Annotated in this window: 54 protein-coding genes and 1 pseudogene (1 of these 55 running past the window's edge); 7 read left to right on the forward strand and 48 right to left on the reverse strand. The window is 36.5% G+C overall.

From position 1 onward, the window contains the following. From LDK52_RS08260 to LDK52_RS08270, 3 genes are all read right to left on the reverse strand, one after another. Positions 1-1,012, reverse strand: a 1,012-nt coding sequence (locus LDK52_RS08260; protein ID WP_277585480.1) for a M42 family metallopeptidase, incomplete at its 3' end; no start/stop codon positions are given. A gap of 74 nt (positions 1,013-1,086) precedes the next feature. Continuing rightward, the gene (locus LDK52_RS08265; protein WP_277585481.1) at positions 1,087-3,006 is read right to left on the reverse strand and encodes a DUF2207 domain-containing protein; all 1,920 of its coding nucleotides are present in this window, start codon (positions 3,004-3,006) and stop codon (positions 1,087-1,089) included. A 69-nt stretch (positions 3,007-3,075) separates the two neighbouring features. Next, positions 3,076-3,561, reverse strand: a complete 486-nt coding sequence (locus LDK52_RS08270; protein WP_277585482.1) for a dUTP diphosphatase — start codon at positions 3,559-3,561, stop codon at positions 3,076-3,078. Positions 3,562-3,654: 93 nt separating this feature from the next. Here LDK52_RS08270 and LDK52_RS08275 point away from each other — a divergent pair, with 93 nt between their 5' ends. Both LDK52_RS08275 and LDK52_RS08280 read left to right on the forward strand, forming a co-directional pair. After that, complete coding sequence (locus LDK52_RS08275; protein WP_277585483.1) at positions 3,655-4,038, forward strand: sigma-w pathway protein ysdB; 384 nt, start codon at positions 3,655-3,657, stop codon at positions 4,036-4,038. Positions 4,039-4,196: 158 nt separating this feature from the next. Beyond that, positions 4,197-4,631: a hypothetical protein gene (locus LDK52_RS08280; RefSeq protein WP_277585484.1), complete on the forward strand. Its 435-nt coding sequence runs from the start codon at positions 4,197-4,199 to the stop codon at positions 4,629-4,631. Positions 4,632-5,050: 419 nt separating this feature from the next. On the opposite strand, the gene LDK52_RS08285 is transcribed toward LDK52_RS08280, so the two are convergent. The 24 genes and pseudogenes from LDK52_RS08285 to citZ form a co-directional block, all read right to left on the reverse strand. Continuing rightward, a complete protein-coding gene (locus LDK52_RS08285; protein WP_407081803.1) occupies positions 5,051-5,545 on the reverse strand; it encodes a cysteine hydrolase family protein in 495 nt (164 codons plus the stop codon). 110 nt (positions 5,546-5,655) lie between these two features. Next, positions 5,656-6,085 (reverse strand): annotated as a pseudogene (locus LDK52_RS08290) (cytidine deaminase). Between the two features lie 132 nt (positions 6,086-6,217). After that, entirely contained in the window at positions 6,218-6,661 is a 444-nt protein-coding gene (locus tag LDK52_RS08295; RefSeq protein WP_277585485.1) for a GNAT family N-acetyltransferase, read from the reverse strand. Between the two features lie 434 nt (positions 6,662-7,095). After that, entirely contained in the window at positions 7,096-7,380 is a 285-nt protein-coding gene (locus LDK52_RS08300; protein ID WP_277585486.1) for a DUF1294 domain-containing protein, read from the reverse strand. A 61-nt stretch (positions 7,381-7,441) separates the two neighbouring features. Then, entirely contained in the window at positions 7,442-7,801 is a 360-nt protein-coding gene (gene rplT, locus LDK52_RS08305) for a 50S ribosomal protein L20 (RefSeq protein ID WP_277585487.1), read from the reverse strand. 26 nt (positions 7,802-7,827) lie between these two features. Further along, a complete protein-coding gene (rpmI, locus tag LDK52_RS08310; RefSeq protein ID WP_277585488.1) occupies positions 7,828-8,028 on the reverse strand; it encodes a 50S ribosomal protein L35 in 201 nt (66 codons plus the stop codon). Between the two features lie 30 nt (positions 8,029-8,058). After that, the gene (gene infC / locus LDK52_RS08315) at positions 8,059-8,580 is read right to left on the reverse strand and encodes a translation initiation factor IF-3 (RefSeq protein ID WP_277585562.1); all 522 of its coding nucleotides are present in this window, start codon (positions 8,578-8,580) and stop codon (positions 8,059-8,061) included. 297 nt (positions 8,581-8,877) lie between these two features. Beyond that, positions 8,878-10,803: a threonine--tRNA ligase gene (thrS, locus tag LDK52_RS08320; RefSeq protein WP_277585489.1), complete on the reverse strand. Its 1,926-nt coding sequence runs from the start codon at positions 10,801-10,803 to the stop codon at positions 8,878-8,880. A 386-nt stretch (positions 10,804-11,189) separates the two neighbouring features. Continuing rightward, complete coding sequence (gene dnaI, locus LDK52_RS08325) at positions 11,190-12,128, reverse strand: primosomal protein DnaI (RefSeq protein WP_277585490.1); 939 nt, start codon at positions 12,126-12,128, stop codon at positions 11,190-11,192. 9 nt (positions 12,129-12,137) lie between these two features. Continuing rightward, on the reverse strand, positions 12,138-13,493 hold the full coding sequence (locus tag LDK52_RS08330; RefSeq protein ID WP_277585563.1) for a replication initiation and membrane attachment family protein: 1,356 nt from the start codon (positions 13,491-13,493) through the stop codon (positions 12,138-12,140). Positions 13,494-13,537: 44 nt separating this feature from the next. Continuing rightward, a complete protein-coding gene (gene nrdR, locus LDK52_RS08335) occupies positions 13,538-14,002 on the reverse strand; it encodes a transcriptional regulator NrdR (protein WP_277585491.1) in 465 nt (154 codons plus the stop codon). Positions 14,003-14,119: 117 nt separating this feature from the next. Further along, the gene (speD, locus tag LDK52_RS08340) at positions 14,120-14,503 is read right to left on the reverse strand and encodes an adenosylmethionine decarboxylase (protein ID WP_277585492.1); all 384 of its coding nucleotides are present in this window, start codon (positions 14,501-14,503) and stop codon (positions 14,120-14,122) included. A gap of 201 nt (positions 14,504-14,704) precedes the next feature. Next, positions 14,705-15,709, reverse strand: a complete 1,005-nt coding sequence (locus LDK52_RS08345) for a glyceraldehyde-3-phosphate dehydrogenase (RefSeq protein ID WP_277585493.1) — start codon at positions 15,707-15,709, stop codon at positions 14,705-14,707. A 904-nt stretch (positions 15,710-16,613) separates the two neighbouring features. Next, positions 16,614-17,210 (reverse strand): dephospho-CoA kinase, encoded by a 597-nt coding sequence (coaE, locus tag LDK52_RS08350; RefSeq protein ID WP_277585494.1) that lies wholly within the window; start codon positions 17,208-17,210, stop codon positions 16,614-16,616. A 12-nt stretch (positions 17,211-17,222) separates the two neighbouring features. Further along, a complete protein-coding gene (mutM, locus tag LDK52_RS08355; protein WP_277585495.1) occupies positions 17,223-18,095 on the reverse strand; it encodes a bifunctional DNA-formamidopyrimidine glycosylase/DNA-(apurinic or apyrimidinic site) lyase in 873 nt (290 codons plus the stop codon). Between the two features lie 12 nt (positions 18,096-18,107). Then, positions 18,108-20,735, reverse strand: a complete 2,628-nt coding sequence (polA, locus tag LDK52_RS08360) for a DNA polymerase I (RefSeq protein ID WP_277585496.1) — start codon at positions 20,733-20,735, stop codon at positions 18,108-18,110. Positions 20,736-20,813: 78 nt separating this feature from the next. Next, positions 20,814-21,794, reverse strand: coding sequence for a protease modulator HflC (gene hflC / locus LDK52_RS08365; protein ID WP_277585497.1), 981 nt, complete (start codon positions 21,792-21,794; stop codon positions 20,814-20,816). Next, positions 21,794-22,777, reverse strand: a complete 984-nt coding sequence (gene hflK, locus LDK52_RS08370) for an FtsH protease activity modulator HflK (protein ID WP_277585498.1) — start codon at positions 22,775-22,777, stop codon at positions 21,794-21,796. The genes hflC and hflK overlap by 1 nt, the downstream gene beginning before the upstream one ends. An 820-nt stretch (positions 22,778-23,597) precedes the next feature. Then, the gene (locus tag LDK52_RS08375; RefSeq protein ID WP_277585499.1) at positions 23,598-24,812 is read right to left on the reverse strand and encodes a carboxylate--amine ligase; all 1,215 of its coding nucleotides are present in this window, start codon (positions 24,810-24,812) and stop codon (positions 23,598-23,600) included. Positions 24,813-24,823: 11 nt separating this feature from the next. Beyond that, positions 24,824-26,356, reverse strand: a complete 1,533-nt coding sequence (gene pnpS, locus LDK52_RS08380; RefSeq protein ID WP_277585500.1) for a two-component system histidine kinase PnpS — start codon at positions 26,354-26,356, stop codon at positions 24,824-24,826. Further along, positions 26,356-27,063: a response regulator transcription factor gene (locus LDK52_RS08385; RefSeq protein ID WP_277585501.1), complete on the reverse strand. Its 708-nt coding sequence runs from the start codon at positions 27,061-27,063 to the stop codon at positions 26,356-26,358. The genes pnpS and LDK52_RS08385 overlap by 1 nt, the downstream gene beginning before the upstream one ends. A gap of 392 nt (positions 27,064-27,455) precedes the next feature. After that, complete coding sequence (gene mdh / locus LDK52_RS08390) at positions 27,456-28,394, reverse strand: malate dehydrogenase (RefSeq protein WP_277585502.1); 939 nt, start codon at positions 28,392-28,394, stop codon at positions 27,456-27,458. 451 nt (positions 28,395-28,845) lie between these two features. Further along, positions 28,846-30,111: an NADP-dependent isocitrate dehydrogenase gene (icd, locus tag LDK52_RS08395; protein ID WP_277585503.1), complete on the reverse strand. Its 1,266-nt coding sequence runs from the start codon at positions 30,109-30,111 to the stop codon at positions 28,846-28,848. A gap of 82 nt (positions 30,112-30,193) precedes the next feature. Then, positions 30,194-31,309 (reverse strand): citrate synthase, encoded by a 1,116-nt coding sequence (gene citZ, locus LDK52_RS08400; protein WP_277585504.1) that lies wholly within the window; start codon positions 31,307-31,309, stop codon positions 30,194-30,196. Between the two features lie 197 nt (positions 31,310-31,506). Here citZ and LDK52_RS08405 point away from each other — a divergent pair, with 197 nt between their 5' ends. Next, on the forward strand, positions 31,507-32,475 hold the full coding sequence (locus LDK52_RS08405; protein ID WP_277585505.1) for an AI-2E family transporter: 969 nt from the start codon (positions 31,507-31,509) through the stop codon (positions 32,473-32,475). Here the strand turns inward: LDK52_RS08405 and LDK52_RS08410 are convergent. The 8 genes from LDK52_RS08410 to LDK52_RS08445 all read right to left on the reverse strand — a co-directional run bounded on the left by LDK52_RS08410 (position 32,453) and on the right by LDK52_RS08445 (position 42,314). Next, the gene (locus tag LDK52_RS08410; RefSeq protein WP_277585506.1) at positions 32,453-32,848 is read right to left on the reverse strand and encodes an FxsA family protein; all 396 of its coding nucleotides are present in this window, start codon (positions 32,846-32,848) and stop codon (positions 32,453-32,455) included. The genes LDK52_RS08405 and LDK52_RS08410 overlap by 23 nt on opposite strands. Before the next feature lie 48 nt (positions 32,849-32,896). After that, on the reverse strand, positions 32,897-34,657 hold the full coding sequence (gene pyk, locus LDK52_RS08415; RefSeq protein ID WP_277585507.1) for a pyruvate kinase: 1,761 nt from the start codon (positions 34,655-34,657) through the stop codon (positions 32,897-32,899). Between the two features lie 37 nt (positions 34,658-34,694). Next, complete coding sequence (pfkA, locus tag LDK52_RS08420; RefSeq protein ID WP_277585508.1) at positions 34,695-35,654, reverse strand: 6-phosphofructokinase; 960 nt, start codon at positions 35,652-35,654, stop codon at positions 34,695-34,697. Between the two features lie 83 nt (positions 35,655-35,737). Then, positions 35,738-36,691 (reverse strand): acetyl-CoA carboxylase carboxyl transferase subunit alpha, encoded by a 954-nt coding sequence (locus LDK52_RS08425; protein ID WP_277585509.1) that lies wholly within the window; start codon positions 36,689-36,691, stop codon positions 35,738-35,740. Next, entirely contained in the window at positions 36,685-37,557 is an 873-nt protein-coding gene (gene accD, locus LDK52_RS08430) for an acetyl-CoA carboxylase, carboxyltransferase subunit beta (RefSeq protein ID WP_277585510.1), read from the reverse strand. Before accD ends, LDK52_RS08425 begins: the two co-directional genes overlap by 7 nt. Then, positions 37,558-38,202, reverse strand: coding sequence for a FadR/GntR family transcriptional regulator (locus LDK52_RS08435; RefSeq protein WP_277585511.1), 645 nt, complete (start codon positions 38,200-38,202; stop codon positions 37,558-37,560). It lies immediately after the preceding gene. Positions 38,203-38,310: 108 nt separating this feature from the next. Beyond that, the gene (gene dnaE, locus LDK52_RS08440; RefSeq protein ID WP_277585512.1) at positions 38,311-41,370 is read right to left on the reverse strand and encodes a DNA polymerase III subunit alpha; all 3,060 of its coding nucleotides are present in this window, start codon (positions 41,368-41,370) and stop codon (positions 38,311-38,313) included. Between the two features lie 14 nt (positions 41,371-41,384). Continuing rightward, on the reverse strand, positions 41,385-42,314 hold the full coding sequence (locus LDK52_RS08445; RefSeq protein ID WP_277585513.1) for a DHH family phosphoesterase: 930 nt from the start codon (positions 42,312-42,314) through the stop codon (positions 41,385-41,387). A 95-nt stretch (positions 42,315-42,409) separates the two neighbouring features. On the opposite strand from LDK52_RS08445, the gene LDK52_RS08450 reads away from it, so the two are divergent. Further along, positions 42,410-42,715: a YtpI family protein gene (locus LDK52_RS08450; RefSeq protein ID WP_277585514.1), complete on the forward strand. Its 306-nt coding sequence runs from the start codon at positions 42,410-42,412 to the stop codon at positions 42,713-42,715. Positions 42,716-42,819: 104 nt separating this feature from the next. Here the strand turns inward: LDK52_RS08450 and LDK52_RS08455 are convergent, their stop codons facing one another. Both LDK52_RS08455 and LDK52_RS08460 read right to left on the reverse strand, forming a co-directional pair. After that, positions 42,820-44,127, reverse strand: coding sequence for a DRTGG domain-containing protein (locus LDK52_RS08455; protein WP_277585515.1), 1,308 nt, complete (start codon positions 44,125-44,127; stop codon positions 42,820-42,822). A 55-nt stretch (positions 44,128-44,182) separates the two neighbouring features. Further along, the gene (locus LDK52_RS08460; protein WP_277585516.1) at positions 44,183-44,872 is read right to left on the reverse strand and encodes a metal-dependent hydrolase; all 690 of its coding nucleotides are present in this window, start codon (positions 44,870-44,872) and stop codon (positions 44,183-44,185) included. Positions 44,873-44,996: 124 nt separating this feature from the next. Here LDK52_RS08460 and LDK52_RS08465 point away from each other — a divergent pair, with 124 nt between their 5' ends. After that, on the forward strand, positions 44,997-46,088 hold the full coding sequence (locus LDK52_RS08465; RefSeq protein WP_277585517.1) for a M24 family metallopeptidase: 1,092 nt from the start codon (positions 44,997-44,999) through the stop codon (positions 46,086-46,088). A 788-nt stretch (positions 46,089-46,876) separates the two neighbouring features. Here LDK52_RS08465 and LDK52_RS08470 read toward each other — a convergent pair. The 4 genes from LDK52_RS08470 to ald form a co-directional block, all read right to left on the reverse strand. Next, positions 46,877-47,632, reverse strand: a complete 756-nt coding sequence (locus LDK52_RS08470) for a YqjF family protein (RefSeq protein ID WP_277585518.1) — start codon at positions 47,630-47,632, stop codon at positions 46,877-46,879. Between the two features lie 73 nt (positions 47,633-47,705). After that, a complete protein-coding gene (locus tag LDK52_RS08475; RefSeq protein WP_277585519.1) occupies positions 47,706-48,047 on the reverse strand; it encodes a fluoride efflux transporter FluC in 342 nt (113 codons plus the stop codon). Next, positions 48,044-48,397 (reverse strand): fluoride efflux transporter CrcB, encoded by a 354-nt coding sequence (crcB, locus tag LDK52_RS08480; RefSeq protein ID WP_320415353.1) that lies wholly within the window; start codon positions 48,395-48,397, stop codon positions 48,044-48,046. The genes LDK52_RS08475 and crcB overlap by 4 nt, the downstream gene beginning before the upstream one ends. A 69-nt stretch (positions 48,398-48,466) precedes the next feature. Continuing rightward, positions 48,467-49,582 (reverse strand): alanine dehydrogenase, encoded by a 1,116-nt coding sequence (ald, locus tag LDK52_RS08485; protein WP_277585520.1) that lies wholly within the window; start codon positions 49,580-49,582, stop codon positions 48,467-48,469. 225 nt (positions 49,583-49,807) lie between these two features. Between ald and LDK52_RS08490 the strand changes: the two genes are divergently transcribed. After that, the gene (locus LDK52_RS08490) at positions 49,808-50,263 is read left to right on the forward strand and encodes a universal stress protein (protein WP_277585521.1); all 456 of its coding nucleotides are present in this window, start codon (positions 49,808-49,810) and stop codon (positions 50,261-50,263) included. A gap of 92 nt (positions 50,264-50,355) precedes the next feature. On the opposite strand, the gene LDK52_RS08495 is transcribed toward LDK52_RS08490, so the two are convergent. The 5 genes from LDK52_RS08495 to sppA all read right to left on the reverse strand — a co-directional run bounded on the left by LDK52_RS08495 (position 50,356) and on the right by sppA (position 54,749). Then, positions 50,356-51,546 carry an acetate/propionate family kinase gene (locus LDK52_RS08495; protein WP_277585522.1) on the reverse strand — a complete coding sequence of 397 codons (1,191 nt, stop codon included), beginning with the start codon at positions 51,544-51,546 and terminating at the stop codon, positions 50,356-50,358. A 62-nt stretch (positions 51,547-51,608) separates the two neighbouring features. Then, positions 51,609-52,538: a class I SAM-dependent methyltransferase gene (locus LDK52_RS08500; RefSeq protein WP_277585523.1), complete on the reverse strand. Its 930-nt coding sequence runs from the start codon at positions 52,536-52,538 to the stop codon at positions 51,609-51,611. Between the two features lie 64 nt (positions 52,539-52,602). After that, complete coding sequence (tpx, locus tag LDK52_RS08505; protein WP_277585524.1) at positions 52,603-53,109, reverse strand: thiol peroxidase; 507 nt, start codon at positions 53,107-53,109, stop codon at positions 52,603-52,605. A 35-nt stretch (positions 53,110-53,144) separates the two neighbouring features. Next, entirely contained in the window at positions 53,145-53,723 is a 579-nt protein-coding gene (locus tag LDK52_RS08510; protein WP_277585525.1) for an RDD family protein, read from the reverse strand. Positions 53,724-53,735: 12 nt separating this feature from the next. Further along, on the reverse strand, positions 53,736-54,749 hold the full coding sequence (gene sppA / locus LDK52_RS08515; protein WP_277585526.1) for a signal peptide peptidase SppA: 1,014 nt from the start codon (positions 54,747-54,749) through the stop codon (positions 53,736-53,738). A 104-nt stretch (positions 54,750-54,853) separates the two neighbouring features. Here sppA and LDK52_RS08520 point away from each other — a divergent pair, with 104 nt between their 5' ends. After that, positions 54,854-55,654: an NAD kinase gene (locus LDK52_RS08520; RefSeq protein WP_277585527.1), complete on the forward strand. Its 801-nt coding sequence runs from the start codon at positions 54,854-54,856 to the stop codon at positions 55,652-55,654. 19 nt (positions 55,655-55,673) lie between these two features. Here LDK52_RS08520 and rarD read toward each other — a convergent pair whose 3' ends face one another. After that, complete coding sequence (gene rarD / locus LDK52_RS08525; RefSeq protein WP_277585528.1) at positions 55,674-56,582, reverse strand: EamA family transporter RarD; 909 nt, start codon at positions 56,580-56,582, stop codon at positions 55,674-55,676. 131 nt (positions 56,583-56,713) lie between these two features. Continuing rightward, positions 56,714-57,671 carry the 3' portion of an acyl-CoA synthetase MbcS gene (gene mbcS / locus LDK52_RS08530; RefSeq protein WP_277585529.1) on the reverse strand. The gene runs 620 nt beyond the window's last position, so only the last 958 of its 1,578 coding nucleotides appear in the window; its start codon lies off the right edge, out of view — the gene reads right to left on this strand; it ends in the stop codon at positions 56,714-56,716.

Below are 57,671 nucleotides of genomic sequence, written 5' to 3' on the forward strand. Positions count from 1 at the left end.
CATAGTCGTCTCTATGCAGTATTCCTGCATGCGAATGTATATAGCGAGTTGCAACACCAATCGCAAGAGAAGGTACACCATTTACAGAAATATGCATAGAACCTGCATCAGTTCCTCCACCTGGGATCATTTCATATTGATAAGGAATATTATGTTCGTCAGCGGTATCCGTTACAAAATCACGTAATCCTTTATGAGAAACCATGGACGCATCAAATAATACGATTTGGGGGCCCTCTCCCATTTTACTTGTCGATTCTTTTGCTGACATACCTGGGGTGTCTCCAGCTACACCTACGTCTACTGCAAAGCCAATTTCTGGTTTGATTTTATTGGTTGATGTTTTGGCACCACGAAGACCAACCTCTTCTTGGACATTACCTACTCCGTATACAATGTTAGGATGGTTTTCATCTTTTAGTCCTTTTAATACATCTATTGCGATTGCACAACCAATACGATTGTCCCACGCTTTAGCTAAAATAAGTTTCTCGTTGTTCATGACGGTAAACTCAAAATAAGGAACAACCATATCACCTGGTAATACTCCCCATTCCATTGCCTCTTCTTTCGAGGATGCACCTATATCAATGAACATATCTTTCATATCCGCTGCTTTTTTTCGAGCTTCTGGAGATAGTATATGCGGAGGTTTTGAACCAATAATACCAGTGATCGTATCTCCTTTACGCGTCACGATTGTTACACGCTGCGCAAGCATTACTTGAGACCACCAGCCTCCTACAGCTTGAAAGCTCAAGAATCCTTTGTCATCAATTCTAGAAACCATAAAGCCGACTTCATCTAAATGTCCAGCTACCATGATCTTAGGACCATTCGCATCTCCAACTTTTTCTGCAATCAGACTGCCTAAGTTATCGAATTCAATTTTATCTGCATAAGGTACGATGTATTTCTCCATCACTTCTCGTGGTTCACGTTCGTTACCAGGAATTCCTTTTGCATCTGTCAATTCCTTTAACATCATTAATGTATCATCTAGCTTCGGCATTATTTCAACCTCCTAAATATATGTACGATTTAATTATATTCTAAATTAATGACATTTTCAAAATTCATAGCACCTCAATCGGCTCCGGCTCCCCCGCCGCCACCGCCGCCTCCGCCGCCTCCTCCTCCTCCTCCTCCAGAAGAACCTCCTCCAGAAGAATCCCCCCCATGGGAGGAACTTGAGATATAAGTCCACCACCAAGACTTTTTAACATAATCTAGTGGATCTGTACTTGCTAGTAGCAATGTAGCAAGTGGCAAAGAAAGATCTCCGAGTGGTATTTCTACATTTTTTCTTCCGAGCAAATAAGCCCTAACTACCCATTTTTCTAGTTCAACGTTATTTAAAGTAACTGGCATCCCACTCTTTAATTCCTTTCGGTAAGAACGCACTGCATCTTTTGCACGTACTGCATTCATCGAAAGAATATTTCTTGGTACGACTATATATAAAAGGACAACCATTAGTAGCAATCCACTGATTAAATTTACTGCATCTTCATTTCCAATGGATAGTGAATAGAAAAATATTAGCACAGCATAAATACTAAAAAATAATGTAGAACGTTTTTTTATCCAAAGTATAACTAAGAAAATAATCGTGAATATTCCAAGGAAAGTAATGCCCAAATAGCTTTGTGCATCAGCATAATAAGCAAACATAGTAATCAATGAAACTATTAGGGTTGTCACAGTTAAGATTAGTAAAGGAATTTTACTATTAATAGTCCCCGCCTCTTCTAACTCTTTTTCTACTAAATGATGCCACTCCGTTTGTTTCTTTTTGAATACCTTTACTTTGGTATGAAAGAAGTTGGAATTTTTATCATCTTTTGCAGCACCTGCAGCATCATGTAAATGAAATGCCCACTTGCTAGAGCCACTTCTTGTTGTAAATAGCCAACTAATCATTTGCTTTTCAAATACGGAAGTTGCCAACCCCTCATTTGTTAGCCTGAAATCCAAGGTTTCTTCTGGAGCTTTAGGATCATCTTTAAAACGAAGTGCAGGCTTTGCTTTTTTAACCTTCACGACCCCTTTTTCTACCAATGAAAATAGGCCTGCAAGGAAGGCTTTAGGATTAGGTTTTCCATGTTTATAAACAAAAAACAAATATAATACATCAGTACTTAAAACTTTGTCACTATGTCCTCTTCTCCAAAAATGCCTCTGTGGTAAGAGAAATAAGAAACATAGGATGATGATTAGTAACACAAATCCAACTTTCGGCAAAATCGAGATAAGTGTATCCATGTAGGTCAATTTTTTATTCCAATTTTTTTGCTCTTTTATTTCATTAGCTAATGCATTTTCATAGGATAATGGCGCTTTCGTTTTATGGGTTAATGAAATTAGCTCTGCTGGAAATATTAAACTAGTTTTCGTTTCAGTAAAAGCTTTCGATCTATGAGTGTTAAATCGAATACCAAATGTATTTTTTTCTGTAAATACTTTCTCCTTATTGTAAAAAACTCCTTCAAATCTATTTGGTTCAATTGTATCCGGGAAAATATAATCAATTGTTACATTAAAGTAATCCTGATCATGTGCATCCCCTTCTTCAAAATAGACAACATCCAGATCGTTGTAATTATCATAAGCATTGACACTATCCTTTAGTATATATGTATACAAAAACGATACTTTCTGATCGCTTATAGCAATATTAGAACGAAATGTATTATTATTTTTGGTAACTTGCAAAAGCGTCAATTTATTATTTTCAATAAACCCAGGTTCCAAGTCTAACTGAGATAACTTATAAGCACCAAACTCTTCAACGTTGCTGCGGTGGACTTCTGGGAAAGAACGTCGTAAATTAGAAAAAGAACCTTCAAAATTGTATGTAAATACTTCATTTACTAACATATCTCCATTTGGTTGAATCCAAGACTTAATATGTACTTTTTCAATAGAATAGGACTTCGCTTCTGCCACTATTCCAAAAGAGAGGGACAGTAATACCAATATAATAGATAAAAGAAACTTTTTCATTGATTACACCACTACTCTCATATTAGTTGTTAAGTTTACGGTTTATCTGAGAAAAAGTTTCATTTAATATTAATAACCATTTTTTTGTCGTTCATAATTTGTTTCATTTTTTTCAATATACGCCTGTAAAACATCCTCGCTACTAAAGCCAAGCTTTTCTGCAATTGCACCATAAAGTATCCACACTTTCTCATAGTGAGGTTTAGTTGGTTTCTCTAAAAATGTTAATACAGATTTATTCGTCGCTATGAAAAGTACCGTTAAATCACCTTCTACAATTTCACTTGGCCATTCAGGTAAATCTTGATACCCCTTCTCAATCCCTAGGGATAATATAAAGTGAATAGAATCCACATATTCCTCTAAAATAACACTTCGTTCGGACGGTCCCTTTTCACTCCAAAATTTAAAGCATCTCGTTTCATTTGCCAGTTCCGCGAGTTCCACTAGCAGTGCCAATCCTTTTTTTATAAAAACATCCTCCGTTACTTGCTTGTTCGATTGGATATATTGGTCTAAAGCACGCTGCATGGTAAAAAGTTTATGTAAATTCATCATTTCCTCCAAATATATTAATTTATTTTGAAACCAAACTACCTCCTCTATCGTATAGCAAGTACAATGTATTTTACAAGGAGGACATTTGAGATGTTCTATTTACTAAGATTGCTTATTTTGGCGCTTATCATATACGTTTTTTATAAAATTCTTCGCTATTTGTTTGACCCGAAGCGCAAACTAGATGAGGCATATGAAAAAGAACAGTATTACTATTATGATGAAGTAAAAAATGTTCGTAAAAACTTCTTTATCACATATAAAGGTGCACTATTTGAGGGTGAAAAATATTTAGGTACGACCGACAAATCCTTCGAAGTTGTGTCTATCTTCATATGGACAAAAGATCCCGCTAAACTACAAGGATTGTCGAAAGAAGACTTACGTTTTTTACAAAATGAAATTAAAATGAATTATCCAGATGCCAAAATAAACTGGAAAAGTCCTATTGAACAATTAATGCAAGATGACTAGTAGTGCTATAAGGTTGGTCGAGAATTTTCGGCCAATCTTTTTATAATTGAGCAATTATCTATATATCCTAAACGGATATTCGCTTCCCTCACTTAAGGTTGTTAACTTTTTATCTTTCCAAAAAAATAAAAATAGAGAATAAAAGGAGATGATAGAGTATGAGAAGAAAATTTTATGTCGGTACTTTAGTTGTATTTTTATTAGCAGCTTGTGGGAATGAAGGAAATTCTAATGAAACTGATACATATAAAGTCTCAGAAGGTAAAATTACGAATGAAAAGCTTTTAACTAATCTAGCAGTCCGTGCAGAAGCTATTATTGAGAAGTATGATGAATTAGATGATGTCGAGGTAGACGTTGCTCAAATTACAGCTGATAAACATCCTGATTTAATAAATGAAGAAACGGAAAATATTTATACGAACGTTTATTATATCCATGGGGAGTATTCATATCAGGGGAGAAACTATGACTTCGTGTGGTGTGTCTCTTTTGATGAGAACAATGCGGATTCTACGGGACAAGATCTCCAATACACATCTGATTCGGAAACAGGGAAAAAAATAAATGTTAATAGATCACCAACAAAATAAGAAATATACGTACTCCAATTATCATATTTATTAATCAACTTACTTTTCCATACGGTAACATTATATATTGGACGCTTTGGAATAACTTGAGCTCAAAATATAAACTTTTAATAAACATCGTTTCTATAATACTATCTCGGTTCAATCTCTATGTTAATATCTACCCATTTAATAAGTGGAGTGCAACGTGGCGACTCCAGTGGAGGCCAACAGGATGTTGATCACTAAGGAGCTGCCACACGAGGTGGTGCTCTTTAGCCTTCGTCCCTTTTCAACCACTCTGTGGGGTTGTAACTTTATAATTTATAGGAGTGTCGGTTTGGAACTAAAGTTAGTAATAGGTAGGCTAAGGAGATTACTACTAGCAGCTTATTTAATGAAATTTTATTTATATAGTTTAGTCTTCCAGTTTAAAATATTTAAACTTTGCTTGATTTATAATCATCAACATATTCCTCTAGATCCAATACTTCAATAACATTAGACCAATGCAAAGCGGTCCCCACGAAATCTCTTATATCCAATCCTTTCATTTCATATGTAGCTTCGTCATTGACAGTCCCTGTAACATCTTCAATAAATGTGACTTGATAGCCCCTGTCATAGGCTGCTATTGCAGTAAACTGGCAACAAAATTCAGTGTTAAATCCTGTTATAAAAAGATGTTTCACTCCCAGATGCTCTAACCTATCACTAAGTTCCGTCTGAAAAAAAGCACTAGGCATCTTCTTTTCAATTACAATTTCAGCATAATCCTTTAGAGAATGGTGCAATTCTGAGCTTGTCAATTCTTTATTGAAAGGGCTTGTTTCTTCATCATCTAAATTTCTTATAAATACTACAGGTTCTTCATTTTCTTTAAAGTCTTCAATAATACTTTCAATATGGTTCAGTTCTAGTTGAAAATAGTTAATTCAACACCTATACCTAAATTCCTGCTCACTAAACTAATTGCCGCTTTAGTTCAATTCGAAAAAAAGCTTTACTCCTTCTCGAAATAAAGCATAACGTTAGTTGAATAAGGTCATTCAGTATCACTTGCATATTTTTCTGGTAGTAATTGCATTACATTACACTTTACTAACTCACCTTTATAAGAAATGATTACATCAGTATCTTTTCCATAATCACTTATTAACTCACGACACATACCACGGTGCAACAACCCAACATTTTTCTATGTCCTCGTGAGGATGAGGGTGAGCTACTGCAACAATAGTTTCAAATTCATGGTCTCCCTCAGATATAGACTTACCAATAGCCATCGCTTCGCCACATACTGTAATTCTTCCTACATTCGCTTCAACGTGTACTGCTGAGTAAATCTTTCCTGTTTTTGTCCTTACCGCTGAACCAATATGATGTCGTTCATATCTATAATTCTTTTCAATAACTTTTTCTGCTTCCTTAATCAATTCATAATCTATATTTTCTAATGGTCTCACTTCTAACACAATAATCTCCCTCTTACTATTTTTTATCTATTTTTCTTAAATAAAACTTCCGCTTTAGCTCAATTCGAGAAAAAGGCTTTACTCCTTCTTGCAATAAAGCACGGCGTGAGTTGAAGAAGGGGACTAGTATTCTTATATCAGACTTAATTCATATTGATAAAATTCTGAATCCTTAACGTAACCATTTTTTTCATATAGTCTTTGTGCAGCGTGATTGTCGACTGCTGTACTTAGACTAATACTTTTAGCTTCTGTTTCAACGGCATAATCTTTAGCTTTTTGTAAAAGCATTTCTCCTACTCCTTGTTTTCTGGCTGTTGCATCTACATATAAGTCGTTTAATAACCAAGTTCTTTTCATAGATACCGATGAAAATGTAGGATAAAGTTGAGTAAATCCAACATACTTATGTTCATCTTTAACAACAAAAATTACAGATTCTTTATTTTCTATACGACTTTTTATGTATGTTTTTGCCCCTTCTATATCTGACGCTTGCTGATAAAACATTCGATAAAAATTAAACTGATTTGACACTCCTTCTAAGTCTTCAATTGTAGCTTGAAATATTTCCATTACTTTTTCTCCCCTTTATACACGATAAATTAATAGTCAGAACATTCATCATTTTCATAATCATAACATAAAACAAATGAATTATTCATTCTTTTTATTATTGTTCTTCACAATCTTATTAATAATATTAACAAAAATATCCATATAAAAAAAATCATCTGACCTCTAAAAAATATACGGAGGAAAGATGATTTTAATCAAACTTTATTGATAAGTAATCAAACTTTATTTAAGAGCTACAGAAGGCCCAGCCTCGGCCGCGTGAAACGGAAATTATAGTATTTACTTAGCTACTATTTGTACAATCTTTTATGTACACCAAATTCATATCTGCTTATATGTTTATCTATACAATTATCCATATAATATGCACTTATTAATTTCCGTGATTTTTTCTTGCGGATGCTTGGGGAATTAGAACAAAAAAAACAGCTCTATGCGATGATAGAGCCGTCTGTCGTTAATAGGTAAAATATCAAAAATGCATATAAGATCATTACCATTAAAAATCCCACACGAAAATTCGTATGCTTCGTTTTATGGCGAAACAATTGCATACCTATGTATGCTCCGATTCCTCCACCTAAAACTGCAAGAGTCCAAAGTGTTTTTTCCGATATGCGGTGACCTTGTATTCTTGCCTGCGATTTGTCGTAACCCATGACAAAAAAAGCGATAATCGACATGATTAAAATGAAAATTAAAATAACGTTTGTCATATATATTATGCCCCTTGTACAAAAAAAGCTGATAGAATCTCTATCAGCTTTTTATCTCAAATTATTTTGCGATTGCTTTTTTAGCTAAATCTGCAAGTTGTGTAAATGCTTGAGAATCTGTTACAGCTAGATCTGCTAACATTTTACGGTTAACTTCGATTTCAGCTAATTTCAATCCGTGCATTAAACGGCTATACGAAAGTCCGTTCATACGTGCTGCCGCATTGATACGTGTAATCCAAAGTCTACGGAAATCACGTTTTTTGTTACGACGATCACGGTATGCATACATGAATGATTTCATTACTGCTTGGTTAGCAACTTTGTATAATGTATGTTTAGAACCGTAATAACCTTTAGCTAATTTTAATACCTTCTTACGACGACGTTTAGTTACTGGTGTGCTTTTTACGCGTGGCATGATTCATTACCTCCTGCTATCTGTTATTATTTCATGTAAGTTAATAAAGTTTTGATACGTTTGTAATCGCCTGAAGAAGCTACTTTAGATTTACGTAATTTACGTTTTGCTTTAGTAGATTTATTAGCGAATAAGTGGCTTCCAAAAGCACGGTCATGTACTAATTTTCCAGTTCCCGTTCTTTTGAAACGCTTTGCAGCTCCACGGTGAGTTTTCATTTTCGGCATGTCGAATTCCTCCTAAACAATTGTACTCTATTACTGTTTTTCATTTTTTGGTGCAAGTACTAAAAACATACTACGGCCATCCATCTTCGGTTTTGACTCGACAGTGGATACTTCCAAACAAGCTTCTGCAAATCTATCTAAAACACGTTGTCCAATCTCTTTATGAGTAATGGCACGACCTTTAAAACGGATAGATGCTTTCACTTTATCTCCTTTTTCAAGGAACTTAATCGCGTTTTTCAATTTCGTTTGGAAATCATGCTCATCTATTGTCGGGCTCAAGCGAACCTCTTTCAATATGATGATTTTTTGATTTTTACGAACTTCACGATCTTTCTTTTGCTGCTCAAATTTGAATTTACCATAGTCCATGATACGAGCGACCGGCGGCTTGGCTTGAGGAGCTACAAGGACAAGATCCAAATTTACACGACCGGCGATTTCAAGTGCTTCGTTACGTGTTTTTAATCCTAATTGATCGCCATTCTGATCAATAACTCGTAGTTCGCGTGCTCGAATGCCATCGTTTACATACATGTCTTTGCTAATAATGATCCACCTCCAAATAGTGTCGCGAATACATGGTTTGGGCATAATTTTCGTTGAAACGAATAAGTTACGCCGTTTTAGATCCATAAAAAAAGCAGACAGACATATAATATATGTCTGCCCGCTGTATGAGTACATGTAGGATTACATGTTACAGTCGATCTTGTGCTTACCAGTCAACAACACTTGTAGGTGTCAAACAGGTGAGAAGCGGGCAGCCTCTTCTTATACCGCAAACTTGTATTCAATAACCTAAATAACTATAGCATGTTGGAAAAGTCATGTCAACTACCAAATCTATTAATGTGCTACTTCTTCTTTCAAACGTTCTAAGAACTCAGCAAAAGGAATGCTTTCTGATTTTTGTTCTCCGTATTTACGAACGTTTACATTACCTGCTTCTAGCTCTTTATCTCCTAGTACAAGCATATACGGAATTTTTTGCATTTGTGCTTCTCGAATCTTATAACCTAACTTCTCTTCGCGGTCGTCCATTTCCACTCGGAAATCAGCGGCTACTAATTGCTCTTCTATTTGTTTAGCAAATTCAAAATGTGCTTCATTGGAAACTGGAATGATTTCCACTTGAACAGGAGCTAACCAAGTTGGGAATGCACCTTTATACTCTTCGATCAAGAATGCTACAAAGCGCTCCATTGTCGAAACTACTCCCCGGTGGATAACAACTGGTCGATGCTGCTTACCATCTTCCCCAACATAATTTAAATCAAAACGTTCTGGCAATAAGAAGTCTAGTTGAACAGTAGATAAAGTTTCTTCTTTACCAATTGCTGTTTTCACTTGAACGTCTAATTTTGGACCGTAGAATGCTGCTTCATCTTCCGCTTCGAAGTAATCTAAACCAAGCTCGTCCATCGCTTCTTTTAGCATACTTTGTGCTTTTTCCCACATTTCATCGTTATCAAAATACTTCTCTTTGTTTAGAGGGTCACGATAAGAAAGACGGAATGTATAATCTTCTAGGTTGAAGTCTTTATAAACTGAAATGATTAATTCCACAACTTTTTGGAATTCAGATTTGATTTGGTCTGGACGGACAAATAAATGCGCATCATTCAAAGTCATTCCTCGCACACGCTGTAATCCCGATACTGCACCTGACATCTCATAACGATGCATAGTACCTAACTCGGCAATGCGTAGCGGCAGGTTTCTGTATGAATGCATCCCACTTTTGAAGACCATCATATGATGAGGACAGTTCATCGGGCGTAGCACTAATGTTTCATTGTCCATTACCATCGGTGGGAACATAGAATCTTGATAATGATCCCAGTGACCTGATGTTTCGTAAAGCTCTTTTGAACCTAATACTGGTGTATATACATGTTTATAGCCAAGTTTAAGCTCTTTATCTACAATATAACGCTCGATAACACGACGGATTGTTGCCCCATTCGGTAACCATAGCGGTAAACCTTGCCCTACTTTTATGGAAGTTGTAAATAATTCTAGCTCTTTCCCAATTTTACGGTGATCGCGTTCCTTCGCTTCTTCGAGCATATTTAAATGATGTGTAAGTTCATCTTTTTTAAAGAATGCAGTACCGTAAATACGTTGTAGCATCTTATTATCACTATTTCCACGCCAGTATGCACCAGCGATACTTAATAGCTTGAACTCCTTAAGCTTGCCTGTAGAGGGAACATGTACACCGCGACAAAGGTCAAAGAAATCCCCTTGCTCATAAATAGAAACTTGTTCTCCTTCAGGAATTGCTTCCAATAGTTCTACTTTGTACTCATCTTCTTTAAATTTATCAAAAGCAACTTGACGTGAAACATCATGACGAATAATTTCCATATTTTCATTAATAATTTTTTTCATTTCTTTTTCTATTAATGGTAAGTCTTCTGCCGTGATAGGTTCCGGTGAATCAATATCGTAGTAAAAACCATTTTCGATAACTGGACCAATACCTAATTTTACATCTTTGAATAGACGTTTAATTGCTTGCGCGAGTAAATGCGCTGAGCTATGGCGTAAGATTTCTAGTGCTTCGTCAGATTCCGGTGTAATGATTGCGATATCCCCATCCTCTGTGATTGGTGTTTTAAGATCGATTAATACTCCACTTAGTTTTCCCGCAAGTGCTTTTTTACGTAATCCAGGACTGATCGATTGAGCTATTTCTTCTGTAGTTGTCGATACAGGGAATTCCTTCACTGCTCCATCTGGAAATTTCAATTTAATAATTTCTGCCATTTTGAACACTCCTTTTATTTTAAATAAGTGAAAACAATAAAAAACCCCATCCCTAAAAGGGACGAGGTTCAAGTCGTGGTTCCACCCTTCTTCTGTCTATCCATTACTGAAAGTAATGATAAATGAAATAGACGAAGCTCTGCATCGGCTAACGGGCCGGTGACCGGTAATTGCTAGATGAATTCACAATTACTGCTCCGAGGTGGTAAATCGATTTTCGTTACTTAAGAAGCTTACAGCCAAGGCTTCTCTCTCTTGAAAGTCGTACAAACTGATTGTCGTCCTCTTCTTCGCATTTACTTATTCTTATGAAAATGATTATACGCCACTGAAAAATCAATTGCAAGATGAAACCCACTTTAACCTCGCTATTTTTCTCTTATTCTTTAACTTTCTCTCCAGTTTTTACCTTGAAGCGAAATAGGTGTCGTTAGTGTTCGGATTCGTTCCATGATCCGACCAGCTTTTACTACTTCCTTTTCCCCACGCTGTGTGAAAGACAAGTGATGCTGCAACTCTTCGTAGTTAAAATTGGAAGTCATAAAAGTTGGTAGTTGTTCAGACATCCGATAATGTAAAATTGTCCCTAAAATTTCATCGCGAGTCCAACTGGACATTATTTCTGCTCCTATGTCATCTAACATTAAAACCGGAGCACGTTTCACAAATTCAATCTTCTCAGCAAGTGTATGATCTTGAATTGCTTGTTTCATTTCTCTTAAAAATTCAGGTACATAAACAACTACCGAATGAATATGTCTAGCGGCTAATTCATTTGCAAGAGCACCTAGCAAAAAGGACTTACCTACACCAAACTTGCCGTAGATATATAAGCCTTTTGAAGGAAGCACATTTGTAAGCTCCCATTCGTTAAGAAAGTCTTTAGCAGCACGGACCGCAACAACCCTACTGCCATCCTCTAAATCAACTCCGGCAAGAGTTGCTTCCATTACCTCTTTAGGCATATGCATACTGTCAATCATAGAAATAACTTTCTTGCGTTCGTCTTCAATAACCCCTCGTTTACAACGAATAAAATCATTATCTATCAAATTTCGATCAAGGACTAGTTTAGGTTCATATCCCTTCATGTAATTCTGACATTGACCTAGCGTTGGGCAACCAACACAATCATGAGACTGAGAGATAAACTCATATAACTTACTCAAACTACGGTCGACAATATCTTTATTAATTTCTGAGGCGTTTTCCTCTAAAAACTTCTGCACTCTAGTGTTTTCCAAAACTTCCTTTTTCATATCACTTAGTCTTGTAGTAAATTCAGGTGTTATAACTCTTTTTAAGGTTTCATTAATACGTTCCATTTTTTCCACCTACCTTTTCAACATGCCTAGCTCTGCTAATAACTTTTGACGTTCTTCATCGATATTTTGAATTCCATTTGTACTTGTACCAGTAGATTTCTTCGTTTCTCCATCTTTCTTATAAAACCAATCAGGCACTTTTTCCTCACGTGTTGGTTTTTTCGTATACGTTTTTTGTGGAGAACCTTCATTTTTCCATTTTACATACTGTTCATGTTCATTTCTAGCTAAATCCATCGCTTCTTTGGCTGTTTTGACATCTTTCCTCATCCAGTGAGAAGCGATTTTCTCTGCATAATTTTTCGTCAGTTTCATGTCTGTCCGTAGTAACACGTATTGCAATAAAACATTAACGACTCCAATTGGCATTTTAAAATGAGTGACAAAATGGTTAGCTAACTGAACATCTGCGAGAATCGGCTCTTTTCCATTTGCAATATCCTTCAGAACAGATATTGGAGGAGTTGTTTCTAAATAATGGATTAGCTCACCTTCCTTCGTTAAAGGTACGGTAGGTTCTATAGGAACAGCTTTCTTTTCAAACTTCTCTATTACAGGGGCAACTTTAGAAACAGTGAGCTTGTAATAATCTGAGCATGCTTTTTTTAATCTTGATTCTGATAAATGCAAATCGTCATCTAACGCTAGAATAACTACTTTTTGCATTTCCACAGGACTTAAGTTATATAAAAAAGCGAGTTTTGCAATTACCTCTTTCGCTTCTATTGTCATCGCGGATTTAGGCACTAATTGTTCCGAAAGGCCTTCTTGAAGTAATGAAAAATCAAATTCATCATAATAAAAAGGTACAGAAGATTTTCTTTCCTTGGATACGAAAGTTTCATCGAAAGAAACAGTATTATTCATTTTAGTTGAAGGTTTAAATACATCGATAAAAGTTCTAGAGATATCTTTGAAGCCATCATTCCAATTGGAATTTTGAATAAACCGTTTACGTAATTGTTTAAACGCATTTTCTCCTACTTTATTGAGCAAAAACATAGAAAGTAAAGGATCTTTTAAGAACGACTCTGCATCTAATGGTGCTTCAAGCTCATAATGAAATATACTTCCTTCATCCATCGTCTTTTTCCATGTACGTAGGAGACCGATTGCCTCTAAAGCTAGACGAGCTTGAAAAATTTTACCGATCGGCATGCCGAGAACATTCATCAATTGGTAATGAGCCCATCGCTCACTGTTATTTTGTTCTCCATCTGCCCAAAGTGTTAAATACAAGCTTATGCTTTCTGCTCCAACCAACGGCTGATAAAACAAAGTTAACAATTGCCGATCATAATCTGATAAAGAATATGGTAAGCGAATCATATACAAATCTGCTGGCTGTAGCTCTTTATATAACATCGACAATTGTATCTACTCTCCTTAGATTTTGTAAAATATAGTATTCATAACGATGGATTTTTCTTTAGAATTTCTTTTAATTCATCGATAAAAACATTTATATCTTTAAATTGGCGATAGACAGAAGCAAAGCGAACGTAAGCAACTTCATCTACTTCTGCTAGCTTATCCATAACGATCTCACCAACTTCTTGTGATTTCACTTCTGCATTACCCATTCTTCGTAATTCTTTTTCAATAGAGAAAACAATATTTTCTAATTGATCTAACGCAACTGGTCTCTTTTCACAAGCACGAATCAGTCCACGCAACACTTTTTCACGACTAAACTCTTCTCGAGAGCCGTCTTTTTTAACAACAATTAATGGAGTCTCTTCTACTTTTTCAAACGTAGTAAATCGAAACCCACAATCTTCACATTCTCTTCTTCTTCTGATTGCCTTATTGTCATCCACAGGACGAGAATCGACAACTTTAGTGCCATTATATTGACAAGATGGGCATCTCATATAGACCTCTCCTAATTCTTCACGGTAGTTTTATGTATCTATTATAACAATATTCTCGAGTAAAATCGAAAAAGCAGAGGAATCTCTTCCTCTGCTCACTCAGTCAGGTATAAATAATTACGCTTGAACTGTCAATCGTGATGCAGGCTTCTTGATTGGTCCCATACCACGTGGCATTTCTAACGTTTCACGTATTCCAGCATTAAGAGCATCTGCAATATAGTTAGCTGCGATTGATGGATCTAAATCACCACATGTATACACATCAATGCTTGCGTAACCATGCTCTGGAAAGCTGTGAATTGTTAAATGCGATTCGGAAATAATAACGACTCCACTTACACCTTGTGGTGCAAATTTGTGAAATGCAACTTCTCTGACTTCTGCACCAGATTTTAGTGCAGCGTCAACAAATGTTTGCTCGATAAATTGCATATCGTTAAGCTTGTCGAAATCGCACTCCCATAGTTCTGCAATAATATGACGTCCCATTGTTTCCAATGTGAGTTTCCCCCTTTGATAAGTTTATTTTTAACCTCAAAGTTGACTACCACGGGGGAAAGTTAGTCCAAAGAGGTCCTAACCCTTTAAGTAGTCGGTGCGACAAGTAAAAGTAACACGATTCTCATTATATGTTGTTTTAAAGAATTATGCAAGATATAATAAATCCTCTTTCTAATAATTAGAAAGAGGATTGGAGTCTTATAAGGATGAAGCTACTTTTTTAGTAAGATCTATTACTCTTGCAGAGTAACCCCACTCATTATCATACCAAGCAAGAACTTTTACTTTACGTCCCCCGATAACCATAGTGGTTAAACCATCTACTGTGGTAGATAGTGTAGTAGTGTTAAAGTCAATGGATACAAGCGGTTCCATTGTAATACCTAAAATGCCTTGCATCGAGCCTTCAGAAGCTTTAACAAAAGCCTCATTTACCTCTTCTGCAGTAACATTTGTTTGTAAATCTACTACTAAATCTACTAAAGAGACATTCGGAGTAGGCACACGTAATGCCATACCATGAATTTTTCCCTCAAGCTCTGGCAATACAAGTGAAAGTGCTTTAGCTGCTCCTGTTGAAGTAGGAATGATCGATTGACCACAAGCACGTGCGCGTCGTAAATCTTTATGTGGATTGTCTAGATTATTTTGATCGTTTGTATATGCATGAACAGTAGTCATTAACCCATTTTCAATACCAAATGTGTCATTTAATACTTTAACTACAGGTGCTAAGCAGTTTGTAGTACAGCTAGCATTTGAAATAATATGGTGAATCGATGAATCCAATATATCATCGTTTACTCCCATTACAATTGTTGCATCTTCATTTTTTGCAGGAGCAGTTATAATTACCTTTTTGGCACCAGCTTCAATATGAGCTTTAGCTTTTTCACCATCATTAAATTTACCAGTAGATTCAATAACAATATCCACTTTTAACTCTTTCCAGGGTAATTTCGCTGGATCTCTATCATCTACAATTTGTACACGCTGACCATTTACAATTAGTGCACTATCTTCTAGTGTAATATCCCCAGTGAAAGTACCGTGTGTAGAATCATATTTAATAAGATGTGCCAATGTCTCTAATGGGTATCTCGCATTAATCGCTACCACATTTATGTCCTCTTGTGCTATTGCTTGACGAAAAACCATACGTCCGATACGTCCAAAACCATTAATTGCAATTGAAACTGCCATATGAAAAGTCCTCCTGTAACTATGTGATACTTATTGTTTATAACCTTGAATTAGTATAACACAATTTATTCATTGTGTAGCCCCAAATATGCAGAATGATAAAATCAGTATTTTCAAACATTTCATTACTCGTTTCAGTAGCTATTCATTGGTAGTGATTTGGACAGATTCAATGTGCTAAATTATTCCCTACTTTTTAAGAAAAAGCGGGTACATGCCCAGTACTTAAAGTTCAAGACCTGTTTCTATCGTTTTCGAAGGGCTTCAGACAGACGTTTTGCTATATTATTTCCGAGTGAATTTTTAGGGGTGCTGGTTGGTTGTGACCTTCGTCACAGCCAACCAGCACCCCTTTTTTCGGTAATCTTACAGCGTTTGTCCCGCATTAACGGGCAGTAGAAAAATGCCCGTTAAAGCCCGAATGGAACACTTACTACTTCTTTTAATTCCACTAAATAAAAGAAAATCTACTTTCTTTAGCTATCCACACAGAATAGTGGCCAAAATTCAACTGACGATTTTATCACTTTATCACTTTGACTACTCTTATCATCTAAGCGAGAAGCTATGCAACATCTCCTAGTTGAGTACTACTCATTTAATTGATTGGAGTGTAAGGTGGCGACTCTAGTGGGAACAAGACGAGCTGAAAGCCCCGCAGGAACGTTTGAAAGGGACAAAGGCTAAGAGCGCCACCACGCGATCGCAACGCCTTCGTGACCAACATCCTGTTGGCCCGAAGAGATTGAAGCCGTGCCCACGGAAAGCGTCCACCTGAAAAGAAATCAGTAATATTAATCATTCTTAAAAGTCCTGTAAAACCGGTGTTCATGCTGCATTTTTATATACTTTCTTTTAAAAAGAGTGGTCGCGACTAATGTCACGACCACTCTCACTATTTTCTTTAGCTTGATTGTTCCCAAACAGTTAATATTTTTTCTAATTGTTGTTTCGTTTCTTCTATTGTTCCATTGTTATAAATAACCGCATCCGCACCTTCTTCTTTCACTGATAAAGGTAATTGCGATTGAATTCGTAATTTGGCTTCCTCGTGTGTAAAACTATTACGAGCCATCAATCTTTCTAATTGCATCTGCTCCGTTACCGTTATAACAAGAACTTTATCCACAAAGGATTGCAACCTACTCTCAAAAAGCAACGGTATATCCATAATAATGACTGGATGTCCCTGCTCCGCAAGATGACTCTTTTGAGCTAACATTTCTGCTCGAATAGCAGGATGAATAATATCATTTAATTGTTTACGTTTAGAAGGATTCGAAAAGATGATCTCTCCTAATGTTTCCCGATTTAATGCTCCATCCTCTTGGATAACCTCTGTCCCAAAAGTCTCTTCAATCATTTTAATAGTCGGAGTACCTTTTTCAACGACTACGCGTGCTACAAGGTCTGCATCTATTATGGGGAAGCCCATTTCTTTGAACATATTTGCAACAGTGCTTTTCCCACTAGCAATACTTCCTGTTAATCCGATAATCATCTGGTTGCTCCTTTATTTCTGACATGCTGGGCAGTAAGTAGATGTACGACCGCCGATTGTCTTCTGTTTTGTTTTCGTTCCACAGACTCCACATTCTTTTTTGCCATACATTTTAAGTCTATGCTGCATATTCCCAGCTCCACCGTTTATAGTCCGATAATCGGATATCGTACTACCTCCGTTTTCAATACTATCAAGTAGAACAATTACTATTTCTTGAAACAACTGAATTTTCCGCTCTCTACTAATCCGTTTTACCGTCCTAGCTGGATGTATTTTCATACGAAATAACGCTTCCGTTGCATAAATATTGCCACACCCAGATACGATATGACCATCCATGATAAATTCTTTTATTGCTTTATTTTCATATTTAGGCAACGCACTCATATGCAGATAATGATCTAATGCATGTTGATCGAAAGGCTCCGGTGCCATTAGCAATAAAGGAGGATAGTCTGCTTCTGTTTCTAACAACCGCAATTCGCCAAATCGTCGAATATCGGCATAGACTAACATGTCCCCCTCTTCAAAATAAAAAGTAACATGCGCATGCTTTCTAAATTTAGCTTCTGTTATCTCATGCAAATTTTTCACAGAAAACCATGCTCCTGACATACCCAAATGAGATACGAGCATATGGGGGTTTCCATTTTTTAGCAGGTGAAAATAAATATATTTAGACCTTCTTTCTAAATGGTCAATCTTTGCACCTGGTAAAGCGAAACAAAACTGATCGACATCCAACCCTTTAATAATTGCTTCTTTACCACTCGCTTTGGATCTATAAATCGTTTCAGAAACCTCCACAGATTTAATAGTCTTACCTGTAACAATAGGTTGAAGGGCGCGTAATACGCCCTCTACTTCTGGTAATTCAGGCATACATATAACCTCCTACTTCGTGTCGTACCAAGATGACCCGAAGGCATAATCCACTTTTAAAGGTACAATCAGTTTTATAGCATTTTCCATTACTTCTGGCACTATTTTTTCTAGCATCGCAATTTCTTCCGGTGGTGCTTCAAAAATTAGTTCATCATGTACTTGCAGTAGCATTTTCGTTTGCATATTTTCAGTTTTTAATCTCTCTGCCATATCGATCATTGCTTTTTTGAGAATATCTGCTGCGCTTCCTTGAATAGGTGTATTCATCGCTGTACGCTCTGCAAAGCTTCTTAGATTAAAGTTAGAACTTGTTATTTCTGGCAAATATCTTCTTCGATTTAAGATTGTCGTAACGTAGCCTGTTTGTTTTGCATCATAAACGATATCATCCATATATCCTTTTACCCCTGGGAAGCTATTTAAATAATTCTCAATAAATATCGCTGCTTCTTTTCTAGTAATATCCAGGTTTTGCGATAAACCATAGTCGCTAATACCATACACGATACCGAAGTTAACCGCTTTGGCAGCACGACGCATATCGGATGTCACAGCTTCCTGCTCCACTTGGAAGACATCCATTGCTGTTTTCGTATGAATATCTAAATCATTATTAAAAGCATCTACTAAGTTTTCGTCCTTAGACATATGTGCCAGCACACGTAATTCAATTTGAGAGTAATCTGCTGCAAACATTAGCCACCCTGGCTGAGAAGGAACAAAGGCTTTACGTATCTTTCTACCTTCTTCTAAACGTACAGGTATGTTTTGTAGGTTTGGATTTATCGAACTCAATCGGCCAGTTGAAGTTAACGCTTGTTGATATCGTGTATGAATTTTCCCATCATCTTCATGGATTTCTTTTAACAATCCTTCAATATATGTCGAATTGAGCTTACCTAATTGTCGATATATAAGAATTTGTTCAATTATTTCATGTTCACTTGCTAATTTTTCGAGAACATCCGCTGCCGTTGAATAGCCTGTTTTCGTTTTTTTAATAGGTGTAAGGCAAATTTTTTCAAATAATATTACACCCAATTGCTTAGGAGAATTAATATTAAATGTTTCTCCAGCTAAAGTATAAATGTCTTTTTCAATTGCCTGTAGCTTAATATTTAGTTCATGACCCATTTCTACTAGTATTTGTTTGTCTACTAATACTCCATCAGATTCCATCGTCCCGAGGATAGAAGCAAGAGGTAGCTCTATTTCTTTATACAATGCGTATTGTTCATTCTCTTCAAGCTTCACTTCTAACTTTTCTTTTAAATCCCATATTGCCTTTGCTTTTCTAACTGCATGTTCTGCAATTTTCTCGATTTCAGGCGTAGTTTTTTTAGCACCTTTTCCGTACACACTATCATTGGTCAGCAAGTTAAAGTAACCAAATTCTTTTGCAATAGCGGCAACGTCCTCTGATGAAATAGCTGGATTTACTATATACGCTGCTAAAAGCAGGTCAAATTCAACTCCATGAACATTCACATTATGTTTTCTACTCACTGCTTGTGTTGCTTTGGAATCGGCTAGGTATTTTTTATTCGTATCATTTGCTAACCACGAACAAAAATCAGCAGATTGAAAAGCTACATCAGCTGGCGCAAAATAACCTTTTTCTCCATTCGATAAGGCGACGCCTAATAGTTCGCTTGTATGGTATTGACCATCATACATTTCTAAATGGACTGCCATCACTTTATCTAAAATAGTAGCATCTATTTGTTCGATAATCTCAAATGCGACCTCTGTAGTTTCTGATTCCTCTGATATATAGTCAGATTTTTCTAGAAGCGTTTTAAAAGATAGTTCCTTCCAAACTTCTATTACTTCCTCCATATTAGGTCCATTATAGGAAAGATCCTCAATAGTAACCTCTATTGGTGCAGCTGTTTCAATCGTAGCTAATGCTTTACTCATAAATGCTTGTTCTTCATTGGCAATAAGTTTTTCTTTTAACTTAGCACCACTCACTTGGTCAAGCGCCTTGTAAAGATTCTCTACGGAGCCATGTTCCTTTAATAGCTTTATGGCTGTCTTTTCTCCTACACCTGGTACTCCAGGAATATTATCAGAAGCATCCCCCATTAAACCTTTCATATCGATAATCTGTAGAGGGGTTAAACCGTACTTTTCAAGTACATGTTCCGGTGTGTATTTTTCAATATCGGTAATTCCTTTTCTCGTGATATATACTGTTGTTTTATCGGTAGCTAGTTGAGTTAAGTCTTTATCTCCGGTAACGATTACAACTTGCCGACCTTTGTCATCTGCTTGCTTACTCAAAGTGCCGATTATATCGTCTGCTTCATACATTTCTAGTTCGTACCGCTTTATGCCATACGCATCGATTAACTTACGAATATAAGGAAATTGCTCGGACAGCTCTGGTGGAGTTTTTTGTCTTCCACCTTTATATTCGCCATATGTCGAATGTCGGAAAGTTGTTTTACCAGCATCAAATGCCACTAATATATGGGTTGGATTTTCTTCTTCCATAATTTTTTGTAGCATCATTGTAAAACCATAAACTGCATTTGTATGTATACCATGTTCGTTTGTTAGTAAAGGTAGGGCAAAAAAAGCTCGGTAAGCCAAACTATTGCCATCTAATAATAGGATTTTTTCAGTTGACAAATATATTCACTCCTTAATAATAAAAACCGTCATTCCCTATATCTTACCATGACAGTAAGGGGAATGACGATTCATATACTATTCTAAGTAACCGGATAGAATATTTGCATACGGTGAATTTGATGGGATGATGATCATCGTATCAGCTCCAATTGTTTTCTTATACGATTCTAAAGTTCTGTATAGAGAATAGAACTCAGGATCCTTCGAGAAACTATCATTATAAATTTTGGCTGCCTCTGCTTCTCCGTCCGCTTCGATTAACGCTGCATCTTTTTTCGCTTTAGCTAGCATTTCCCGAACTTCACGATCCGTTTCTGCTTCAATACGGCGTTTATCTGCATCCCCAGTGGAAAGGAATTTTTGAGCAATACTTTGTCTTTCTGAAATCATTTCATTATAAACAGACTGCTCATTTTCTTGCGGAAGATCTATCCTTTTTATACGGACGTCAATTACTTCAATTCCGTAATTATCTTTTTTCAATAGTTCATTCACTTTGGTAGTTATTTGATCATTCAAGCTACCACGCGATGAATTTTCATCATTAATAATCTCACTGTACTCTAATTGGCCAAGCTCTGAACGAACAACTGAGTAGATGAACTCTTCCATACGAGAGCCTGCTCCAACGAGTGTACCTGCACTTGTAATCATTTCTTTTACATTTACTACTCTCCAAACCGCATAATTATCAATAATAATTCGACGCTTATCTTTTGTATTTATTTCAGCTTCGGATAATTTATAGTTCATTTGATATCTAGGTACAGTCGTAACAGTTTGGACGAATGGTACTTTCATATGAATTCCCGGAGTTTTCTTCACATCTTTAATTTCTCCGAATTGACGAATTACTTTGTATTCCCCTTCTTTGACCACGTAGATATTCGCAAGAGCAATAATGAGCAAGACAAAAACTAGGAAGATTGCGAAAAATGACTTCGTATATTTTTTGTAATCTATCGGTTTTTTTTCTTTAGGCGCTTTACTTGGTTTGCTATTTACTGTTTTAAACTTTGCTTCTAAATTAGAGAATGGATTTTTGTTGTCAGCCATTATTTTCCGCTCCCTTCTTCTTTTTCCGTCTCAGTTTCGGTTGGCGGAATCGTTTGTTTAGAAGACTCTAATGTTTGAAGAGGAAGATACTTCATCGTTCCACCATCATCATTCATAATATATAAATTAGCATTTGGTAGAACGGCATCTAACGTTTCCATAACTAAACGCTGTTTTGTAATCTCTTTGTTATTTTGATATTCTGCGAACAGCTTATTGAAAAGTGCTACGTCCCCTATTGCCTGTTCTATACGGGCAGTTTTATAACCTGTCGCATTTGAAATAATGGCATCCTTCTCACCAATTGCTTCACTTAACTTTTGGTTTTTATATTTTTCTGCCTGATTTACTTTTGTATTCTTTGTTTCCTCAGCATCCGTTACTGCAGTAAATGCAGACCGAACTTCAGCATTTGGAAGCTCCACATCTTGTAGTTTCACTGTTAATACAGTAATTCCTATATCATACTTTTCTATTAGCGAACCCAATAAATCATTCGTATCACTTTCAATCTGTGCTTTCCCAGAAGTTAGGGCATCATCTATTCTAGAGTTCCCAATAACCGAACGGATAGATGCTGAGGTCGCATCATGAAGTAGCTCTTGTGGATTTTCCGCATTAAATAAATAGGATTTAGGATCTGTTATTTTCCATTGAACGACTAAATCCGTTAATACAATATTGTCATCCCCTGTAATCATTTTCGTATCCTTATCAAATGAGTCAATTTCTCCATTTGCTTTTTGACTGTAACCAAACTGTAGACTAAATGTTTCTTTGGAGAGTGTTTCAACTTTTTGTATTGGCCAAGGCATTTTAAACTTTAAACCTGAATCGACTATTGGTTCACTTGCTTCCCCAAATGTAATGACAATTGCTTGTTCTGATTCGTCAACTGTATACCATGAAGTAAAAACTGCAGATATTAAGAGAATGCCAATTAAAGACATTGCGATGATCGAAAGTAACCTTTTAGTACTCATATCATTTCCTCCTTCTTATGTATACTACCTTTTACGGTTGAACTTGGTAATTAGTTTCAAAAATAATAGAATAGTTGTTTAATGGGTTTTTTATGAATAAAATTCTGAGCAGGTTTAGTTGGAATAGAAAATTTTTTACATAATTGCTAATAAGAAAAACCAGGCAAACGCCCGGTCCTCTAAAAATAAAAACGTAGATATGCCGTTGATTTCCGCTACGAGCGGACGCTTTCCGTGGGCACGGCTTCAGCCGCTTCCCTCGCTTACGCTCAGTCCAGGGTCTTCAGCTCGCGCTGTTCCCACTGGAGTCGCCGCTCTGCGCTCCAATCAACTAGGTCCACTTTATATAATACTACCCCTAATTCAAGAGTCCGTTTTACCCCTCTAGTAACTTTGAATACGCTTATCATCAAAGCGATAGGCTATGCAGATCTACTAGTGGAGTACTACTCATTTAATTGATTGTAGTGGAATGTGGCGACTCCAGCGGGAACAGCGAGAAAGTCGAGAAGCCGCAGCGTTTAAGGATGGAAGGCTAAGTGCGCCACATCGTGTGGCAACGCCTTCATGACCAACATCCTGTTGGTCCGAGGCTGAGGCAACGCCCACGGAAAGCGTCCACCTGAAACGGAAATCAGTAGTATTTTCATTCATTTAATTCCCATGAACCCAGTGTTCGTACAATTTTATGTACTTTCATCGCAAATAAAAAAAGCTAGCATAAATGCTAACTTTTCTAAGGTAAATCGTTTGGAAAAGGGGTCTTATTTAATGTAACAAATGATTGTTAATCTATTGTGAATAATTTGTAAATATTCCCTTACCAATTATTATTTTTATACTTTTTATAATAATTAAATTGTCTTACAACTAAAAATAACTTACGTGTAAAATGCTTGTCCTTTTTATAGAAGAGAGGGTTTCCCCATTTACCGGACTTCAATAGCATTCTAACTTCTTGTTTAATCTCTTCATTTTCCACAAATTTCTTTAATACTATTTTAGGTACTACAGTAAACAAATAGTGCTCGTTTAATAAAGTAAGTGATTTTTCCTTTTGGTAAATAATATCATCTACAAAATATCGAGCCATATTATGTCCAAGTGCAGTTGTATAATAACTAGATCTACCTTGTCTAATGTTAACCTCAAATACTTTAAACTTTCCATCACGCTCATCAAATTTTAAGTCGAAGTTTGCAAAACCGACGTACCCCACGGCTTCTAAAAAGTGTTGAAGCTTTGTCATCAGTTCCTCATTATATCGAGTAATAAGCGCTGTATAGTTACCAATAGCAGTAACCGTATGCTCTTGAAGAACCACTTGTGCAAGGGTGCTAAGCTGAGCTTTACCTTTAGAACTCATATAAATTACTGAATCCCACATATACGTATCGTCCCCAGGAATATAATCCTGAATGATTAAATCTTCCGTATAACCACTTGCGTTCACTTTGGCTAAAATCTCATCTAGTTCAGCTTTAGTCTCTACACGATACACTTTTTGCTGACCAGGAAACTTATTTTTGTAATACATTACACCATTGCTCGGTTTTATGATTAATGGGAAGAGCACATCTTCCGTAAATGCCGCTTTTTTTGCACATGAGTAATAATATGTTTTAGGCGCATCAATGCCATGCTCTTCACAAAGCTTATAGAAATTCGATTTGACAAGAAGATTGTTCATTAATTCTTCAGACATATAGTTAAAAACATACATTTTCTTTAATGCTTCGGCATTTTCAATTATTAAACGTACATAAAAATCATTTGTTCCTATTAACAGCAATTGTTTGTCTTTCGCTTTATATTTTTGTGCAACTTCAGTAAGTACTTGAACAAAAGCAGATTTATCCCATAAATTTGGCTGAATCTCTATATGTTCGATAATACTGCTCCATTTAGTAAATGACATTTCTTCTTTACCTACTAATATCGGCTTTATATTGTATTCCTCGTGAAAAGAAATAGCCATATTATATGCATTCATGTCTGTCCCAATAATTATTGGGATAAAGGGTTGGTTATTCATAAAGACCTCCGTTAACTTTTAACAAGCGGAATGGATACGGTAAAGACCGTTCCTTTTCCTACTTCACTTTCTATCTCTATTATCCCGCGATGCGCTTCCACAAGATGTTTTACAATCGCTAAACCGAGACCGGTTCCTCCTGAGTTTCTACTTCTAGCTCTATCCACTCGGTAAAAACGCTCGAATACCCGGTTAAGCTCTTCTTTAGCAATCCCTATTCCTTCATCCTGAATACGGAATATGCCATATTTTTTGTTTTGACCGATGGATATAATCACCGTTTTTTCTTCTGGGGAGTATGTCAGTGCATTCATCAATAAATTCATCGTTATTTGGATTAAACGATTTAAATCAGCTTGTACATAAACAGGTTTTTCAAATATCGTCTCGAGACGCATATTTTTTTCCTCAAGAATATGACTAGTCATCTCTTTACTTCGCTCTACAACTTCCAGTAAATTGACCTTTTGTAAATTCATTTCATATCCAACTTGCTCCACTTTGGAAAGATCTAATAAATCACTAATCAGCACTTGAAGTCTATTACTTTCTTTGTGGATTATCTCCAGGAAAGAAAGCAATGTTTCTTCATTTTTATACGCGCCATACAATAGTGTTTCTGAAAATCCTTTTATACTAGTGACAGGTGTCTTCAATTCATGTGATACATTTGCTACAAAATCTTTTCTAATCTGCTCCAGTTTCACAAGCTCCGTAATATCATGCATTACTACTACTATTCCAAGCCATTTCCCATGTTCCCCGATAACAGGTGCTCCATAAGCATCCACAGAATAAGTGTGTAAGTTTTTCTTTATCGATATTTGTTCACGGTTTGAAGCCTCTGTCAAAAATAATTCATCAATGAACGTCTCAATCTTTTTGGGAAGTCCTATTTTATTAAATAGCTTTCTGTCGACGTCTTCGAATGAAATATCAAGTTGCTTAAGAAAAGAACGATTCACAATCGTAATATATCCGTTACGATCCATCATAATAAGGGCACTACCCATATTCTCGATTAACGTTTTTAAACGTTCTTTTTCAGTTTCTCTCATAACGGATATATCATGTAAATTTCGTGCGAGTATATTAATTGAGTTGCTTAGCTTGGACATACCAGAAAATTCATCTTCAAATGCACGAATCCGGTAATTACCTCTTGCTAATTCCATGGCGGTTTCTGTCAAATGTTCGATTGGCTGGGCAAACTTCTTGGAAATATTATTCCCTAAAAACAGTGCAACAAGAAAAGCAATACTTAGAAGGATGAATAAAAAAGACCATAAGGAATGACTTTCAATCAATTCAATTTGAGAGAAAGAAGAATCTATCATTTCATTAATATCTCGCTGTTCATCCAGCGTTAGTCCCGTTGAGCTTATGTAATTAGAAACTTCATTTATTTTTGTATTAATCACTTTTTCAGAAGTGTCTTTTGCGTAAATAGGAAAAAGCTGTCCAAGTATAAGTCCTAGACAAGCTAATATTAACCCTATCATAATAGAATAAGTTCTAAAAAGTTTGGAATGAAATGTTTTCATTAGCTCTTAGGCTCCTCGAACTTGTATCCCAGACCTCTAATAGTTTTGATGAAATGAGGCTTTCTACTATTCACTTCAATTTTATCACGTAAATGACTGATATGGACATCTACAATGCGGGTATCACCAGCAAAATCATAGTTCCAAACAGCACTCAACAGCTGATCACGTGTTAATACTCGATTTTTGTTTTCTATTAAATAAACGAGTAATTCAAATTCTTTTGGAGTAAACTCAATGACCTCATTGTTTAAAAGCACTTCAAAGCGTTCAGGAAATACTTGTAGGTGACCAAAGGTATACATTTCTTCTTTGGTTTTCTCTTGCTGATGCTCAGTAGAAATACCCGAGCGACGAATCATCGCTTTTACTCTTGCCGTTACTTCTCTGGGGCTAAAAGGCTTCGTCATATAATCATCGGCACCTAGTTCAAGACCTAATACTTTATCGAATTCTTCATCTTTTGCGGTTAACATTATTATTGGAATTTGTATTTTCTTTAAACGAAGCTCTTTACAGACTTCCATACCATCCATAGACGGCAACATCCAATCTAGTACAATAACCTCTGGCTTTTCTTCCAAAGCTTTATTAAGCCCTTCTAAGCCATCACTTGCTGTTATGACTTCAAAGCCAGCTTCCTCCAGATTATACTTTAATAGAGTTACAATCGAGCTTTCATCATCTACAACTAATACTTTTCTCATTTTTTTGCCTCCAAAGTTGATTTGAAACCCCCATTCCAAATCGATGACAGCTATAATGTGATTTATTTCTATACGTGAAGGCGTTATATGAAATTCACCATCCACACACAACAATTTCTTTTCGGTCATTTTGAGCTATTACTGTAATGATAACATTATGTAATTGTTCTATTTATGAAATCCAGGTTCCAGAAAGTATTTTGGTTCCTGTCTTTACAAATAGCTACCTCTATATTAACAATAAACCAAGGTAAAGTGCAAGGTGATGATAGGACCTGTTGAGTGTTGGAATACTTGTGGCTAAAGGCACTTTTGGTTACCTCATGATGCGTGTATTTCTATAATCAAAAAACCGAGTAGGTTTCCCCACTCGATTGGTAGTTTCTTTGTAGTTAAGCCAATACTTTCATAACAGCTTTCACGGCGTCTGCTGATTTGTTTAATAATGATTTTTCATCTTCTGTTAACTCAAGTTCGATTATTTTCTCGATACCACCAGCACCAAGCACTGTTGGAACACCAAGGTAAATTCCATCCATACCATATTCGCCTTCTAAATATGCGATAGATGGTAATACTCGTTTTTGGTCTTTCAAAATTGCTTCAGCCATTTCTACTAAAGAAGCAGCGGGAGCATAATAAGCTGAACCATTTCCAAGCAAGTTTACAATCTCAGCTCCACCCTTACGAGTACGCTCTACAATTTCTGCTAAACGAGAAGCGTCTATTAGAGTTTCTAATGGAATTCCACCAGCGTATGAATATCTAACTAATGGCACCATATCGTCCCCATGTCCTCCAAGGACAAAACCAGTTACATCTTTTACGGATAGGTTTAATTCTTTTGCAACAAATGTGCGGAAACGGGCCGTATCCAGTACTCCAGATTGTCCGATTACACGCTCTTTTGGTAAACCAGATTCTTTATAAACTGTATAAGTCATGGCATCCACAGGGTTCGTTAATACTAAGATCGTTGTATTTGGAGAATATTTAACTATTTCAGATGTAACAGATTTCATCACTTTTTGGTTTGTTTGAACTAAATCATCCCGACTCATTCCAGGTTTACGTGCAATACCAGCAGTGATTATTACTAGATCCGAGTCTTTCGTATCTTCATAGTTAGAAGTACCAATGATATTAGCGTCAAAACCTTGGACTGGTCCAGCTTGCGCCATATCCAACGCCTTGCCTTTAGTAGAATTTTCCGCTTGTGGAATATCAACTAATACAATATCACCAAGTTCTTTTTGAGCAAGTAGAAAAGCAGTTGTTGCACCTGTAAATCCGCCACCGATTACTGAAATTTTACTTCTTTTCAATGTCATGAGAAAACGCTCCTTTAGTCTTATATTAGAATAACCCGGCAAAAAGACGACTGTTCCATTTGGTCAATACCTATATCTATCGTTTTCGAAGGAAAGTATCCCTAGTTCAACAGACTATTTTATCACTAATTACTTTGACTACTCTTATCATTTAAGCGATAAGCTATGCTAAATCTTCTTGTTGGATACTACTCGCTGTATTGATTGGAGTGCAAGGTGGCGACTCCAACGGGATAAGCGAGAAAGTCGAGACCCCGCAGGGAGCATAGCGAACTAGGAGGCACGGCCTCGCCTGCGGAAAGCGTCCACCTGAAACGGAAATCAGTAGAATTTTTCATTCTAAAAAATATCTTGAATCCAGTGTTCACAGCATATTTAAATATATTTTCTTGTTTATATAAGAAAAGGAAGGGAAAATCCCCTTCCTTAAAATCCAAAATTTAATTTGATATTACATGTTTTTAATAAGTTCATCAGCGAACTCAGAACATTTAACTTCTTTTGCACCATCCATTAAACGAGCAAAGTCATAAGTTACCACTTTAGCATCAATAGATTTCTCCATTGAATCCATGATAAGTTTAGCAGCTTCGTTCCAGCCTAAATGTTCAAGCATTAGTACTCCTGAAAGGATAACAGAAGATGGGTTAACTTTGTCTAAACCTGCATATTTAGGAGCTGTACCATGAGTAGCTTCGAAAATAGCATGTCCAGTTACATAGTTAATATTTGCTCCTGGAGCAATACCGATACCACCAACTTGGGCAGCAAGTGCATCCGAAATATAATCTCCATTTAAGTTCATTGTAGCAACTACATCAAACTCTTTTGGACGAGTTAAGATTTGTTGTAAGAAAATATCAGCAATAGAATCTTTTACTAGGATTTTACCAGTTGCTAGCGCATCAGCTTGTGCTTTATCAGCTGCTTCTGTTCCTTGCTCTTCTTTAATTTGATCATATTGGTTCCAAGTAAATACTTTATCACCAAATTCTTGTTCTGCTACTTCGTAACCCCAAGTTTTGAAAGCACCTTCCGTGAACTTCATGATATTCCCTTTATGAACTAATGTTAAAGAAGTACGACCTTCTTTGATAATATAGTTAAGAGCAGCGCGAACTAAACGTTTTGTACCTTCTTCAGAAATTGGTTTAATACCGATACCTGAAGTTTCAGGGAAACGAATATTTTTAACTCCGAACTCTGTTTGAAGGAAGTTAATAAGTTTTTTTGCTTCATCTGTACCTTGAGCATACTCAATACCAGCGTAGATATCTTCTGTATTTTCACGGAATATAACCATGTCCGTATCTTCTGGACGTTTAACTGGTGATGGAACACCAGTGAAATAACGAACTGGACGAAGGCAAGTATATAGGTCAAGTTCTTGACGTAATGCTACGTTTAATGAACGAATTCCCCCACCGATAGGTGTAGTTAGTGGTCCTTTAATAGCAATTAGGTACTCATCAATAACATCTAAAGTTTCTTGAGGTAACCATTCGCCAGTTTTGTCGAATGCTTTTTGTCCAGCAAGGACTTCTTTCCATTCAATTTTCTTTTCACCATTATAAGCTTTTTCAACTGAAGCTTCTAATACTCGCGATGCTGCAGCCCAAATATCTGGACCCGTTCCGTCGCCTTCGATGAAAGGAATTATCGCTGTGTTTGGTACGTTAAGTACACCATTTTCTACTGTGATTTTACCTGTTGTCATTTGTTATTTCCTCCTCTATCATAATCATAGGGCAGTAAACACGGGAAGTGTTTAAGCCCTATTTACTAAGACAATATTACTATTATCTTTCTTCAATTGGAATATATTTTTGCATTCCAGGTCCTACATATTCAGCACGTGGACGGATTAAACGGTTGTTTGCATATTGCTCAAGAATATGAGCGCTCCAACCAGATATACGTGATACTGCAAAAATAGGCGTAAATAAATCATGATCTATTCTCAATGAATGATAAACAGATGCAGAATAGAAATCTACATTTGGCGGTAAATTCTTTTGTCCAGTAACTATTTCTTCGATACGAATAGACATATCATAAAGCTTAGACTCACCGTTAAGGGTAGTCAGTTTTTTAGACATTTCACGTAAATGTTTTGCACGTGGGTCTCCTTTTCTATATACACGGTGACCGAATCCCATAATTTTTTCTTTGTTTGCTAGTTTTTCATTAATGTAAGCGTCAACATTATCAAGTGTATCAATTTCTGTTAACATCTTCATAACTTGCTCGTTTGCTCCACCATGTAGTGGTCCTTTTAATGCCCCAATAGCAGCTACTACACCAGAATAGATGTCTGATAAAGTTGCTACACATACACGAGCAGTGAATGTAGAAGCATTCAACTCATGATCTGCATGTAATACAAGTGCTTTATCAAACGCCTCTATTTCTATGTCTTTCGGTAATTCTCCGTGTAGCATGTACAAGAAGTTAGCAGCATAACTTAAGTCTACTTTAGGTGCTACAGGTTCTAATCCTTGACGAACGCGTGAGAAAGCTGTTACTAGTGTAGGTATTTTTGCTTGTAATTTAATAGCTTTTAAGTAATTTGCTTCATCGGACATATCTTCTGCAACATCATCATATAATGCAAGCATAGAAACTGTTGTACGAAGAGCAGTCATTGGATGTACATCATGGATTGGAAACGTTTTGAAAAAATTCAAAACTTCTTGGGGTACAGCCATGTTGTCAGCTAATTGTTGTTTCAATTCAGCTAGTTCTACCGCATTTGGAAGTCTTTTATGCCAAAGTAAGTAAACTACCTCTTCAAAGCCCGCATTTTTTGCTAAATCATCAATATCATATCCAACGTATGTAAGTGTGTCATCGATAATTGAACTGATTGACGTTTCTGCCGCTACAATTCCTTCTAAACCTTTAGTTGTTGTCATACAAAGTCTCCCCTTTACAATATAAGACTCCTGACCAAATCTTCACTACATCAGAAGAACTATATTTATATATTAATGTTTTTAGAAATACTTACATTATCAGTATAATCAATATTGACGATTTTGTGAATGAAAAGGCTTGAGTTTTTTGAAATAAATCTTTAAATCTCCTAATTATTTGAAAAGATTGGATGAAAATGATTACTCTACAATTAAATAAAAAAGATTTCTTATCACAATGGGTACCATTTGGAATAATTATACTAATATCATTTGTTGCTTATCCACTTAGTTTGTCAATAATTGGTGGATATTTTTTATTTCCAGTAACCAACTTGTTTCATAAAAAATTTAAGATCCCAGTATTTTTAAGTGTTTTACTAACCGTGATTTTAATATTATCTAGTTTTTTAGCCATAATATATTTTTTAATACAGACATTGATTAATCTAATACCATTTCTACATGAACATGTTGTTCTGTTACCTGTAATGGAGTTACAAAATAATCCTATTTTTATGCTGTTTGAAGGAAAGTTTCAAACAATATTAAACAAACTATTAAATGATCTATTATTAAACGTAACGCATATACCCTCTTATTTTTTTGAGCTATTCTTATTTGGTATTGGACTATTTTTTTCCTTGATCGAATCTGTAAAAGACCGAGAATGGTTTCTAGTTTACTTTCCTAAAAAAATGCGAATCCTTTGCCATAGAGCATTGCTGAAATCATCCACAATAGTAAATCAATTTATACATGTAGAGTTGAAGTTATTTATTTTAACATTCATCTTAATTTCTATAGGTTTCACCGTATTAGGGTTACATAATCCCATTAAATATGCGTTTCTAATTTCTTTAGTGGATAGTGTTCCTTTTTTAGGTACAGGCTTAATACTTATTCCTTTAAGTATTTACTTTTATTTGATGGAAATGCCTTTGGTAGGTACAATTATCTTACTCTTGTACTTGTTTGTTCAGTTAACAAGACATATCGTCGAATCTGTACTTTGGTCATCCACGTCACAAATAAAGGCTGTCCACGTCTTTTATTTGAGCGCGGCAGCCATTTTAATCTTTGGATTTATAGGAATCTTGTTTAGTCCATTTATTTATCTATTTGCACATAAATGGGAGAGCTTTACGAAGACTTCATCACAATAACTTGACCACTTTTCATCTTCTTGCGTATCCATCTATAAACAAGCGGTTTAAATAAATTACGAGTTGGGGCAAATAAAAGCATGAAGCCAATTATATCGGAGATGAATCCAGGTAGTACAACTAAAATAGCTCCGACAAATATACTAATTCCATTTATCGCTGCTTCTCCAGGTGCTTGATAGTTTTTGACACTATCTGATACTTCTCTAAATGCTTTTAGGCCTTGTCTTTTTGCAACATACCCTCCAATTATACCACTTGCGATGATTAACATAAATGTGTATCCCGCTCCGATGGTTTTACCTGAGAGGATAAGAATATATAATTCAATGGCTGGGATTAAAATAAACAAACCAATAATCCATTTCATCATTTCACCTTCCTATTAGAAAAGCCTCACCTTTTAGGGCGAGGCATATTATTAAATTATTTTAGCGTGACCATGATAGATAAAACCACTTACAGCATCTATCGTTATTTCTTGTCCATTTTTTATCAGCGTTGTTGCATCAGTAACTCCTACAATTACCGGAACACCTAAGCTAAGCCCAACAACTGCGGCATGGCTAGTTAAACCACCCTCTTCGGTGATTAAACCTTTACATTTTTCAATACTTGGAACCATATCACGGTCAGATCCTAATGTCACAATAATACTATCTGTTGTATCTTGTCCGATCAGTTCTTCCGCGTTATTTACAACTATTGCTTTTCCGACAGCAGTGCTTTTGCCAATACCTTGTCCTTTTGCAACTATGTCCCCAATAATATGAACCTTCATCAAATTTGTTGTACCAGCTTCTCCAACTGGTACACCAGCCGTAATTACTACTAAATCGCCATGGCTAACATACTGATGAAGAATACTTTCTTCTACTGCATCCTCTAAAATCTCATCTGTAGAATAAGCTTTTTTTCCAACAATCGGATATACTCCCCAAACTAACGTAAGTTTTCTAGATGGAGTAACTGATGAAGTAACCGCAATGATTGGAACACCGGGTCTAAATTTAGCTATCATTTTTGCTGTATATCCACTTTCAGTTGGTGCAATAACTGCTTTTACCTTTAGGTTAATCGCTGTGTGTGCAACCGCCTGACCAATAGCATCTGTTAGGTTTACTTCACGTGCTTTACTAATTTTCGTTACATTTCCACGATAATCTACTGCATTTTCTGTACGACGAGCTATTTTATCCATCGTTTGAACAGCCTCTAATGGATAAAGCCCTGCTGCTGTCTCTCCAGAAAGCATAATGGCATCTGTTCCATCAAAGATAGCATTTGCGACATCACTCGCTTCTGCGCGAGTAGGTCTAGGGTTACGTTGCATAGAATCGAGCATTTGAGTTGCTGTAATAACAGGTTTTCCAGCTTCGTTACATTTTGTTATTAGTTTCTTTTGAACTAAAGGAACTTCTTCAGCTGGAATTTCTACACCTAAATCTCCCCTTGCAACCATTAAACCGTCAGATACTTGAATAATTTCATCAATATTATCTACGCCTTCTTGGTTTTCGATCTTAGGAATAATTTGAATATGTGCGCCATTGTTTCCTTCAAGTAGTTTACGGATTTCTAACACATCTGTTGCGCGACGAACGAAAGAAGCAGCAACAAAATCTACATCCTGCTCAATGCCGAAAAGGATATCCTCAGCATCTTTTTCTGTCATGCCAGGTAATTGCACCGATACACCAGGCACATTTACACCTTTATTATTTTTTAACGTTCCTGCATTTTGAATATACGTGGAAATAATTCCATTTTCTTTATCAATACTTTTTACGACTAATTCAATAAGTCCATCATCCAATAGAATGATCGAGCCTTCTTGAACATCCTCGATTAATTTATCATAAGAAATAGAGAAGCGTTCTAAAGTTCCTAACACTTCTTTCATCGAAATTTCAATTTTTTGGCCAGACTGAAGCTCAATCGCATCATTTTCCATTTTATGTGTGCGAATTTCCGGTCCTTTTGTATCCAATAAAATCCCTACTATTTTACCTAATTTCTTGGAAACTTTACGAATTGTTTGAATTCTAGCTGAATGTTCTTCGTGATTACCATGTGAGAAATTCAATCTAGCAACATTCATACCGGCATTTATTAATTTCTCTAACATTTCTTCAGATTCACTTGCAGGTCCAATTGTACAAACTATTTTAGTTTTTCTCATAGTACAGTCCTTTCTATAATGGGGTGATATTACCACATTAGATCGATAATTCTTTTGATAATTGATACATAGATATATCAAATTCTTCATGACTTTCAAATGCTTCATTCATATCATAGTCTACCACTTGATGATTCTGTATGCCAATAGCACGCCCACCATTTCCAGCTAAAAGAACCTCTACAGCTTTTGCTCCAAACAAACTTGCCAGCACGCGATCACGACCTGTAGGCGAACCTCCGCGCTGAATATGTCCAAGTACCGAAACTCTAGTTTCAATATCCGCTACATCCTTTAGTTTACTGGCAAATTCTGCTCCGCTCATAACACCTTCAGCAACGATAATAATACTATGCTTTTTGCCACGATCCGAACCACTTTTTAGACGTCCAATAATTTCTTCCATATTTATATCTACTTCAGGAATAATGATCGTTTCTGCCCCACCTGCAACACCAGCCCATAAAGCAAGGTCTCCAGCATCTCTCCCCATTACTTCCACGATAAATGTACGTTCATGAGATGTCGCAGTGTCTCGGATTTTATCGATACTATCAATAATTGTATTTAACGCTGTATCAAATCCAAGCGTATAATCTGTACCCGGAATGTCATTATCGATTGTTCCTGGTATTCCGACACAAGGAATACCATTTTCCGTTAGTTTCATAGAGCCACGATAAGAACCATCCCCACCGATAATTACTAATCCTTCTATACCATTAGCTTTTAGTTGCCCTAATGCTTTTTGTTGACCTTCATCTGTTCGGAATTCTGGACATCTAGCAGAAAATAGTTTCGTTCCACCTCTTTGAATAATGTCCCCTACAGAACCTAAGTCTAAAACTTCCATTTTACCATCGATAAGCCCTTGATAGCCATGGAAGATACCCACTACTTCTATCCCCTCGTAGATGGCCTTTCTTACAACAGCACGAATAGCTGCATTCATACCAGGAGCGTCTCCCCCACTTGTCAAAACACCAATTCTCTTCATCTATTTCCCTCCATACTATGAATTTCATAATATAAGCTTAACATGAAATGAATTTAAAAAAAACGCGCCTTTTTCGACGCATTTTATTCTTTAAATTCCCCTATATTTTTAAATTTAACATATCGATTTTCAATAAGTTCTTCTGGAGTTAAATTCTCTAATTCCTTTAATGAAGTAATGAGCGTTTCCTTCAAATACATAGCCTGTGCCTCTATGTTTTTATGTGCTCCTCCATGAACTTCTGTAATGACAGTATCAATGATCTCCATTTTCTTTAAATCTGGAGCAGTAATTTTCATGGCTTCTGCAGCTTGTTTCGCCAAAGATGCATCCTTCCACAGAATAGATGCTGCCCCTTCAGGTGAAATAACGGAGTACGTAGAGTTTTCTAACATATGAATATGATTAGCTACTCCTAATGCTAATGCTCCTCCACTTCCACCTTCTCCAATAACAACACTTATAACCGGCACTTTCAACCCAGCCATTTCTACCAAATTTCTAGCTATAGCTTCACTTTGGCCACGTTCCTCGGCTGCTTTTCCTGGATACGCACCTTTTGTGTCAATCATACAAATAATAGGTCTATTAAACTTTTCTGCTTGTTTCATTAATCGCAATGCTTTTCGATAACCTTCTGGATGAGGCATACCAAAATTACGTTTAATATTCTCTTTTGTATCTACCCCTCGTTGATGGCCAATAATGGTTATTGGTTTTCCTTCAAACAAAGCTATTCCACCTATAATCGCCGCATCGTCTCCATAAAGTCTATCTCCATGAAGTTCAATAAACTCTGTACATAATAATTGAATATAATCTCTCGTAGTGGGACGACTAGGATGACGAGCGACCTGAACACGGTCCCAAGGTTCCATATTTTCGTATATTTCTTGCTCTAATTTCTCTAGTCTTGCTTCTAGATTAACGATTTCTACGGACATATCTACGTCTGCATTTATCGTATACTCTTTCAACTCTTCTATTTTTGTTTTTAATTGTACAATTGGTTCTTCAAAAGGTAGTAATTTTACCATTTTGTTACCTCCTTAGCCATATGAAGATGAACGATGGAAGCTACTTTTTCTCGCATTTCTTTGCGATGAATAATGGCATCGAGCTGACCATGATTCAATAAAAACTCAGCCGTTTGAAAATCTTCTGGAAGTTTTTCTCGTACTGTCTGTTCAATAACTCGTCTACCAGCAAAACCAATCAAAGCTTTAGGTTCCGCAATATTAATATCGCCTACCGATGCAAAGCTCGCAGAAACTCCACCCGTCGTGGGATGCGTAAGAATGGAAATATATAATTGACCATGATCACTATGTCTTCTTAAAGCAACAGACGTTTTAGCCATTTGCATTAAAGAAAGAACGCCTTCTTGCATTCTTGCTCCACCACTTGCAGTGAAAATAATAAAAGGAATTTTAAGATCTGTCGCCTTTTCAATAGCTCTCGTAATTTTCTCGCCTACTACTGAGCCCATCGATCCCATTCGAAAATGTGAGTCCATAATTGCTATTGCGACTTGTTGACCATCTAGCTTTCCAATTCCAGTAAGAACAGCTTCGTTCAGTCCTGTTTTTTTTGCGTCTGCCTTTATCTTTTCCGTATAACTTGGAAAATTCAATGGATTTACTGTTTCTAAATGATCATCCATTGACACAAACGAATTTCCATCAAGAAATATTTCTACACGCTCCCAGGCTGTCATTTTCATATGATGATCACATGTAGGACAAACCTTTAAATTCTTCATCAAATTTTTTGTAAATACATTTTTTCTACATTCAGGACATTTCATCATAATGCCTTCAGGTACATCATTTTTTGCTTTTTCAGTTGGTATGGTGGCATACTTTTTCTTTTGATTTTTTCTAAATATATCTTTAATGCTCATTTATACATCTCCCCTATTAATTAACAAAAGCCATTCATTATATAGAGAAATCGCTTGCTGTTCTTCTCCACTTTGTATAGCAGTTAGAAGCAGTATCCAAACGGACTTCTCTTCTAACTTTAAATTTTCTTGGTAAGGCTCCCCTGCAAACTGTTTTAATAAAAACCATATTTTTAAACTTAATCGATTATCGGATATGATAATAATTTCTCGGATTATATCTTCTCGAATTATTTCTTCTTCTATAATTTTTTCTTTAAAAGCGTCCCATATATGTAGTGCATTAAGTCTTTCTGACATACAAATTGTATGGATTGCATCCTTTTCTAATGCTTGCCTCGTTGTATGCACATCTTCCTTTGATTGAGCTTCTGTTAGGATAAATGTAGATAATAGCTCTACTAGCCTATGCTTTCTGTAATCCGATAGAAAAGTACCCTCTCCTCGGCGTGTTTCTATTAAACCGAGTAATTCTAAACTCCTAAGTGCTTCCCTAACAGTTGATCTCCCTACTTGAAGTCGCTCTGCTAGCTCCCTTTCAGAAGGTAACTTACCGCCAACAGTAATATTTTCTTCCGCAATTAGCTGTCTCAACTGCTTTACTATTTCTACAAACATTTTTTTAGGGTTGTTCGTTGAGTTCATTTAGCCTCACTCTTCCATAAATTACAAAGTGGTCAGACCACTCATAACTAATAGCATACAAAAGATTTGGGCATACGTAAAGAAAAAACTGCATATTTTATACGCAGTTTACTTTTCCATAAATTTAGTAATAATTTGGGAGCGTCCATTTCTAAGTTCTGACTTTCCAGTGATAACAAGCATTTCCTGCTCTTTTAATAATGTATTGAATTTTGCATATTCCTCTGGAAAGAGTGTTACTGATAAGCTACCAGTGTCGTCCTGTACAGTTAGGAAAGCCATGGCTTCTCCTTTTTTAGTACGAATTCTTTTGATTTCCTGTATTAGTCCAACTATTTTCACAGGCATATCTGTTGTTGTCTGCAAAATATCCCAAATATTAATAATTTTATCGGTCAACAATTTCTTTTTAGATACTGTAGGATGCTCTGAAAAGTATTGACCTAAAACTTCTTTTTCAAATTGCAGCTTTATCATAATTGGCAGTGGATCTGATTTTATATACTTAGACTTACCAAAATGAGAAGAGTCTCCACCAAATAAGTCGGATTCTTCTGTAGGACTTATCAATTCAGCGTATTTAACAGCTGCATCTAAAGTACTCAACAGAGTAGATCTGTCGAGTCCAAATTCATCTAGAGCACCTGATTTGATCAATGGCTCTACGTTTTTTCTCGTAAAATGAACCGCTGACAAATCGGAGGCCAGTTCAAAAATGTCCTCCCATTTGTTTTCTCTTTCCATACGTTTCTGTAATAGTTTTTGTATAAAATTATGGGAAACTCCTTTGATACCCTGCAGCCCGAACCGCACCCCACCTTTTTCTACGGTAAAGAAGCGTTGACTACTAAAAATGGATGGAGCGAGAATCACCATTTCTCTTTGTCTCATTTCCATCATTAGGTCATTTATCTTTGCCTGGTTTCCTGTAGCTGTACTCAGTAGTGCACTATAAAAAGCTACTGGGAAATGTGTTTTTAAATACGCCATTTGAAAAGAAATAACACTATAGGCTACCGCATGGCTTTTTGGAAATCCATAGTCAGCAAATCGGACGATTAAATCATAAACTGCATTTGCTGACTGGTCCGAATGCCCCTCTTGAATAGCTTTTTGAACAAAATGGACACGTTCATTTTGTAATACTTCTCGATTTTTTTTGCTCACAGCCCTACGTAGTAAATCGGCTTCCCCAAATGTAAAACCAGCCATTTTAGAGGCAATTTGCATAATTTGCTCCTGATAGACAATAATTCCATAGGTTTCTTTTAAAATCGGCTCTAATATGGGATGTTCATAGGTTACCGGTGCATGACCTGCTTTTCTCTTTGCGTATAAAGGTATGCTATCCATCGGGCCTGGGCGGAATAATGCATTTACCGCAACTACATCTTCAAATTTAGTTGGATTGATTTGTTTAAGGGCTTGACGCATTCCGGCTGATTCCAGTTGAAATACTCCTGTAGTATCTCCTTGCTGTAATAGCTGAAAGGTCAGTTCATCATGGAGCGGAATTTCCGTTAACGTAAATGGGTTTGATTGCTTAAAATTAATGATTTTCAAAATTCTTTCAATAATCGTCAAATTTCGCAAACCTAAAAAATCCATTTTAAGTAATCCTACTTGTTCTACTTCCTTCATCGGCCATTGCGTTAAATAGATATCCTCATGCCCACTTTGAATAGGTATAACATCCACTAAAGGAATTGGTGATAACACTACACCTGCTGCGTGAGTAGAAGCGTTCCTTGGTAACCCCTCTAGAGCAAGAGCAACTTGAAACCATTTTTTTCGGATGTCTTCTGTTTGTATAAACTCACGCAATTTCTCAGACATCGTATAAGCCTCTTTTAACGTAATTCCAGGCTTAGTAGGAATAAAAGAAGAAATAGCTTCCAAAGTGGTCGATTCAAATCCAAACACTCTAGCAACTTCTCTCGCTGCAGCTTTAGCTGATAATGTACCAAACGTTATAATTTGAGAAACATAGTTCTGACCGTACTTTTTTACAACATATTGAATAACTTCCATCCTTCTCGAATCGGCAAAATCAATATCAATATCCGGCATCGTAATACGTTCTGGATTTAAAAATCGCTCAAATAGTAAACCGTAACGAAGAGGATCCACGTCGGTAATATACAAAGAAAATGCTACTAAGGAACTGGCAGAGGATCCACGACCCGGACCCGTTAATATATGTTGTTGTTTAGAGAAGTTCATAAAATCCTGAACGATTAAAAAATAGTCCTCATAGTTCATTTTGTTAATAATGGACAACTCATAATTTAGGCGGTCTATATATGACTTCGTAACGTCCTTTATCCGTTTACGCAGTCCATCCTCACAAAGTTCTCTTAAGAAATCCTTCGAATTCTTCTTTTCGGGCAATGGATATTTAGGCATAATAGAAGCTGTTTTTTCAATGGTAACGTTACAGCTATTTAGCATCTGCTCTGCCTGATCAATCCATGTTGGAACATCAGCAAACCATTCACTCCACTCTTCCTTAGAAAGTACGTGAAGGGAATTGGTAGAAGGTTTTAAGCGAGCGTGATCAGTCATTTTTAGAGATTGATCCATCGCGTTTAATACTTCATATGCGAAAGCATCCTCTTTTTCTATGTATCGACTCATATGGAACGCAGTAATTGGTATGGATAACTGCTCACCCAACTGGATAATCATTTCTTCATGCGCTAATTTTTCCCCATTTGGTCGTTCCATTGCTAGGTAGAAATGAACAGTCCCAAAAATCATTTGTAATTCGGTAAGCATCTCTTGGGAAGTAGAAGACCCTCCTTTATAAACAGCGATTAATCCTTTTTTATATGCTTCTAGCCATCTTTTGGGTAGCACTGTAATATCTCTTGTCTCCATACTGCTCGATATTTTCAACAAATTTTCATATCCATTATGATCTTTCGCATATAGCACAAGACCTACAATATGTGAATCTAATTGAACATTTACAGTGAGCCCTAGGACAGGTTTAATCTGTTGCTCTTGTAATGCATGCCAAAAAGGCAGTAATCCATACAATCTACTATTTGTAATGGCAGCTGCCTTAGCATTATTTTGTTTTAATTTTTTCGTAAGTTGTTCTAATTGTATTGTGCTTTTCAGCATATCCGCCGATGTCACAATTTGTGGATATACTGTTTTCATGTTGACACCTCAATTTAAAGCATTTTTAAATCTTCTATAACCAAATTCGATTCTTCCCATGTCTTTACAGCAGCTCCTGAAGCAAGCGGATGTCCTCCTCCACCATACTTTTTGGCTATTTCATTAATAACAGGTCCTTTGGAACGAAGACGGACTCGAATTTCTGAGGTGTCTTCTATAAAGAATACCCAGCATTTCATACCCTTCACATCAGCTAAGGCACTTACTAACAGAGAGGCTTCTGATTGATCTACTTTGTACTTTTGTAGAATTTCTTTCGTAAGTTTAACATGACCTACACCAGTTTCATCCATCTCAAAGTTTTCATATATATAGCCTTTTAGCTGCAGGAGATTTCTTTCGACTTCATACATTCCATTAAATAACGCAGTACTATCAAAACCATATGTAAGCAACTCTCCTGCAAAGTCCATTGTCTGCTTCGTTGTACTTTGAAACATAAATCTACCTGTGTCACCAACAATTCCTGCAAATAATAACCGAGCAATCGAAGCATTCATTTTCCACTGTTTATTTTTTTTTGCTTCCTTGAACAGCTCACAGATCATTTCACTCACCGAACTAGCATCTGTATTTACCCAAAGTAAATCCCCATAAGCATCATCATTTGGATGATGATCTATTTTCACGACAAAACTTCCCAGTTTATAACGGGCATCATCAATTCTTTCTGTATTTGCTGTATCTGTAACAATGATCAAAGCATCTTGAAAGTCCTCATCGGAAACGTTGTCTGGATGAGCTAGGAAGTTTAATGTATCATCATGTGTACCAGTTGCTAATACTTTCTTTGTTGGATAATTTAATGCTATAAGTTCTTTTAATCCTATTTGGGAACCATATGCATCTGGATCTGGTCTAACGTGGCGATGCAGAATGATTTTGTCATACTTTTCGATTATGTCTATGATTTGTCTTTTCATCTAAAATTACCTCTCTTGTCTCGTTTTACTATTCGCATTTTTTATAATTTCCCTTTACAATAGATAGATAGCTAACATTTTATTGGAGGTTCATCATGTTTAATATATTATTAGTTGCTGTTATAGTAGCTACATTTGTGTGGTATTTCTATTTTAAAACGAAACAGTTCCGTACACCATTACCTATTCACAAAAAATGGTTTGGGGCAAAAGCATCTGTATGCCTCGGTGCTTTTTTGTTATTTTTCGGTATTAACTTTTTATTCATTTACCAGTCTTCCATAACATATGTTGTTGCCGGTCTGTTTATTTTGCTGGGTGGTTATTTTATGTATCACAATGTAAAAGTGGCCAAGCATTACGGGCAATTCGTAGTAGAAGAATTATCTATAAATCAATGATGCAGCTAAACTAGCTGCATCATTTTTTTATCCTACTGCTTATTTCCGTAAAAAGTCGACGCTTTACGCGGGCACTGCTGCAAGCTCGTCATTCTTACATTTTTTTATCTTTCCAATAACTGATATGTGACCATCGCTTTTCCAACTAGTAGTTTGTCATGAAAAATTTCAATATCCATCTTCGCTACTTTTCTGCTCAGTTCCAACACTTTAGCTTGAATGCGCAAGATACTCTCTAGTTGGATTGGCTTCGTATAATAGATGGTCATATTTTCCACGACACTTTCTCCACGCTTACGGATTTTCAACGTTTGTGCCCCTGTTTCGGTTACTAATATCGTAAAAGCTCCATTGGACATTGCACCATAATGATCTGTCATTTGTGGAGTAACAACAAATTCAAATATAAACTCTTCTGAAGAAATGAGTTTTATTTGTTGCTTGACAATATCATCTATCGTTTCCCCATTTTGTGGCTGTCGAGAGGCTGCCTGTAATGCTTTTAAAACATCTTGTCTACTAATGACACCTTCTAAATAATTTGTATCTCGAACCACAGGTAATAAGTCGATGCCTTCCCAGATCATTCGATGACTTGCAGAAGATACACTTGTTTTCATCGTGACAGAAATCGGATTTTTCGTCATAACTTTTTCAATCGGTTCATTGTTCGATTTACCAATGACATCTCTTGCGGTTACAATCCCAACTAATTTCTTCGATACATCTACTACTGGGAAAACACCATGCGTCGTAACATCATTTAGCACTCGGTACTGTTTGACCTTATCTGTTACGTACAAATAAGATGTCTCTTGGAGTGGAATATATATATCCTCTATTAATAACACATCTTTTTTTATAAGTTGATCATCAATTGCACGATTAATCATCGTAGCTACAGTAAATGTATCAAAGCTAGTGGAAATGATAGGGAGCTCCAGCTCGTCCGCTAATCTTTTTGTGTTCTCTGAAACATCAAAACCACCTGTAACTAATACTGCCGCACCCGCTCTTAATGCAGTTTCGTGAAACTTCAGTCGATTTCCTACTATTAACAGATTACTCGGTCCCACATACCGCATCATGTCTTCGAGTTGCATTGCACCAATTACAAACTTATTTAATGTTTTATGCAATCCAGTTCTTCCACCTAATACTTGACCATCCACAATGTTAACTACTTCGGCGTAAGTTAAACGCTCGAAATGCTCTTTTTTCTTTAACTCGATGCGAATTGTTCCTACTCGTTCGATTGTGCTAACTAGCCTTCTATTTTCTGCTTCTTTAATTGCGCGATAAGCTGTCCCTTCACTGACAGTCAATTCCTTTGCAATTTGCCTAACAGATATTTTATCGCCAACTGGAAGTTTTTCAATATATGCTAATATCTGTTCATGTTTTGTTGTCATGTAGTCACATCCAAACGATTATTATACGTTTATTGTACCACATAAGCCTTCTATGCTAGTCACGATTCCATTGCACATAATCTCCTGCATTCAATACTTGAACTTCTGCCGAATCAACTAGATTCTTAAATAATTGTGGATCCTGTTTAATCGGAGGAAATGTATTATAGTGCACAGGTACTACAATTCGAGGTTTTAATAATTGTACTGCATAAGCAGCATCCTCTGGTCCCATGGTAAAATTATCCCCTATTGGAAGAAATGCAACATCAATATCATTGCGTTCCCCTATTAGTTTCATATCTCCAAACAAAGCGGTGTCCCCTGCATGGTAAATTGTTTTATCTAGTATTGTAAGAAGTACTCCTGCAGGCATTCCACCACAGATAATTTTTCCATCTTCTGTTGTATAAGAGTTGCTATGGAATGCTTGCGTGAATTTCACTCTTCCAAACTCAAAATCATAAGCACCCCCTATACCCATTGCGTGCACCTTAATGCCAAATGATTCGATATAATTGGCAAGCTCAAAAGTCGCGATCACCGTGGCGTTATTTCTTTTCGCTAGGTCTACTGTATCCCCAAGGTGGTCATTATGACCATGTGTCAATAAAATAATATCTACTTTCTCTTCGGATGCGTTTAAATCAGTTTGCCCATTTCCTGTGATAAATGGGTCTATTAGGAATATGTGCGTATTTGTTTTTATTTTCACAACTGAATGTCCGTGATAGCTAATTTGCATAATGGATTCTCTCCTTTTGATAGACATTTTTTAATGTATGCTCCTTATTATTCATTCAACGTAGATGTCAGAAATCCTTTATTCTGATATGCTTATCGTATCAAATATAAAAAGAGGTGCCAGTATGAATCAAACAGAAAAAATAAAATCATATCTACAATCCCAACAGGTGGATGCAGCATTTATCACAACTCCAGACAACGTCTTTTACTTTACTGGGTTTAGAAGTAATCCACATGAGCGTCTTTTAGGAGTTGCTATTTTCAAAGAAGCTGCACCATTTATCATTTGTCCTAAAATGGAAATTCCCGATGCAAAAGCAGCTGGATGGAATGGAGAAATAATCGGACATCAGGATACGGAAAATGCCTGGGATATTCTTGTTCAAAAAATCAAAGCAACAGCTGGTAATATCGAAAGTATTGCCGTTGAAAAATCACATATGACATTGGAAAGATTAGAGGCCCTAAAAGAACGATTGACTAATCTTCAAGTATCTAGAATCGATGAAAAAATCAATGACCTTCGTGTTATTAAATCAGAAGTAGAATTAGTCAACATGCGTAAGGCAGCTGAACTTGCAGACTACGCAATTGAAGTAGGTTGCAAGGAAATTGCAGAAGGTAAAACGGAGCTTGAAATATTAAATGCGATTGAATTAGCTGTAAAACAAAAAGGGGCTACACAGATGTCATTCGACACAATGGTGCTAAGCGGACCTAAAACAGCTTCTCCTCACGGAACTCCAGGAGATCGTAAAATACAAAAAGGGGATTTTATCCTATTTGACTTAGGCGTAGTTTACAATGGTTATTGTTCAGACATTACTCGTACAGTATCATTCGGAGACCCTACTCCTGAAAAACGGGAAATTTATGAAACAGTTCGTCGTGCAGAGGAAGCTGCAGTTGCAGCAGTAAAACCTGGTATTACTGCTATGGCACTTGATAAAATTGCGAGAGATATTATTACGGAAGCTGGTTATGGGGAATACTTTACACATCGTTTAGGCCACGGACTTGGCATTTCTGTTCATGAATTCCCATCGGTTACTGGTGTAAACGAGATGAAACTTGAAACTGGCATGGTATTTACAATCGAGCCAGGTATTTATCATCCGGAAATTACAGGTGTTCGTATTGAGGATGATGTCGTGGTAACAGAAGATGGTGTGGAAGTTTTAACGAAGTTCCCAAAAGAATTACAAATTTTATAAAATATTTTAAAGCACTGCAGATTGCCTGCAGTGCTTTTTATAAGATAAAAAAGCACATAAAAATACAGCATGAACATTGGTTTTACAGGACTTTTAAGAATGATTAATACTACTGATTTCCGTTACATGTGGAGAACAAAAGCTAAGGGCGCCACGTCCTGCGGCAACGATTGCATACCCACATCCTGTGGGCCTCCGCGGGCGAGGCCGAGCCTCCTCATTCAGTCGCTACGCTTCTTCCCTGCGGAGGTCTCGACTTTCTCGCTTATCCCGCTGGAGGCGCCACATTCACTACAATCAATGAAGTGAGTAGTACTCAACTAGGATATATTGCATAGCCTCTCGCTTGGATAATAATAGTAGTCCAAGTTAAGGTAGTGTTAAAATCGTCTGATGAATTTAGGAATAACGGATGAAGATTGTAGATTTCCTTTTTTACTAGTGGAAATAAAGAAAAATAGTAAGTGTCTACCCAATAAAGGAGCGGAATAGCGAACGAAATTGCATCTTCGTGAGCTTCTTCTATTATTAGTATAGTATCTTTTCTCTAGTTACCCCAAAAATGGACTAACCTGTTTCTAAAAGTTGTAGAAGGGCGACGGACAGTCAATAGCCATAAGATTACCGAGAAAAAAAGATGCTGGTCGTGACTTCAGTCACGACCAGCATCTTTAAAAAATCAAACGGTAATTATATAGTAATAGGTCTGTCCAAAGCCCTTCGAAAACAGTAAAAACAGGTTTAGATCCTAAAGGACCGGACGTATTTTTGCCCGGTTTTTATTAGTTTTAAAATGCTTTAACAAGCGGCCACATTCTTACCTCTATGTTTCTAGAATAATGCAAAACCGGGGTTTCATTCTCCACTACAATCCCCTGACTACTAAGCATTGTATTTACTTTTATTTCGGATTCTGCACGTTGTAGTAGCCAAGGATGATGCAGTATGTCACAGCGTAAAGGAACACCTTTCGAATTCACTGTATAAAGGCAATAACGTTCCACCAACCATTCTTCAAATGAGCCTTTCTCTGCAAAATAAGCCTTTGAGACTGGACGATAATTAGCTACGAACCGAGCATCCCCTTCCTTTCTCCTACTCACATATCCAATCAAATCCCCATGCTTTTCAACCTTCATATGTGCATGAACATACGGTAAGTGAAAGAACGTTCTAGCAACCTTTATCGCAAGAAGATTCGTTGCATCTAAACTAAAAAAGTATACACCTGGTTTTCCATCAATCATTACATATGTTCGAACATTCAGTTCAGGAAATTTATCAGTTCCCGGAACAGGAGGTAATCCTCGTAATCGAATATTGGTCATATGAAAAGGCACGACACCAACCCAACACATACCATCAAAAGTATCTAGCGGGAAAACATCAGGTACTAGTTTACGTAAAAGATCAAATTTAACCGGAAAGTGAGCAAAAAGTAAATCATTCCAAGTTTGCTTCATTACCCAAGGAGACTTAGGTAGTGGCCATAATCTATGTCCATCATCCCACTTCGCTTTTGTGAATTTTTGGTAATGTGTCATGATATCTTAATCCCCTTTGCACAAATCTACTACATCTGTATTTATGATACCTTTCCCACTAATATTTCTTACACTAGAATATCAGGTACCCAACGTATGCAAAAATAATTCCGCCGACATAAGTAATAAGAAAATACATCAGCCAAGATCTGGGATACTTTTGCAAAGTAAATAATTCTTTATTTAATGTAGAGAAGGTTGTAACAGAACCAAGCAATCCTGTTCCAATTAATAGGATGTAAATTTCACCCGCTTGACCCCCAACTAACAGTCCAAGTAAAAAGGAACCAACAAGATTTACTGAAAGGGTTCCATAGGGAAATGCACCACTTTTGCTTTTGTTCAGCTTTTCCGAAATAATGTATCGAATATTCGCACCTATAAAACCTGCAATACAGACTAGGAGAATATTCATTTGGCCACCTCATATTTCCAACCCAAGTTACTCATTATAATGCCACCAACAACGCTAAGTATAATATAAAGTACGGCAAGACCAATTTGTCCATCGTCTATCATCGTTATCGTTTCCACACTAAAAGCAGAAAAAGTGGTAAAAGAACCTATAAATCCCGTACCAATAGCAGATTTCAGTTTTTTTGAAATAGGTAGCGATCTGGAGGTTATAAAAGCCAATGCATAGCATCCAGTTAGGTTGACCAGCAAAGTGGCGAATGGAAACACTGATTCAGAAATCATCACAACACCTACCAAATACCTTGTAATTGCGCCTAAGGCACCAGCTATTCCTATATACATATACATTATTTCGATCACCCCATTAACTGGAAATCACCCAAGGCATTATTGCCTCGAGTGATTGAATTTAAGATATTAGTTTAAAAGTGTCGTTACATCCACATAAGGTAAGTCTTGCGCCTCTGCTACTGCCTTAAATGTAACATGTCCAGCAAGCGTGTTAAGTCCTTTTTGAAGAGAAAGATTATCTAGACATGCTTGTCTGTAGCCTTTATTGGCAATTTGCAACGCATAAGGGATTGTCGCATTTATAAGCGCCATAGTAGAAGTTCTTGGTACTGCTCCAGGCATATTAGCAACAGCGTAATGTACTACTCCATGCTTTTCATATGTTGGGTTATCATGTGTTGTAATACGATCAGAGCTTTCGAAAATCCCGCCTTGGTCGATTGCAATATCAATAACAACTGAACCAACAGACATTGTTTTGACCATTTCTTCCGTTACTAGTTTCGGAGCTTTTGCACCAGGTATTAATACACATCCTATAACTAAGTCTGCTTCCCTAACTGCTTCTGCAATATTATATGGGTTAGAAATTAATGTTTGGATACTTGCACCAAAGATGTCCTCTAATTGGCGAAGACGATCTGGATTTAGATCAATGATCGTTACAAGTGCACCCATTCCAATTGCTACACGAGCGGCACTAGCACCAGCGATTCCCCCTCCAAGAATGGCTACTTTCGCACGTGGTACTCCAGGAACTCCCCCAAGTAATATCCCTTTTCCTCCATTAATTTGCTCTAAATACTGTGCTCCAATTTGAGTTGCCATACGACCAGCAACTTCACTCATCGGAGACAATAAAGGTAATGTATTATTCGGCAATTGAACGGTTTCATATGCAATTGCTGTAACTTTTTTTTCTAATAATACTCTTGTTAAGTCTGCTTCAGGTGCTAGATGTAAATAGGTGAAAAGAATTGACTCTTCGCGAATGAAATCATATTCTGCATGAGTAGGTTCCTTTACTTTCATGACCATTTCTTGATCCCATGCTTCCTTTGCAGTTGGTACAATTTTTGCTCCGGCAGCAATGTAGTCTTCATCGGTAAAGCTTGACCCAAGTCCAGCTCCAGTTTCAATAAAAACCTCATGTTTATAATGCGTTAAACTTACTACCCCAGCTGGCGTCATTGCAACGCGATTTTCATTGTTCTTTGTTTCCTTTGGAATCCCAATACGCATTTCTTGTATCCTCCTATGTAAACCATGTTGGTGTGAAATGACACATTATCTGATTGCATCATTTCATACAAATCTATTCTATCACCTATATATTTAAAATACTTCAACTATTTGAGTTTCAATTAAAAACGTTCACAAATAAGACTAAAAAAATATAAAAGGGAGGGAGGAATATACCTAACAATCTCGAATACTATATATATAACCAATAAGGAGGTTTTAATAATGACATTAAAATACAATCAAATTCTAGTTGCTGTCGATGGTTCTAAAGAAGCAGAATATGCATTTAAAAAATCTGTATCTATTGCAGCACGTAATAACGCAACTTTAAACTTAATCAATATTATCGATACTCGTTCATTTGCTGCAATTGAGGCTTATGATCGTTCGATTGCAGAAAGAGCTCAAACTTTTGCAGAAGATTTGCTAGGTGGATACAAAAAAGAAGCGCTTGCTGCTGGAGTACAAAATGTGAATGTCGTAGTTGATTATGGTTCACCAAAAACAATGATTTCGAAAGACATCGCTAAAAAAGTACAAGCAGATTTAATCATCTGTGGTGCGACTGGTCTAAATGCAATGGAAAGATTCTTAATCGGTAGCGTATCTGAATATATCGTACGTTCCGCTTCTTGCGATGTATTAGTAGTTCGTACAGACGAACCACTAAATGCATAAAATTATACAATGATATAATAGGTTGGTCGTGAATCTTCTCACGACCAACCTATTTTTATTTTAATGCGAGTTTAGTCTACTTCTAGTCTTTATTACAGCTTCGCAATTCTCACGGTATCTCTAGCAATCATAATCTCTTCATTCGTCGGGATAACGATTACTTTTACTGGGGAATGGGGATAGTTGATGAAATTTTCTTTGCCATTTATTTTGTTTAAATCTGGATCCATAAACACTCCCATAAACTGGAGTCCCTTTAGCACTTTTTCACGCACTACTTCACTATTTTCTCCGATTCCTGCTGTGAAAATAATGGCATCAACACCATTCATACGTGCAGCATAGGAGCCAATGTATTTATGAATACGATTGGCGAATACATCTAGTGCCAGCTGTGCACGCTCATTTCCTTTGTCAGCCTCTCCGACAATATCTCGTAAATCACTGGAGAAACCAGAAACACCTAGCATTCCTGATTTCTTATTTAAAATATCTAATACACCTTCCGCACTTTTACCTGTCTTCTCCATCAAGTAAGGGATTAAAGCAGGATCAATATTACCCGATCTTGTTCCCATTGTCACACCTGCAAGTGGTGTAAACCCCATAGAGGTATCGATCGATTTACCATGGTGAATAGCAGCAATACTTGCCCCATTGCCTAGATGACAGGATATAAATCGAGTTGTTTCCAGTGGTCTATTTAATAGCATTGCAGCTCTCTGTGTAACGTACTTGTGCGAAGACCCATGAAAACCATACTTACGAATACCAAATTTTTCATAGTATTCATAAGGAATGGAATATAAATAAGAGCTTTCTGGCATCGTTTGATGAAAAGCAGTATCAAAAACAGCTACAGCTGGGACATTCGGAAGCTCCTGATTAAATACTTTTATTCCAGTAATATTCGCTGGATTATGAAGAGGCGCTAACTCCGATAATTCTTCTAGCGTATCTAACACTTCGGTGGTTATTAACACGGAATCACTATAAACCTCGCCACCATGTACTACCCGATGCCCAATTCCTTGTATATCATCTAATGAATGAATCACATTCTTTTCTACTAACATACTCATCAGTAGTCTAACCGCTTGTTCGTGATTGTCCACATGTTCAATTATATTAATACGTTCCTCATTTGTCGTCATTGTAAAAATAGGATTACCTAGACCAATTCTCTCTATTAACCCTTTAGCAATTACCCGTTCGTCTACCATTTCAAAAACTTGAAATTTTAATGAAGAGCTTCCTGCATTTATAGCTAATATTATTGGCATAAAAAACGCTCCTTCTTTGAACTAGTAATTTAATTGTACCGTTCAAGGAAGGAGCTAGCAACTTACTTCATGTTCTCTTCTTGCCAAATTTCGATCTTTTTGAAAAACAGTTCCATCGCTTCTTTGTTCATCATATTAGGAACCTTCGCTAATAGAACCTCTCTAGGAGCTTTCAAATCACTGCTTTTCTTTTGTAATATTAACAGGCTTTTCTCTTGTCCCTTTGTTTTGAAAATGGAATTTGGAAATTGAATGACCGCTTGAATCCAACCATTTTCCTTGATGAATTCATGAAGCTTCGGTGCCTGTTTCGATTCAAATATAGTATCTGGTACTAAAAAGAATAGATAGCCACCCGATTTTACATGCTTCATTGACTGCTCCATGAATAAATGGTGAGCATAGGGCATTTCCTCCGTACTGTGAAGGAAATAGTCCTGTGAAGTTTCTGCATCAGGATAATATCCTACCGGCAAATCACTTACCACAATATCAACTGGGTCAATTAGTAATGGTTTTAACGCATCTTGTCTAAATAGCTGCACATCATGCTTCAGCAATTCACCCGTTTGTGCTGCCAGCTGAATCAATAAATCATCAATTTCTACACCAAATGCATAGTTTTCTGTCGGTAATGCATTCATAATCGTATACAACAAATTCCCAGTTCCTAGGGCAGGATCTAAAATAGATAGTTCTTTTCTGTCCTTAGTCATTTCTTTGACAAAGTAACTTACTAATAAACCAATCGCATCGGGAGTCATTTGATGATTAACTTGAACCGACTTCTTCATCCCTTTTAATATGGCTAACTGAATAGCTTTACGGATTTCTTCTTTGCCTGCGTCTCTAACAGATGGCACTTTTTTATCATTAAGCCATAGTTCTAACGCATAAACCACACCCTCTAAATAAGTAGAAGATGCTTCGTTCTCTATAAAATTACTTTCCTGATCAATAAACGTAAAAATTTGTTCAACATGTGTGTGCATAGTATAGTATCCCTCATAGTAAAACCCACTCTACTTCAGAGTGGGCTTGCATTATTTTAGTTAATTAGTTTGTTAATGATTTTACTGCTTCTAATGCTTTTTCATAGTTTGGATGATCTGTTCCTTCTCCAACATATTCAGCATAAGTTACAACGTCGTTTTTATCTACTACAAATACAGAACGAGCTAATAAGCGTAATTCTTGCATAAGTACTCCGTATGATTCTCCGAATGATGCATCACGGTGGTCAGATAAAGTTTGAATTGCTTCAGCAGCATTCGCACCACACCAGCGTTTTTGCGCGAAAGGTAAATCCATTGAAACTGTTAAAATTGCTACATCTTCACCTAAACTAGCAGCCTCTGAGTTAAATTTGTTCGTTTGTGTAGAACAAACTCCAGTATCGAGGGAAGGTACTACACTGATTAAACGAATTTTACCAGCTGAATCTTGTAAAGTAACGGGTGATAAATCATTTGCTAGCACTGAAAAGTTAGGTGCCTTTTCTCCAACTACCACTTCTTTACCAACTAATGTTACAGGATTATTTTTGAATGTTACTTCTGCCATAATATGTAGCCTCCTTTTTCAATACCTTCATCTTACTAGAATACGTTCGGCTCATGCAACTCTTTTGCAGTAGGACTTTCATATATTGCTTTTTCTTTTACATCATATACCGATTCATGAACGACTAAAGTATCAGCGATAAAATCATGTACCCCTTGTTTTTTAGGTGTAAAGGCTACAACTAAATAGGGAATACTTAGTGGGATTATAGATATTAGTCGACCAATCCATTCTCTAAATATTACAGTCCCCCATTTTAGATTTCCACCATCTTTGGAAATTACTCGAATGCCAAATATCATTTTTCCAACAGTCTGGTTGCATAATTTCGTCATCAACACAAAGTACGCATAAAAAATTACTGCTGTAATTATCGTAAACGGCGCATACCATTCAGGATTATTTAATTCCAATGAAAACAAACGAAATATAGGTTTGATCAATAACATTCCAACCGATGCTAAAACGAGAATATCTACTATATATGCCCAAAAACGAATCCAAAAGCCTGCAGCCTTCTGTTCAAATTGTGCATTTTGATGAACAATAACTTGTTGAGTTGCAGAGGTGTTCGCTTGCACATGCTGATCTTCTGATTGTACAAATTCACTCATCTTAAACCCTCCTTATTCATTGCCATATAAATACATCATTCTTGGTGAGCTATTTTCCGTGATTAACTTTGCAATTAGTTTGGATTCCATGTCTAAACCTAAGAATGATTGAGCTTTCATGGCAAATATCGAAGCAAAGTTTTGTGAGTAACCATATTCAAATACTTCTGCATTCTCCAGGTCATAGTCTGTTTTTATAGCTAGAACGACATCCTCTAAAAATCCTTGCTCATCTGCTAATCCAGCTTCTATTGCTTGTCGACCATTTAATATTCGTCCGTCAGCAACTTTCTTCACTTCTGCTTCCGTCATATTTCTGCCTTTTTCGATAATATCAACGAAGTCCTCATACGAGTCGTTTAACATTTCTTGAAGCATTGCTCTTTCTTCTTCTGTCATTTCTCTTGTTGGACTCATAATATCTTTGTATGGTCCTGATTTAATTGTTACAAATTCCACGCCATATTTTTCTGCTAACTTACCATAGTTTATACTTTGCATGATGACACCAATGGAACCTGTTATCGTCTCTTTGTTAACAAATATTTTGTCGGCTGGTGCGGATATATAGTAACCACCTGAAGCAGCCATACTACCCATAGAAACATATATTGGTTTTTCAGTTTCTTCTTGAAGTTCAATGATTTCTTTATAAATTTGTGCCGATTCGACAACTCCACCACCTGGTGAATTTACTTGTAAAACAATTGCTTTTACCGTGTCATCTACTTTCGCTTGCTCTAATTGCTGCAGGAAATATTGATGGTTATATCCTTCCGCTGCAAAAAGAGTACTTGCACTACCCGTATCTTGAATGACTCCATCTACTGTAAGTAATGCGATTCTTTCATTCATACTGCCCTCTTCTACAACCGTTTCAAAAAAGTCAGAACCAGTAGCAGATGCAAATTCATCCAAATACGTTGTCCAATCTGTTGTAAATGCTGTAGAGACCGTATTCACAAAAATGGAAATAAGTAATAATAATGATGCTCCTAAAATAGCAAACCAGCGTTTCATATTCATATGTACAATTCCTCCTTTATTACTTCTCTCTACATACGTAAAGAATATCTAAATGTTTCACGAAATGGTAAAATAAATATATACAATAGCAAAGGAGAATGTTTATGACCTCCAAAAACGCAATATATTTATATACTAAGAATGACACAAAATCTTTGCAAAGAAAAGCTAGAATTGCCGAAGCAATACATAGTCATGGTTTTACGATTGTTGAGGATTCCCAGTTCGCTTCGATTATAGTCAGCATTGGTACGGATGGTTCATTTTTACAAGCAGTCCGCAAAACTGGATTTAGACAGGATTGTTTGTATGCGGGTATTTCTACAACAGATAGCCTCAGTATGTACTGTGATTTTTTAGCAGATGATCTAGAAGCTATGGCCGAAGCAGTTCTAACTAAGAACATTCAAGTTCGTAAATATCCATTGCTAGAAGTTTCAGTAAATAATCACCCTAAATTTCTTTGTTTAAATGAATTTACGATTCGCTCGAACATCATTAAAGCATTTGTATTAGATATAATTATTGATCATAAGCATTTTGAGTCCTTTAGAGGCGATGGCATGGTCATTTCCACTCCAACAGGTAGCTCAGGTTATAATAAGTCATTAAACGGTGCAGTGGTTGACCCTCTTCTGCCTTGTATTCAAGTGGCAGAGATTGCTTCTGTTAATAGCAATGAATATAGAACTCTAGGTTCATCCTTTATATTAAGTGGTCAAAGGACACTAGAACTTCGACTGCATAAGGATTGGAATGATTATCCTTCTATGAGCACAGATAACGAAGCACTTAGTATTCAGCATGTCGAAAATGTATCCATTTGTTTAAGTGATAAAGTCATCAAGACGGTTAAAATGAAAAATAATAGTTATTGGGAAAAAGTGAAAAGATCATTTTTATAATTTGAACAAGATAGCTTTGTTATGCAGAGGGTCTATCTTGTTTTTTCACTTGCATTATTTTAGAAATCGTAAACAAAATTAGCGCAAGCCAGATACATGAAAATGATAGAAACTCTATTTTGCTAAATGCCTCATCGTATAATAAAACCCCAACTAGTAGCATTAGCGTAGGTGCTATGTACTGAAAAAATCCTGACATATATAGCGGCATTGTTTTCGTTCCCTTAGCAAATAAAATTAAAGGAACAGCAGTTGCAACACCAGTGAATAGGAGTAGGATGACGGTAGGAGCATCTGAAGTGAAAAATACTGCCTTATCGGTAACTACTAAATAGACAAAATAGACGAGTGCAACAGGTAGAACAAAAAAAGTTTCAATCGTCAATCCTCGAAGTGCATCAATTTTAATACTTTTCTTTATGAGACCATATAACGCAAATGTAATGGCCAGCGTAAACGCTATCCAAGGAATTCCACCGTAAGAAACAGTTAAAATAATTACACCAACTGCTGCAAGTAGAACAGACAACTGTTGCGCTCTTGATAATCTTTCCTTTAAAAATATAATTCCCAATAAAATGGAAAGTAGAGGGTTTATGTAATACCCTAAGCTTGTCTGTACGATAAAACCAGCATTCACTGCAAATATGTATGTAAACCAATTTGCTGATATTAAATAGGAAGCTACAAAAAGCCCCCAAAAAGATTTTTGGTTTGCCCATAAATCCTTTAGATCTATTTTCAGCTGTTTTAAATTTCTTCCTACTATTACTAGCATCAGAGTAAATAAAAATGACCAAATGATCCTACCTGAGAGTATCTCATCACTCGAAACATGCTCTAATAGCTTCCAGTAGATTGGCATAAACCCCCATAAAATATATGCCAGTACTACAAATATGATTCCATTTTTTTCTTCCGTTCCCAATTATGACACCTCTTTCCTTTGTGACTCGAAATATTAGGTTATTATATTGCTTTAAATCACTAAAGTAAATAAGAAAACACGGAGAGGTAATATTCTCTCCGTGTTTTCCGAACAAATTTTAGCTCACCAACTTACTTTTTACCATTTTCTCTTTGTCGTAAATCTAATCTTTTTATTTTCCCAGATGCTGTTTTTGGCAATACGTCAATAAATTCAATTTCTCTTGGATATTTATAAGGAGCAGTTATTTGTTTAACGTGATTTTGGAGTTCTGTTATTAAATCTTCAGAACCTATTATAGATGCATCACGTAGTACAACAAACGCTTTAACAATGCTTCCTCTTTCTGGGTGTGGTGCTCCGACTACAGCGCATTCTTGCACTGCTGGATGTTTCGTTAATGCATCTTCTACTTCAAATGGTCCAATTGTGTAGCCTGAGCTGACTATAATATCATCTCCACGACCTTCAAACCAGAAGTAGCCATCTTCATCTTTTTTTGCCAGGTCACCTGTAATATAATAGTCTCCTCTAAACTGCAAAGACGTTCTCTCGGGATCTTTTAAGTACTCTTTAAATAATGCTGGTGTTTCTATATGTACAGCTATATCTCCAACTTCTCCAGGAGCGCAAATTTCCCCTAAGTCATTAATAATTTCAACTGTATTTCCAGGTGTCGGTTTCCCCATTGATCCAGGTCTTGCCTCCATACCCTTCATCGTTCCAACTAGTAACGTATTTTCAGTTTGACCATAGCCATCTCGCACTTCTAAACCAAATACTTTATCGAATGTTTCAATTACCTCTCTATTTAACGGTTCCCCAGCAGAAACAGCGCTATGTAGAGAGGATAGATTATACTCATTTAACGTATCCACCTTTGCCATCATTCGGTATTCGGTAGGTGTACAACATAGTACATTGACTTGCTTCTCTTCAATATTGGTTAAATAAGTTTTAGCTTCAAAATTCCCGTTATAAACATAACCAGTTGCACCACTACCAAGCGTAGCTAAGAAGGGACTCCAAATCCACTTTTGCCAGCCTGGACTTGCAGTTGCCCAAACTATATCTCCTTCTTGAATTGCT

It is taken from the genome of Psychrobacillus antarcticus, from assembly GCF_029533155.1.
Classification (GTDB): Bacteria; Bacillota; Bacilli; order Bacillales_A; family Planococcaceae; genus Psychrobacillus; species Psychrobacillus antarcticus.

Bases quoted from the DNA above. Each gene is read 5' to 3' on its own strand.
- LDK52_RS08500 (WP_277585523.1), bottom strand. From the start codon at position 52,538: ATGCACACACATGTTGAACAAATTTTTACGTTTATTGATCAGGAAAGT.
- dnaE (WP_277585512.1), bottom strand. From the start codon at position 41,370: ATGAAAACAGTATATCCACAAATTGTGACATCGGCGGATATGCTGAAA.
- ald (WP_277585520.1), bottom strand. From the start codon at position 49,582: ATGCGTATTGGGATTCCAAAGGAAACAAAGAACAATGAAAATCGCGTT.
- LDK52_RS08465 (WP_277585517.1), top strand. From the start codon at position 44,997: ATGAATCAAACAGAAAAAATAAAATCATATCTACAATCCCAACAGGTG.
- rpmI (WP_277585488.1), bottom strand. From the start codon at position 8,028: ATGCCGAAAATGAAAACTCACCGTGGAGCTGCAAAGCGTTTCAAAAGA.
- dnaI (WP_277585490.1), bottom strand. From the start codon at position 12,128: ATGGAACGTATTAATGAAACCTTAAAAAGAGTTATAACACCTGAATTT.
- LDK52_RS08295 (WP_277585485.1), bottom strand. From the start codon at position 6,661: ATGGAAATATTTCAAGCTACAATTGAAGACTTAGAAGGAGTGTCAAAT.
- LDK52_RS08495 (WP_277585522.1), bottom strand. From the start codon at position 51,546: ATGCCAATAATATTAGCTATAAATGCAGGAAGCTCTTCATTAAAATTT.
- LDK52_RS08425 (WP_277585509.1), bottom strand. From the start codon at position 36,691: ATGGTAAAATTACTACCTTTTGAAGAACCAATTGTACAATTAAAAACA.
- LDK52_RS08270 (WP_277585482.1), bottom strand. From the start codon at position 3,561: ATGAATTTACATAAACTTTTTACCATGCAGCGTGCTTTAGACCAATAT.
- LDK52_RS08410 (WP_277585506.1), bottom strand. From the start codon at position 32,848: ATGATGAAATGGATTATTGGTTTGTTTATTTTAATCCCAGCCATTGAA.
- hflC (WP_277585497.1), bottom strand. From the start codon at position 21,794: ATGGCTGACAACAAAAATCCATTCTCTAATTTAGAAGCAAAGTTTAAA.
- LDK52_RS08445 (WP_277585513.1), bottom strand. From the start codon at position 42,314: ATGAAAAGACAAATCATAGACATAATCGAAAAGTATGACAAAATCATT.
- mdh (WP_277585502.1), bottom strand. From the start codon at position 28,394: ATGACATTGAAAAGAAGTAAAATTTCAGTAATCGGTGGCGGATTTACA.
- mutM (WP_277585495.1), bottom strand. From the start codon at position 18,095: ATGCCTGAATTACCAGAAGTAGAGGGCGTATTACGCGCCCTTCAACCT.
- hflK (WP_277585498.1), bottom strand. From the start codon at position 22,777: ATGAGTACTAAAAGGTTACTTTCGATCATCGCAATGTCTTTAATTGGC.
- nrdR (WP_277585491.1), bottom strand. From the start codon at position 14,002: ATGAGATGCCCATCTTGTCAATATAATGGCACTAAAGTTGTCGATTCT.
- LDK52_RS08490 (WP_277585521.1), top strand. From the start codon at position 49,808: ATGACATTAAAATACAATCAAATTCTAGTTGCTGTCGATGGTTCTAAA.
- LDK52_RS08280 (WP_277585484.1), top strand. From the start codon at position 4,197: ATGAGAAGAAAATTTTATGTCGGTACTTTAGTTGTATTTTTATTAGCA.
- LDK52_RS08405 (WP_277585505.1), top strand. From the start codon at position 31,507: ATGATTACTCTACAATTAAATAAAAAAGATTTCTTATCACAATGGGTA.
- pnpS (WP_277585500.1), bottom strand. From the start codon at position 26,356: ATGAAAACATTTCATTCCAAACTTTTTAGAACTTATTCTATTATGATA.
- LDK52_RS08520 (WP_277585527.1), top strand. From the start codon at position 54,854: ATGACCTCCAAAAACGCAATATATTTATATACTAAGAATGACACAAAA.
- LDK52_RS08470 (WP_277585518.1), bottom strand. From the start codon at position 47,632: ATGACACATTACCAAAAATTCACAAAAGCGAAGTGGGATGATGGACAT.
- LDK52_RS08275 (WP_277585483.1), top strand. From the start codon at position 3,655: ATGTTCTATTTACTAAGATTGCTTATTTTGGCGCTTATCATATACGTT.
- LDK52_RS08435 (WP_277585511.1), bottom strand. From the start codon at position 38,202: ATGAACTCAACGAACAACCCTAAAAAAATGTTTGTAGAAATAGTAAAG.
- LDK52_RS08300 (WP_277585486.1), bottom strand. From the start codon at position 7,380: ATGACAAACGTTATTTTAATTTTCATTTTAATCATGTCGATTATCGCT.
- citZ (WP_277585504.1), bottom strand. From the start codon at position 31,309: ATGACAACAACTAAAGGTTTAGAAGGAATTGTAGCGGCAGAAACGTCA.
- LDK52_RS08345 (WP_277585493.1), bottom strand. From the start codon at position 15,709: ATGGCAGTTTCAATTGCAATTAATGGTTTTGGACGTATCGGACGTATG.
- pyk (WP_277585507.1), bottom strand. From the start codon at position 34,657: ATGAGAAAAACTAAAATAGTTTGTACAATTGGACCTGCAAGTGAATCT.
- LDK52_RS08265 (WP_277585481.1), bottom strand. From the start codon at position 3,006: ATGAAAAAGTTTCTTTTATCTATTATATTGGTATTACTGTCCCTCTCT.
- thrS (WP_277585489.1), bottom strand. From the start codon at position 10,803: ATGGCAGAAATTATTAAATTGAAATTTCCAGATGGAGCAGTGAAGGAA.
- accD (WP_277585510.1), bottom strand. From the start codon at position 37,557: ATGAGCATTAAAGATATATTTAGAAAAAATCAAAAGAAAAAGTATGCC.
- LDK52_RS08475 (WP_277585519.1), bottom strand. From the start codon at position 48,047: ATGAATATTCTCCTAGTCTGTATTGCAGGTTTTATAGGTGCGAATATT.
- tpx (WP_277585524.1), bottom strand. From the start codon at position 53,109: ATGGCAGAAGTAACATTCAAAAATAATCCTGTAACATTAGTTGGTAAA.
- LDK52_RS08510 (WP_277585525.1), bottom strand. From the start codon at position 53,723: ATGAGTGAATTTGTACAATCAGAAGATCAGCATGTGCAAGCGAACACC.
- LDK52_RS08455 (WP_277585515.1), bottom strand. From the start codon at position 44,127: ATGACAACAAAACATGAACAGATATTAGCATATATTGAAAAACTTCCA.
- LDK52_RS08450 (WP_277585514.1), top strand. From the start codon at position 42,410: ATGTTTAATATATTATTAGTTGCTGTTATAGTAGCTACATTTGTGTGG.
- coaE (WP_277585494.1), bottom strand. From the start codon at position 17,210: ATGATTATCGGATTAACAGGAAGTATTGCTAGTGGGAAAAGCACTGTT.
- LDK52_RS08385 (WP_277585501.1), bottom strand. From the start codon at position 27,063: ATGAGAAAAGTATTAGTTGTAGATGATGAAAGCTCGATTGTAACTCTA.
- pfkA (WP_277585508.1), bottom strand. From the start codon at position 35,654: ATGAAGAGAATTGGTGTTTTGACAAGTGGGGGAGACGCTCCTGGTATG.
- crcB (WP_320415353.1), bottom strand. From the start codon at position 48,397: ATGTATATGTATATAGGAATAGCTGGTGCCTTAGGCGCAATTACAAGG.
- icd (WP_277585503.1), bottom strand. From the start codon at position 30,111: ATGACAACAGGTAAAATCACAGTAGAAAATGGTGTACTTAACGTACCA.
- LDK52_RS08330 (WP_277585563.1), bottom strand. From the start codon at position 13,493: ATGTTATATAAAGAGCTACAGCCAGCAGATTTGTATATGATTCGCTTA.
- sppA (WP_277585526.1), bottom strand. From the start codon at position 54,749: ATGAATATGAAACGCTGGTTTGCTATTTTAGGAGCATCATTATTATTA.
- rplT (WP_277585487.1), bottom strand. From the start codon at position 7,801: ATGCCACGCGTAAAAAGCACACCAGTAACTAAACGTCGTCGTAAGAAG.
- LDK52_RS08460 (WP_277585516.1), bottom strand. From the start codon at position 44,872: ATGCAAATTAGCTATCACGGACATTCAGTTGTGAAAATAAAAACAAAT.
- LDK52_RS08375 (WP_277585499.1), bottom strand. From the start codon at position 24,812: ATGAATAACCAACCCTTTATCCCAATAATTATTGGGACAGACATGAAT.